The sequence below is a fragment of the Acetobacter pomorum genome, from assembly GCF_002738225.1.
Lineage (GTDB): Bacteria > Pseudomonadota > Alphaproteobacteria > Acetobacterales > Acetobacteraceae > Acetobacter > Acetobacter pomorum.
The window spans coordinates 282793-340463 of record NZ_PEBQ01000093.1 but is presented as its reverse complement, the minus strand read 5'-3'; the positions used below and the strand labels follow the sequence as shown (position 1 = coordinate 340463).

Here is a 57671-nt window from a genome sequence, read left to right as displayed (position 1 = left end):
AAGCCCCTTCAGTAATAACTTCAATATGATCAATTGCACTTAAGGGAATTAAGGATAGATCAGCCGGTTCTGTGCCAGAATTAGGGCCTGCATTGGCATTAAAATTTGCTGTCAGATGCCTCCGCTTACCATTAACGAGCACTAATGTCTGATCGGCTGAAAGATTACGCAATTGCATGGTGCGTATAAAACGGTTGGAACCAACGCCACTAAATGACGGCGAACTTACCGAAGGTATGAGTTGTTCCAATGCTGCCATAGCATTGCTCTGTCCGGTTCTTACAATCTCCTGCGCGCTGATAACCTGTACATTCACCGTACTATGTCTACGCGTGTTACCAGAAAGAACTGAACTTTCCTGCTTACCTACAACAGAGATATTTTCTGGCGACGATGGTAAAGCAGCTTGTTTATGAGATGCCTTTTTTACATCAGGTATATTTTTTTTACCAACATGATGCGCAGCTACTGGATGTACCTCCTGACGATAGCGGCTTTTCCCTTCTTCCGTTGTATTGGCAGACGTAACAGATGGGAGCGACATCATAACCACAACAATTGGAAGTGATTTTCTTCCATTAACAACATTAACACCAATATGCTTGATCCTTTTGTTTATACAACTAATTTAAATAGTTGTATTTAGGTAAAAAAAATACCCGCAGGTCGATTTAGTAAGTAAACGCTATGGGAGGAGGCTCTCCATTAAGAAGAAAATTGCCAATGGCCTTATATTTGTAAAAAATGCTGTCATGGGTTGTATGTGTACGAGCATTACGCCAGTGCCGGTCAAAATTGAACGATTTCTGTGTTGTGGCAGCTCCACCTACATCATATAATTTTTGTGCAACATGAATGGCACTTTCTGTTGCAGATATTTTAGCTTCCGCTACAGAAATAGATGATTGTACAAGAAGTTTTTCGGTTTCTACGCTTGTATCACAACCCTGCTTTATATCTTTCAACTGAGCGCGCGCCGCCTGCTCCACATATTCAGCCGCACGCCGCACCAATGCTTCAGCACCCCTTACGCGCGCTGCAATTTCTCCTACTGTGTAAAGAATATATGGATCATCACTTGCTCTGTTCACACCACTCTCACGCAATGGGCGGGTATGATTCTTGGCCCAATAAACTGCATCATCCAGCACTGCCAGCCCAATGCCCACATCAATCGCACTGTGAATCAACTGGGCAGAAGCACCAACATAGTTACGCTTGCCAGCCCAATGCCCCGTTGGAATAATCTGCTCTGCCGACAGAACAATGTCGTGAAACTCTGTCACACCACTTGCTGTAGTGCGCTGGCCCATTCCATCCCAATCATCCTGCAAGACAAGGCCTTGCGTATCCTTGGGCAGCATAACGTATAACCCTTGCCCGGCTTCATCCACCGCCTGCACTTTGATAAGATCTGCAAAGAGGCATCCTGTGCTGTAAAATTTGCTGCCTCTCAAAACAGTTTTTCCATTCACATGCGCAACATGTGTATGAATTTCTCCTCTAAACTTTCCACTCCGCTCAGCTACAGCTCCAGAACTTATAATGCCCCGAGCAATCTGCCCCAGATAACGCACCTGCGCATCTGGATGAGCGATAAGCCTAAGCTGTTCAATATTGATAAAATGCGGAAAAAGCCCCTGTGCCACATTGGGATCTGCCTTTCCCAAAGTTATAAAAATATCTGCGACATCCGCCTGAGTAATATCTCCCCCACCTAGTTGTTTTTGCACACGTGCAGCTCCAAGACCTGAGCTGGCAATTTTTTCAAAAATATCAAACGGCAAAATGCGCTCTGCATCTCGCCGAGATGCACCCTCGGCAATAATGGGAGCAAGCGTGTGCGCAATCTGAACATAATCTGTCATAATGATGAATCCATTACCGAATGAGAATGGGAAACATGGAGGTTTACAGTGCTGGCAGTCATGGCCAGCAATACGATCACGCCAAGCCCAACAAATAGACTGACAATACTTAAGGCTACTTCAAACCCACCCAACCAGGTTTTGAGAAAACCAATGAACATTGGAACAAACATGCTGCTGATCTGACCACAGCAATTTATAAGCGCAAACCCAATGGCGCGGTCCCGCGCAGGCAACATTCCTGCAGGAATGCTCCAAAAAATTGCTGTTGCAATCAGATAACCTGCAACCATCACAGTTAAAAAAAACAATGTAGCCGCGGCCTCATGTGCCATCCACGGCAGTGCCAGCATACCGCTCATGGCCAAACCACCACCTAATGCAAAATGCCAACGCCGTTCCTGCTGATAATCTGAATGCTGGCAAGCTAACAGCATTGCCACAATACCCACCACATGTGGCAGAGCGCTTAACAACCCCAACTGTTGGAGATTTTGCACGCCCGCAGCCCGCAATAGCGATGGCACCCAGAAATTAACAACGTTACCTGTGCATGTAATGGTCAAGCAGTAACTTAAAGATAACAACCATAGTGTGGGGTTGGAAAAAGCACTGGCAAGCGATACCCGGACAGGATGCACAACAGAGGCAGGTTCGCATACCATGGCCTGCTGAATGATATTTTTCTCATCACGGCTAAGCCAACGTGCAGCCGCAGGTTTGTCCGCCAGCCAGCCAAATGCCAGAAGCCCAGCCACAACCGGCGGCATTCCCCCCAATAAGAACAGCCACTGCCACCCATGCCATCCCCATACCCCGGCCAGATGTGTCATAATCCACGTTGCACTTGGCCCGCCCACAATTCCGCACACAGCAATAGCCATGATAAAGCGAGAGGTGATACGCGCCCGATATGCGCTAGGGAACCAATACGTCAGATACAGAATAACACCCGGGAAAAAACCAGCTTCTGCCATACCCAGCAAAGTACGCGCGACGTACAGAGAATGCGCCCCCTGCACAAACGCCATGCCAATGGTTATGATTCCCCAAAAAATCATGATCCGGGCAAGGGTTCTGCGCGCGCCCCAACGCTCCATAACCAGATTGCTCGGTATTTCGCACAATAGGTAACCTGCCGAAAACAAACCAACAGATAAACCAAAAGCCGTATCGCTTATATGCAGATCCGTACCAAACTGAAGATGTGCAAAACTAATAGCAACCCGATCCAGCCAGTTAAAAACAAGGCAGATAAAAAGAAAAGGCATAAGATGCCATGCAACACGGCGGAAAACAGCCTCTTTTACCTGCCCATCTAAAACAACATCATCATTGTTCATATCGACCGACTTCCTGCCTGGCCCGATCAACCAGCGCATAATGTCTATTTAAACGGGTACGTCGTTCGGCAAGCAGCAATCGCTTGCTCCAAGCCATGGCGGATGTCGGCAAAGCTGCCAAACGTGTGGCGAGAGCCATTGCTTCCACCAACGGATCTTTTGCAAGTGAAGACACAAGCCCTATGTGTTGCGCCTCCTCTGCATCAAAAGAGCGCCCTGTCAGCATGATATCAAGAGCTGCGGCTTCTCCGATCAAGGCGGGGAGTTCAACCGCGCTAAATCCAGAAAGCATGTCATGCTCAACCTCGGGGAAGCAGAAACGCGTTTGCGGTGCCGCAATCCGAAAATCGCAATACATAGCTATACTTATCCCCAATCCAATAACATGACCGTGCAACGCAGCAACAATCGGTTTTGTAAAATCCTCCGCCACACCAGGAATACAAGAGGCCAGAATATCTGTTGTGGCGACCTGCTTTGTTGCCGCAATTTCTTTCAGATCCGATCCAGCACAAAAGGCACGCTCTCCCGCACCGTGCAAAACCACAGCTCTAACTGCCTGATCATGCTGTGCTTTATGCCAAACACGCCCTAGTGCAGCCTTGTCGTGGCTATCCAGCGCATTCAGCCGATCAGGACGATTGAGAGTGATGATGAGCACACCAGACTGTATAGCACTATCTATCATGGTTTATTCCAATTTAATCATTATTGCGAATCGTTAAATTAACCATAGCAACATTTCTCTATGTGGAATATAAAAAGTTTATATTTTGATTTTTATGTTCAATATATGAACAAACATAAGGGGTTATGGCATGAAAGCCATTATACTTTCAGACTTTGGTGACCCATCTCAACTCAAAGTAGAAGAGGTACCAACTCCCGTTCTCGGTACGCACGATGTGCTTGTACAAGTTAAGGCCGCAGGTGTTTGTCATCATGATCTGTTACATAGAGCAGGCAAATTAACTGGGGCCCCCAAAGGAGTTATTCTGGGCCACGAAGTAGCAGGGCGTATTGTTGCAATAGGCCCTGCGGTAACCCGTCATCAGGTTGGAGATCGTGTAACCGGCTATCAACGTCGCTTCTGTGGGCAATGCCGAGACTGCCTGAGAGGGCGCCAAGATCTATGCCGAGCAGTCTCTCTTCCTGCGGTAGATACAGAAGGTGCTTACGCCGAGTATATTCGTCTGCCTGCAGTCTCTGCCATTCGTATCCCGGATAATGTAACTTACCAACAAGCTGCATTGGCCTCCTGCCCTATTGGTACGGCCATGCGCGCACTTGTTTCGCAAGCTGGACTAACTGCCGGAGAAACAGTTCTTATCAATGGTGCCAGTGGTGGGTTGGGCATACATCAAATCCAGATTGCCCGCGCATTGGGTGCGCATGTCATTGCCGTAACGGGAGACGCCGCAAAAGCCAGCCGACTGAAGGAACTTGGAGCATCTTCGGTCGTGGTTGCTCCAGATGGAAACTACAGCGCCGAAGTGTGGAACAGAACCAGCAAACACGGTGTGGATGTTGCCATGGAAAATCTGGGCTTTACTCTTTCCCAAACTCTGCGTGCCACAGGTATGGGGGGACGTATTGTCGTGCTGGGCAATATAATACCCAAGGCTGTAGAAGTTTCTCCTGGTTTACTTATCGGACGCAGGTTGCGCGTGCAGGGTTCTGGCAGCGCCACGCTGGATGAAGTGAGCCAGTCTCTTGCCATGATATCCTCAGGTATTGTCACCCCTCAGATTGACCGCATTATGCCATTTACTCAGGCAGCCCAAGCCCATGCACTGCTGGAATCACGGCAGGTTCATGGTCGCATCATTTTAAGTGAATGGTAAAAGCATGAGCTTGCAATACTTCTTTGCCAATGCTGCAAAAAAATGGCCCAACGTGTTCGCATTGCACGAACTTGCCACAGGTCAGAAACTTACCTTCCAACAACTCGCCATAGCTTTGCGCGGATTGGCCTCATTTCTGGAAGCACATGGCCTTGCCAAAGGCGCACGAATTGGAATTCTGGCAGACGCAAGCATTCCTTATCTGATTGCAGATTATGGCAGTATGGCTTACGGCTATGTGCGTGTACCGTTTGATCCGTCTCTTTCTGTTGAGGAACTCCGCAACCAGATTGCAGATGCTGAAATTGCTATTCTGCTCCATGACCACGCCCACGCAGATATGGCGTATCAGGCAGGGGGCAATATCTGCCTTTCCCTGCCAGCTTTGTGGCAAAATGAACAATCACACATTACGTGCTCATCGGATGGACGGCTTGCCCCTTCATTAGCATCTCTTAACTATACGGGGGGCACTACTGGGCAACCCAAGGCAGTTATGCATACGCAGGCCAGCCTTGCTGCTATCATAAACAATATAGGGTTAGCACGCCCTACATCTGCGGGAGATGTACTGTTAAATGTCCGCCCCTTATGGCCTATTGCCTCGGTATCGGTTCTGGCTCATCTGTGTCACGGCGGAACAGTAATACTCGGAGACCGGTTTAATCCAGCCAATTTTCTGTCTCTTCTTCACACAACAAATGCAGCCTATAGTTCACTTGTGCCTACACAAATCACGCGTCTGCTCCAGCATATTCAAACGCATGGAAATATACCTGATCACCCAATCCACCTTCCCTTTTTCCGTTCACTAGATGTTGGAGCTGCCTCCCTGGCTCCTGAAATATTGGAAAAAGCGATGCAACTGCTCGGCCCCAGATTAAGTATTCTTTATGGCATGACGGAAGCGCCATGGAGCTTTTATCTACCCGCCCCCAAATTGGCGATTTTACACAAAAGAGGCTCCAGTGCCGGGGCCGTAGGATTTCCCCTACAAAACGTGCAAGCACGCCTGATATCCTCCACACGCCCCGATAACGTGGGAGAAGTAGAAATTTCTGGCCCTCACCTTATGGCTGGCTACTGGAAACAGCCGGACAAAACAGCCTCGGTGCTTCGCTATGGTTGGCTTGCAACAGGAGATCTGGGCATTCTGGACAAAACATATTTTTTAAAAATTGTTGGCCGCCGTAAAGATATCATTCGGTCTGGTGGCATGTCTGTGCAACCTAAAGAGGTGGCGGAATGCCTTCTCTCTCATCCAGATGTTGCAGATACGCATGTCTTCGGCATAAGCGATCCAGAATGGGGCGAGCGCGTATGCGCAGCTGTTGTGCCATCCGCCAGTATCAAAATAGAAACGGAAGAATTGATTCTTTATTGCAAAAAGCACCTCTCTCGCCACAAAGTGCCCAAACAAATTATTTTTTTACAACAGCTTCCACGCTCTCACTACGGAAAAATACAACAAGCCAAGCTGCTCAAACTTTTAAAAAATTAAAAAGCTTTCGGCCTCTCAACCAAACAACTGTTCAGAAATACCTTTGCAGGCCCGTTGCAAATGTTGCGCTAGGGGAGATGAAACTTGCAATACATCCTCCATCTCCAATCCAGCTATAACCAGAGCACCTACCGCAGCATTCTGCGCGTGCCGAATTGGATAACCAATAGAAGACAAACCCTGACGCTGTTCACTTTCCCCAAAAGAATAATCATCATTTTCTGTTATTTCTTTTAGTTTGAGTGCTACCTGAGCGTACCGTTCATCTCCTACCGTTTGGCGTATCTGTTCTTCTGTATAAGTTGCAAGAATAGCACGCCCACTGGTGCAACCATCTATTGCAAATGTATCGTCTAAATCAGCCACAACATTAAATGGTGTTGTGGCTGTCCACATACGTTCGATCAGTACAATCCTGTCTCCTACAGGAAGAGCTACAGACACAATAGCCGGACGATCTGAAATAACATGTTGCAAATCAATAGTATAAGGGAGTGCCACGCGCCGTAAGGGCAACCGCGTAAGATAAGCACTGGCTGGTAACAAGCACCCTGCCCCTAATCGGTATACACCATTTTCAGCCTCCACCTGCCTCCAGTATATCATTGCTTTAAGCAATCTATGAACCGTACCTCGATCCATATTGGTTAAACGCGCAAGTTCCTGCGCTGTTAACCCTTTGGAGACGTATGCAAGATGTTTTTGTAACTCCATGCATTTATCAAGGACCCCAACACCGCTACCAGGCATATAAAATATCTTTCATAGGGATAGTGCTCCAATGATAATGGCTTACTGCATTTTCAATATATTTCAGAAATTTAAACTTCCATCTATAATATAAAAAATAGATAGATTGTTTATTTGTTATTTCTGAATAAACTTGAGAGCTATAATTCAGGACATGATGAGGGAAAGGATGGAACATGTTGTCAGTTCATCCCAATGATCGCGAAGCAGATCAATTGCAGCTAAATTGCTTCAGTGATGTTCGTTCTTTGTCCAAACATCAAGGAAAGAGTCATAGCCTTTTCCGCAGCATCGACAACAACTATAGGCATTTTTGTGGTCAGCCTCGCTATGGAACCCTCTGATGGTCTGATCCGCGCTTTATTTACGGAGCCCGTATGTGCCGTCGATCATCTTGTCGTCAACTGATGACATGCTTTAAAGATGGTAAGAATTTGTAGTGTATAGTAGATATCAAATAGCACATATTTTGACGCTAAAATGAAAAAAAATCTCAATTGACGCGCATATATGTAAACTTTATAAATGAAAAATAATTTCCAGGGACCTGTCAAAATGCTTAATAAACATAAGTATGAATATTCTATAATGACCTGCTGCAGATGGGAATACAATAATATATCAGAGTGGGTCTCATATTACAAAAGTATAGGTTTTGATCATATATATCTGTACTGCAATGATGATGATCCAAGAGATCTTTATTCAAATTGCCTTCCATTCATGTCAAATGAAAATAGCTTTATTACATTTGTCCATTATGCCGAAGTGGGCAATCAATTTGGAATGATATTGGATTTTTTGAAAAGGTTTAAGCACGAAACCAAATGGATCAGTTTTTTAGATTGTGATGAATTTCTACTATTAAGAAACATCAACAATATTAAAAAATTCATGGAAAATTTTCAGCAAAACGATGCTGTTTACTTCAATTGGTCTATGTTTGGAACAAATTCCTTTGAAAAAAGACCAGAAGGTAGTGTACTTCTTAACTATTTTTATAGAGAAAACATTCTACATCCTTTAACAAAAGTGGTGTCGAAAACTGAAATCTATTCAGAAGAATGGATAAAAACCAATGAAGAATGCATAGATACAGACCCCGATGATTCAATTCACCATGGAATAAGTAGCTATTTGACTGATTTTAATTGCGTTAACGTTTTGGGCGAAAATATGAACCAATTCATAAAAAGCCCAATAGAACATCACATGCAATATTTATTAGGGGCTTCGAATAAAATAAGAGAAGTCGCAGTTTTAAATCATTATTTCATAAAATCTACAGAAGATTTCATACGGCGTTGGAAGCGAAGTGCAACTAGTTCTTTTTCTCGCCAGAAAATTTGGAAAGAGGCTTTTGAAAAAGGCGATTATAAAAATATAATAAAAAATTCTATCGTTAAAGATACATATTTAAGAGACCTTTGGAGAGGCGTTACAAAAAAAGCATTTGATATTAATGTTGGAGCAAGAGAAGTTTGCATTTCTGTAGGGAAACCATGTACGCAAAGCTCTATATCTGAATGGTCTCATGGGTCTTCTGTAGAAGAAGATGCAAGCTTTGTTGTTCAAGAAAACTTCCCAGAAACATATGGCAACCATACAGATTTTGAAGAAAACCCATGGTGGATTGTTGACTTAGAAACAATAAAAGAAATAAGAAAAATAGTTATTTATAATAGGAAAGATGCTGCTTCAGACAGAATAAAATGTCTGTCTATTTCTTTCTCAAATTTTGGAGATATATGGAGAGGGAAAATATCTCTAAATGATATAAACTTGGGAGCTGATAAATATATTTCTATTGATTTATCAAATAATAACATAGATGCCCGGTTTGTAAAAATTGAAGTTGAGGGAGAAAATTACTTGCACTTTAGAAAAGTGGAGATTTACTAATTTTTTAAAGTGCATTCTATGTCATTCCTTATGACGCACGCTTTCAGAAAGTCTGTTTGAAAGTCATACACTCTTTCAATATGTAATATTGAAAGAGTGTATTATAAAAATACGATCTATCGGGTAATAGAAAAGCAGACTTGCTTCCTTAAACAAAACCCACAGAAACAAAGAATACACGTCATTATTATTTAAATCGGCAAGGCTGATCAACCGTAGGCGCTTCTGTTAGCTGAATAACCATTAGCGTGACCGAACCTGGTGTAACATTCCCACCAAGGTGCCCCTTTTGCCCCAGAGCATTAGGGACTGTTTTCTGGTCTTCCCCCAAAGATATCTCTCCAGGCCCCATCTCCACACGCGTTCCATCCATTGCCTGAACAAACCATGTCCCTTTCAGCGGAATAATCCATTGCACCTTCGGGTCAGTATGCCATGCGCCGTTCCAGTGATCGGGCTGCACTGTTGAAATAATTCTTGCCTGCCCTTCTGCAAGCACATCAGACCATTGAGGCGCTGCAGGCTTGTTCATGCTCTTAAGCGTGTAATGATGCAGCGGGCATTTTGTCATATGGCTGACACCATTATGATCTGCCCAGTTGTGCCAGTAATAAGTGATGGGCGGGTTTTCCGGCTGGCTGTGCGCATCATCCTGTGCACGTGCGCCATGTGCGCTCAAGCACAGAGCACCTAGCACCAGCCCGGCGCATATGCGTTGCATCATGCCTCTCTCCCCTGCCCAACCAACATGTATGTTAACACCCTATCGGCCCACATGTTGCTTCTACAAGCTTATTCGGGCGCACGCTGCATAGGCATGAGGCAGCTATGAAATCACAGAGTGCTGAGAGAATAGCCCATCATATTTTCCACCCCAAACCATCTGGACACAGACAGAAGCGCAAAAGCCTGCGTGGTCATGGCGATAATGGAAGATGTAATCTGTTTCATTTGCTTTCATCCTCTTGTGGATGAAAAGAGCCTGTCAGGTAAGTATGCCCTTGCATGGGCAAGAAAAAGGCAGAGAAAGGGCAAAAGTTTCAGCTCTTGAACTGCTTTTATGTTCTGCCATGCTATGCATGCAAAACCAATTTCCAAGATTAAAGGAGCCCCCTATGCCACACGGCAAGAAAGTTTTCTCTCTGCTGTTACGCCACGCTCTTGCCTACGAAATTGCAGAATGGGACTGGGTTATTGGAGAACATTCTTACGGCGCAAAGGGCTCCCCTATTGTTATAGAAGCCAACTATGCGCGCCTGGAAATTGGAAAATATTGTTCGATCGCCCGTGAAGTTCTGATTATCCTGGGTAATCATCGTGCAGATACCGTCTCCACCTACCCTTTTAAGGATTTGCAACACTTCTGGCCCGAAGCCGCTGAGGCAGCGGATGATCATTCCACCAAAGGCGATGTGATTATTGGCCATGATGTATGGATTGGTGCGCGCGCCAATATCCTCTCTGGCGTTACTATCGGGTCTGGCGCCATTATTGCCACCGCTGCCACCGTTACCAAAGATGTGCCACCATATGCTATTGTTGGGGGCAATCCGGCGCGCGTTATCAAATATCGCTTTTCTGAAAAAATTATTGAACGGCTGCTGGCACTTGCATGGTGGGATTGGCCAGAGGACATGATCCGTGAGCGGATGCCGCTCCTGATGAATGATGATGTGGAAGGCTTTTTGCAGGCCTTTGAAACCACAGCACCATCTGAACATCATTGAGTATTTTCTCAAGCATGGCATCCATTACGGATGGCAACGTGACGTTTTAAGGTTCCAAAGTTACGTTTACGTATATCCATCAAAGAAAGCTGAGGAGAACAGCCGTGAATCTTGTTGAAATTCTTACCCATCGGCATACCACCAAAGCTTACGATAAAACGCGCAAAATTCCGGCAGATATTTTTAGCCAGTTACTGGCCTCCCTGCGCTACAGCCCGTCTTCCGTTAATTCTCAGCCCTGGCATTTTTTTGTTGCTGATAATGATGAAGGCAAAGCCCGCATTGCCAAGGCCACCAGCGGCATGTTTGCGTTTAACGCGCCGCGCGTTATGGATGCCTCGCATGTTATCGTGCTGAGCTCGCGCATCAGCCTGCCGCCCGCATACCTTGAAAGCGTGACCGAACAGGAACAGAAAGACGGTCGCTTTGCGAATGAGGCCACCAAAGAATCCATTACCAAAGGGCGCAATGGTTTTGTGGGCCTGCATGAACAGATGGGCGATGTTGCAACATGGGCGCAGAAACAGACATATATTGCCCAAGGCTTCCTTCTGCTTTCAGCCGCATTTCTTGGCGTGGATGCAACGCCTATGGAGGGGTTTGACGCCGCCATTCTGGATAAGGAACTGGGGTTGAAAGAAAAAGGGCTTGCGCCGGCTGTTCTGGTCTCCCTCGGTTATCATTCCGATGCAGATTTCAATGCCAAATTGCCCAAGTCTCGCCTGCCAGAAAAAAGCCTGTTCACACGCCTCTAAAAACGGATGTGTGCAGCTGGGCATGTTATCAGCATGCTCAGCCACGCAACCACAAGGCATGATGCAGCGTTCTTTCCCTATATTGCATGATCTGATGAACATGTAGGGGAAAACAAAAATGTGCACAGAGGAACGAAAATATATTCTAATATGGGCATCTGGCGCTTTTTTAATGGCGCTTTCATTACCTATAACTTTAATGGTGATTATTAAGGATGCCATGCTCCGCGCAAACATGCCGGTGCATGATCCGCACAGTATAAGCTGGCTAAAACCCATATGGGATGCCCTGCCCGATACCCGGTCCTGGGCAGTTTACAGCACATCCGCCTTGGTGATGCTTACCTTGGTGGGGTTTGTGGTGGGGTGCGCGTTAATGTCCTTTGCATTCCGGCATCTAATTGCCCTGCAACAGAAAACCAAGGAATCCCGTTTTCAGAAAAACATGAAGCGTTTCCGAAAGTTTTCTTAAAATCTGCAATCAGCCTTCAATAACAAGGCGAATAGCAAAAACCACAAAAACTAAAGCCGTTAGTCCATCCAAAATACGAATAACAATGGGCTTGGTTAAAAACCTGCTAAAAAACAGTGCTGTGGCCGCCAATGTAGAATACCATGCCAATGTCAGTGTGGTCTGCACTGCTGTCAGCAGCAGGGCATATATAAGAGCATTGACTTCTTTAGGAATAAATTGCGGGAAAGCCGTTAAATCAAACACCCCCACAAGAGGGTTGAGAATTGTGGTGAACATACCCCGCTGAAAGCCAGACCAAAACGCCTTTGGCGCTTTACCCTCGGTATCTGTTTCTGTTTCCGGCGTGGCGCGCACAGCGTTGGCCCCCAACCGTAATGCCAGAAAAAGCAGATACCCCGCACAAGCCCATTGCAACACAAGATACAATGTGTGCGATGCGGCAATAAGGGCACTAAGCCCAAAAGCCGTGCCAATGCCCCACAATGTTAAACCACTGGCAATGCCCAGCACAGCCCCAATGGCTGTTGTACGCCCAACACTAATGCTCAGCCGAATAATAAGGGCTGTTTCTGTGCCCGGTGTTAAAACAAGAACACCCCATGCAGCGGCAAACGCCAGCACAGGCAGAAAAACATGCGGCATAACTGTCCGGCTCTCCGGTTAAAGGTCTGGGTGCGTCCTAAAGGAGAAATCGAAAAAGGTGAACAGGCTGCAATAAAAAACAGTTCACCCCTGATGCCGCTGCAATGCTCAAAATATGAGCAATACAAGAAAACCTGCCGCGTTAACGCGGTATTTGCTGCAACTGCCCTTGCTCAAACAAAATATCCCCAGAGGCGGGGCCGCATAAGGTGCGTTGTGGAAAATCAACGCCCAAATCCCCTACAGGAAACTTCAGCACAGCACGCATTGGGGTCACACAGTGCCCGCCATCATACACATCTCCAGAAACCCAATACATACTGGCCCGCCATTGCACATGGGGCCTGAGTATTGTCTGGCGTAACTTCTGGCCTGATAGAGATTGCCCTGGCTTGCCTGTTGCCAGAACATGCGCCTGTGCATCTTCAAGCAAAATCTGCGGCACAACTGGCATCGTGCAGCGTGATGCGCTGTGGTTGAAAAGAACAATCCATGCCCCACTGTGAGACATGCCATTAAATTCACCCTGCCCATCATAAAAATGCACGGATAAATCAGAGGGTTTGCAAGAACGTATAGTATGCTGCGCCTGTGCAGTATGCAGCCCATGCCCTAACAGGTAAACCATGCACATACATGCAAAAACCTGACCATATTTTGCCATATGCATGGTTTCCCCGATTTTTCAGAAAGCTTTCAACACCTGGCATGAAGCAACAAAACACTTTGCTTCATGCCAGATTTTTACAATTTTACAGAACGCGGCCGGCAATGGTTTTCAGTTTTGCCACCAGTTCAGGGTCACGCGCGGCTGGTGCCGTCATCACAGCATGTTCCAGCGCATGATCACAGCCAGCGCTACAGCTATGGCGCTTGCCACCCAAAGCAGGAATTGTGGCCTTGATAAGTGCCTTGGCATTGGCTGAGTTTGCCTGCATGGTTTTTACAACGCTATCTACGGTCACGTTGTCATGCTCCGTGTGCCAGCAATCATAATCTGTCACCATAGCCACTGTGGCGTAACAGATTTCTGCTTCACGCGCCAAGCTGGCTTCTGGCATGTTGGTCATACCAATAACGGAGCACCCCCAGCTCCGGTACAGCTCGCTTTCTGCGCGGGTTGAAAACTGCGGGCCTTCCATAACCAGATAGGTGCCGCCACGCACAGCAGTAATACCCAGCTTGTCTGCCTGCGCCTTCAGCACATCACCCACGCGGTTGCACAGCGGGTCTGCCATGGAAATATGCGCAACACAGCCTGTATCAAAAAAGCTTTTGGTGCGTGCAATGGTGCGATCAATAAATTGATCAATCACCACAAAATGCCCCGGTGGCAATTCTTCTTTCAAAGACCCCACAGCAGAAAGCGAGACAATGTCTGTTACGCCAGACATCTTCATGGCGGCAATATTGGCCCGATAATTCAGGCGTGAAGGCGGAATGGGGTGCCCACGGCCGTGGCGCGGCAAAAACACGCAGCGCACGCCATCCAGCCGCCCGAAAAGAAGCTGGTCAGACGGCAGGCCCCAAGGTGTTTCTACTGTGCGCCATTCCTTTTCTTCCAACCCGTCAATATCATACAGGCCAGACCCGCCTATCAGGCCAATAACAGGTTCCACAGTTTCATTTTCTGACATGCGACCAGAGTCTCCGGTTTAAAATCACAAACAACACGGCAAGAAAGCACAGATACAAACCTGCACCTATGCCAACACGGCGGCGGGTATCCTGATGCGGTGCAGAAACCCACGCAAGAAAAGTGGTAACATCCCGCGCTTCCTGCGTAACGGTTGCGGGAGTATTATCTGCATATTTTACCGCGCCTTCACGCAATGGCGGCGGCATGGCGGTGTAATGGCCAATAGCAAAGGAATTGGCAAACCCTTTACCGGGCACGCGTGCTGCATCGGGCTTATAGCCGGTGAGCAGCGCAAAAAGCCTGTCTGCTCCACCAGGGTAAACCTGCACAATGCGCGAAAGATCAGGCGGTACCACACCCCCATTGGCCGCACGCGCAGCCTCCGGCCCGGAATAGGAAGAAGAAAGTGCATCATCTGGCCGGGCATTGCGGTGCTTCAGTCGCCCTTCGGCATCCAGCCCATCTGCCACCTGCCATGTGGCAGCAACGGCGCCCACTTCTTCCAGCGTTAAGCCCATATCTGTGAGATCGGAAAAACGCACTTCCGACAAGCTGTGGCAGGAGGCACATATTCCCGCAAACACAGCGTATCCACGCTGCACAGATGGCAGATCAAAATGCCCCAACGGCCCTTTGAAAGACCAGTTCTGCTCTGGCGCTTTAACAGGCTGTGCTTGTACGGGCTGCACAATATCTGGCCCCAGCACAATAGCGCTTAAAAGCAGCATCCCTCCGGTACAAAACCGAAGCGCGGAACGTGTTTTCTGCCCCCTCATGCGTTTTTCTCCGCAAAGCGGGTGCGTAAGGGCAAAAAGGCCAGAAAATACAGATAATACACCAAACAGGCCGCCTGCCCCGCCAAAAGCCATCCACCCTGTGCATGATGCAAACCTGCCGCAGCAGCGGTAACCGCAGCGCCCACACATGCAAACAAGGCCCCGGCATCTGCAATACGTGCCAAACCCCCATTTCCGTTTGCTGTACGCTGCCCGTTATCCAACCACGGCACGGCAAACAGCACAGCCACCGCACCGCCCGAAACAAGCAGCCCCCAGAACTTGGAGGGCACAACCTGCAACATTCCGTAAAACGGCAAAAAATACCATTCGGGTTCAATATCAGCAGGTGTGTGCAACGGGTTAGCTGGGCGATAATTGGCGGGCTCTGTTATCAACCCCGGCCAAAAGCACATAACAGCCACAAAACCCAAAGCCATAACCAGTACGGCCAAAATATCCCGCGTGGTAAAATACGGGTAAAACGGCAGATATTTGCGCCGTGTTGCGGGTTGCACAGAAGGGCTGGAACTGCCCTTTGCATGCACAACGGCAACATGGGCCATAACCAGCCCAATAATCACAAACGCCAACAGAAAATGCAGGGTGAACATACGGTGCAACGTGGGTGTGCCCGGGCTTTCACCACCGAGAAAAACCTGCTCCAACCCCTGCCCCACAAATGGCACGGCCCCTACAGCCTTGGCGGCCACATCCGCCCCCCAGTAAGACATCTGTCCCCACGGCAACACATAACCTGCAAAGGCCGTAACCATCACCAACACCAGCAGGCCGCAGCCGCTTAACCATACACCGCGCCGGGGTGGCAGATAGGTGCGATAATACAACCCGCGCAACAGGTGCACATACAAGGCCGCCATAAAAAACGAGGCCCCTGTCATATGCATGGCGCGCAATAGCCAGCCAGAGGGCATCCGGCGCTCAATGGCTTCAACAGACCCAAACGCAAGCGAGGCATCTGGTGTGTAACCCAGTGTAAGCGTCAGCCCCGATAACAGCATGAGCACCAGAACAGCCACCAGCATGGCGCCAATGGTCCACCACCAGTTCAGGTCTGCGGGCAAAGGCAGGCGGGCATAATGCCGTGCATACGCACCCGCCTGCTGTAGAAAGGAATGTGCTTCCTTTTCTGCCTGCTCCGTATGGCGGGCCGGTGTTGCTGCCATCTTGCCCTTTTCTCCCCTTACGCCACTTTATAGGGTGCATGCTCCTGCCCTGCGCAGAGCTGCTGTTGGTTTAACGATGTTCGGGTTCATCTTGCAATGATGCGCCTAAAAGCGCACCCCTTGAAAGCCTGTAAGCAGATGGCAGCTTCAGGCAAGGACGATGAGGAAAAGACAGTTCAATGACGCCCACCGACACAGCTGATGTTTCTGCCCACCAAGCCCTTAGAGAACCAGCCCGCCAATGGTTTGAAAGCCTGCGTGACAAAATTTGCGCCGCTTTTGAGGCGATTGAAGACGATGCCGTAAAACAGAACAGCCCCGTTCTGCCCGGCCATGAGGCTGCAGGCCGTTTTGCACGCAAAAGCTGGAACCGCCAGAACGAGGATGGCACCCCCGGCGGTGGCGGTGTGATGAGCGTGATGCATGGCCGTGTGTTTGAAAAAGTGGGGGTAAACGTTTCCACCGTGCAGGGCACCTTTACGCCAGAATTTGCCGCCACCATTCCCGGTGCGTCAGAAGATCCGCATTTTTTTGCCACAGGTATCAGCCTGGTGGCGCATATGTGCAGCCCGCTTGTGCCTGCTGCACATTTTAACACCCGCATGATTATCACCACCAAAGGCTGGTTTGGCGGCGGTGGGGATATTACCCCCATGTTCCCCGAAAGTGCAGAAGCACAGGATGATGCCGCACGCTTTCACGCCGCCTTTGCGCAGGCCTGCAATGCGCATGACCCGGAATATTATCCGCGCTTCAAGGCGTGGTGTGACAAATACTTCTATCTCCCCCACCGTAACGAACCCCGCGGCTTGGGCGGTATTTTTTATGATCGGCTGAACAGTGGAGACGTGCAGGAAGATTTTGCCTTTACAAAAGATGTAGGGCTGGCGTTCCTGAACGCGTTTCCCGAAATTGTCCGCAGCCGCATGATGGAACCTTGGACGCCCGAACAACGCGAGGCCCAGCTTATCCGCCGTGGTCGATATGTGGAATTCAACCTACTGCACGACAGAGGCACACTATTTGGCCTGAAAACAGGTGGCCATACAGAAGCCATTCTGATGAGCATGCCACCCGAAGTAAAATGGCCGTAATAAAACACGCGTGATTCTGCCCGCATATGCGCTTATATGGGGGCAGAATCAGAAAGAGGATTTCCCGCGCTTGCCCCACGCTGATCAGCCCCGGCTTTTTGTGATGCCTGAACGGCAATTCTCGCGCCGCATGTTCCTAAGCGTTCTGCTTGGCAGTGCGGCTGCCATTGCAGCGCGTGCGCATATGGCACATGCGCAGGATTCTCTTTCTGCCACCAGTGCAGATGGGGGTAACGCCCTGATTATTGGCGGCAGCATGGCTTCGGAATGTGGGCGATGGGGCAATCTGCTTGCCCCCGCGCTTGCCGAAGAACTGCACTTTACCCCCCCTTTGCAACTTACGCCCACAACTGGGTGGGATGGAATAACCGGCGCCAATCTGTTTGATACCCAGCAACAATCCACCCCTGGCCCTGTTGGGTTGATTGTACCTGGCACGGCCATTTTGTCCGCCATGCTGGGTGGGCCGCGTATCCATTTTGATTACCGGCGCTGGGCCCCGGTGTTTCTGGTCGCGCAGTCCAGCGTTGCTGTGGGGCGTATCAGTCTGCATCAGTCTTTCCGTGCCCGCCTGAGTGGACAGCTCACGCGGGTTGCCATTTCCAAATTGACAGGTTCGGAACTGACAACCGTTCTGGCACTGGATATGCTGGGCCTGCGCCCGCAACCAGTAGCCGGGCATGCCACACCAGAGGCCGCCATGGCCACATTGCAGGCAGGCCAGACCGATGTTATCCAACTGCCGCTGGATGCCAGTTACCCCAGCCGTATTGCCACATTACAGGCCGCCGGTTTTACACCCCTATTTGTAAATAATGCCCGGCCAGATATGCAGATCCATCTGCCCGATCTGCCGCCAGATCTGCTGGCCGTGCTGCAGCAGGAACACAAATATTCCCAGCCCGCGTTTCTGCTCCCTGCATGGGGGGCCATTGCCGCAGCAAGCAGCTTACGCGCCGGGCTTGTACTGCCAGCCCTAACACAGCCAGACAGCATTGCCCGCTGGCGCCATGCGGCAGAAACATGCGCAAGCCGCCCCGCCATTCAACAGGCCGCTTTGGCAGAAAACCAGACCATTCTGGCAGGCACGGCTGGCACCCCGTTTTATGAAACGCTTATGCCCGAGCCGCATGTTATTATGGCGCTACGCCGCTGGTTTGCCCAAAGCCTGCCCCGCTGGCGCGATGCCACGCCCCCGGCTTTGCTTTCAACGCCGCCTGCGCAGTAAAACACGCACAGACCCCCGGTTACCCGCATGGGGGTAGGTAAGCCCCAGAATACGGCGGCGGATTTCTGGCCTTTCCAGCCAATGTGGCAGTTCGCGCCGTAAAATCCCGCCTTCGTGCCCGGTGCCCAGGCCGGTAATAATTTCTACGCAGCGCAGGCCCCTATGGGTGGCTACATCCATAAATTCCATCAGCCGATGGAAGGCTTCCTGCGCGACCATACCGTGCAGATCCAGCCGCCGCTCTACCTTAAAGCTGCCTTGGGTAAAGCGCCGCCAACTATAATCATCCACACCCGGTTGGCGTTTACCTATGGTTTCCACCGGGCGCGGAGCCTGTTGCACACGCAGGCCAGCAGATGGCGCACGCGGAGCTGTAAAGCTGTAACTGGCCCCAGTTCCGGCACCGGATGAAGACGCCATAAGCCCACTGGCCTGAGACTTTTTGCCCACCTTGGCCTGTGCGCGTGGAATAGCCTGTGGCTCTGGCGTGTTTTGTGCTGCAGGTGGCACAAGCTCGGCCACATGCAGGGGGGCTACATCCCGCACAACCAGCGCCCATAGCGCCTTTTCCCCCTCCTGCAACTGCCGCCGACGCCTATTCACATCACCCTCTACGTTTCATGCCGCAAAACCAAAAATGGCCCGACAGGCTTGGTTATCACCTGCCTGCGGGCCATCTTTCAAGAAAAGAAAAAGCAACCCCTGTTTAAAGGGCTGCTTTCTTTACAGCAGATTTACTGTTTGGCAGCCGGGTTGCTGTTGGTCAGCAACTTGCCATCGTAACGCCCTGTCAGCGTTTTCAGGAAGGCCACAATATCCGTTACATCCTGATCAGAAATGTTCTGATCCGGGGTTTGGTAACGGGCCATTTTGCGCACAGCCTCATCCAGCGTTTTTACGCTGCCATCATGGAAATATGGGCCTGTCAGCTCAATATTACGCAGGTTGGGCACCACAAAGCGGTTCATGTCACTCGCTTCATGCGTGACCGTATAGCGGCCTTCATCAGCCTCCGTCAGCTTGCCACCACGGTCTTTGAAGTAATCACCTTCAAGCCCCATGATTTCCATGCCGCGTCCGCCTACACCAATGCCGGTATGGCAGCCAGAGCAGCCAATGGCCTTAAAGCGTTCATACCCGCGTTTGGCTTGCTCACTAATGGCATCCGGCTTGCCTTTGAGGTATTCATCAAAAGCGCCATTGGGCGTAGCCAGCGTTTTTTCAAACTCGCCAATAGCTGTGGTGATGGTTTTTTCATCAACCTTGGCATCGGGGCCAAATGCAGCCTGAAACAGCGGTGCATAGTCCGGGTTGGCGTTCAGCTTGTTGGCCACTTCCTCCCAGTTGTGAGACCCCATTTCCACCGGGTTCATCACAGGGCCTGCGGCCTGCTCTGCCAACGTGGTGGCGCGGGCGTTCCAGAACTGTGCCATCTTGAAGTAGGCATCATACACTGTAGGCGTATTGATGGGGCCTTTCTGCCCCCCAATGCCGGTGGCTGTAACCAGATTATCTACCCCGCCGGTATCTAGCCCGTGGCAGCTTGCGCAGTTGAGCGTGTTATCGCCCGACAGGCTTTTATCAAAAAACAGCTTGCGCCCCAGTGTCCATTTGGCCGGATCGGCCTCAACACTTTCTGGCACAGGGCGAATGGGCTCTGCCGCAAACTGCTCTGCCGCACCTGTGTTGTTGTAGTATTTGCGGCGCGTATCCTGCACCCATTTCAGCACGGCTTCACGCTCTGCGTTAGACAGATGCGCATGCCAGTGCATCAGCAGGTACAGGGTTGGTGGCATGCGGTTTTGCGTAATTACTTCCTCAATGCGAGAAAGCTGTTCTTCCGTGGGGGGAGTGCCCTGTTCAAACGCATCCAGCACCGGTTCTACACGGAAATGACGCAACCCATTGGCGCGGTCTTTTTCCATAAGGGGCTTGGCAACGGGCAAGCGGAAGTAAAATGGCAGATCACGCTGTTCGGCATGGCAATAATCACACCGTGATTCACGCACGGCATTAAATGCCGCCAATGCCACAGGATCTTTTAGCGTGGGAGAAGATGCTGGTAATTCTGGCGCTGTAATATGATCAAAATGCTGCAGGTAAGCAACTGTTCCACCATAAGCCAGCAGGGCTGCACCCACTGCTGACACGATTAATCGTTTCAAAACCCGGCCTCCTGATTTCTACGTCTTGATTGAATAGCTTTTATGCACTGTTACCTGCATTGTGTTTGATACATATCAATATGTCCAAACGATTGTTTTTGTTTTAATAATTGAAATTTTCGATGATGCGGCACTCAGGATGCCAAATCATCCTTCAGCCGGGCACGAGCAATGGCCACGTATTCGGGGTCCAGCTCCATCCCCAGCCCATAGCAGCCCAGCCTTTGGGCGGCCAAAAGCGTGGTGCCTGTGCCCATAAAAGGATCAAGCACACGCGCCCCCTCCCGCCCATGCAGCAGAATGCACTGCTCTGGCAGTGCTACGGGAAACGTTCCAGGGTGATCAAACTTTTCTGCACGGCCACGCACGGTTTCGTAAGGAATAAACCACGTATCTCCACGGCAGCGCCTGTCCTGCCGGTGGCCCCGGCGGGCGATGTTGGATTTATCCTTATACGGCACTCCGGCCCGCAGCCGATCAAGCCGCACATCCCCATGCAGCGTGAAGTGGAAAACATGCTCATGCCCACGGTGCAGAAACCGCTGGCTGTTCATGGGTTTGAAATGCCCGAAGCTGTCTTCTCCCACGGAAATGGATTTCACCCACGAGATATGGTTTTGCAGCACAAACAGATCACGTAGCCGCACCGCCAGTTCAAACGGCAGCCAGGGCTGGGCAGATGAGCCGGAAATATTCAGGAAGAAAGACCCATCATCCTTGAGAATACGCTGTAATTGCTGCGCAACCTCCAGCATCCAGTCCAGATAATCCTCTTCTTCCCGCCTGTCTGGATAACTGCGGTAAGAAAGACCAATATTATAAGGGGGAGACGTAACAACCACATCTACCGATTCCGCCGGCACACGCTTGAGCGCGCGCAGGCAGTCTCCCATCACTATTTCCTGCTGCCCAATTTTATAGCGGCGGGCACGCGGTGGTTTGGGTGGAGTGGCGTTGGCGCGGGGCGCCCCGTTACCTTTGGCAGCCTTCACGCACTACGCGCCGCCGCAAGACGCCATGTGCTGCCGTTAACATCCAACAGGCGCTCAAAAGTCCACAAATCGGAAAATTCGGTTACGGCATCCGTGCCTGTTACCGGCTGGCCTTCCTTATTCAGCACAAGGCTGATCTGGTCAGAAACAATACGCACATCAATAGCGGCCGCGGTGCCCGCTTCCATAGATGTCAGACGCACATCCTCAATGGCCAGAGAACGAATGGCCTTAACATCTGTGCGCTGTGTTTCTTCCGCAGCAGTACGGGCTGTAATGCCAGCTTCAAAAGCAGAAAGTACGGCAGGAGTAAGGTACGTTTTCAGCACCTCCACATTGCCTTGCGCATAAGCGCCCACCACCTGTGTAAACGCAATTTGTGCGCCGTTTAAAAACTGCTGGGGCGTGAAGGACGGATCTTTCTGCCGGATATCTGCCAGCAATGTGCCCACACGCGTGCCCGGAGCAGGAATATCAAATTCCGCCGCAGTTTCGGCCTGCTCTGGCTTGCCTTCCACAACTCTGGGCGCTGCATCCGGCCGAACCTGAAGCTGCACCTGTACCGGCTGAATACCCACGCGCTTGCCCAGCACGCTACGCAACCGCAGCACCAGAAACGCTGCAACCAGAGCCAGAAGCACCAGATCGACCGGGAAATGGCCGAGAGAAAAATCCATCTGTCTTACGTCCACCAAAAACCTTGCGCCTGCTCTGCCACAGCATATGAAACAGAACCGGAGAATCGCGTATTACTTATCACATAGTCACGCGCAGGGGGGGATACAATCACCTGCCCTCTTGCTAAAGGGGCATTATGCTTCCTACCTTGCGGGTATCATGATCATCCTGCGACACTGCGAAAGCGAATTCAACCGCCATTACAACCTTCATGGGGGAGATCCGGGGTTGGAAGACCCGCATCTTTCCGCCACAGGCAAGGCCCACGCGCAGGAACTGGCCCTGAAGCTGGCGGATAGGGGAATCCGGCGCATACTTGTTTCTCCATTCACGCGGGCGTTGCAAACGGCCACGCCTCTGGCGCAGTGCTTGGGCATTACACCACAAATTATGCCACTTGTGCGCGAACGCGGCATGTATTCATGCGATAAAGGTACACCTGCCTCTGCTCTGGCAGTGGCATGGCCGCATCTGGATTTCACCCATATTGAGGAACACTGGTGGTCCCCCCTGCCAGAAAGCAGCGCAAGCCTGGAAAACCGGACACAGCAGTTCCGCCAAATTATGGCGCAAGATACGCGTGCCTCTGAAACACTTGTGGTCTCTCACTGGTGGTTTTTGCTGAGCCTGACAGGAGAGAGTTTTGAAAATGGAGACTGGCAACATTTTTCACCCTAAGCACACATAAAAAGCCGTGTGCACAGCCCTGATACCCAGCCAAACATGGCGCTTGCGGTTGGCGGATGCCTGCGGGCATGCTACCGCGAAGGGTACCCGAAGTTGAAGCTGACGAAAGCAGAACCGATGTCTGAAACAGAACAGAGCGCCCCCCCCGCACTGCCGCTTGCCGTTAACCTGCAATACACCCGTGATCTGTCATTTGAAGTGCCGGTTGGTGCGGAAATTTTTGCCACCCTGCGCAGCCAGCCCCAGATTGGCGTAAACATTGATGTGCAGGCCAACCGCCTGCAGGACGACCAGATGGTTTACGAGGTTGTTCTGTCCATTAAGGCAGAAGCCAAGGAAGCCCCGGAAAAGGAAGGTGGCCCCGCTGGCCGCACCGTGTTCCTGACCGAGCTGGTTTACGCCGCTGTGGTCACGCTAACCAACCCGCCGCAGGAACTGATTGAGCCGATCCTGCTGGTTGAAGTGCCGCGCCTGATCTTCCCCTATGCCCGTAACATCATCAGCGATGTAACACGTGATGGCGGCTTCCCGCCCATCGTGTTGCAGCCGATCGACTTTGTGGCTCTGTGGCAGGCACGCCGCGCAGAATTCCCCGAAGCAGCAGGCCACGCATAATTGCGTTGCCCTTGTTGTTAAGGGTTACAAAAAGCCTTCGCACTTACGGGTGCGGAGGTTTTTTTTATGCGGGATACGCCCCTAAAGCGTCCATAACCGCTGCGGCGGATACATGCTCTGCAACGCGTATGTTTTGCCAACCGGCCGCACGCAGCACACCGGCCACACGGCCAGATATCACCACCGCACTTGCCTGCGCAGCTAACAGATTCTGCTCTGCCTTTGGCAAAGCTGCCAACCAACTAGCCGCACTTTCTGCTGAAAAAAACAGAACCACCGCCACCTTGGCCGCCTGAATGGCTGCGCTTGTTTGCGCGTTTATGTGCTGGATTGGTTTGGCTGCATAAACAACCCGGCGCACTACCTTAAACCCGGCCTGCCTGCACCAAGCCGCAAGCTCTACGCCTTGGCCTGCCCCAGAGCATAACAGCAGACTGCCACATTGTGGCTGTTGGTGAGTTTGCAAAAGCACAACAAGCGCACGGGCATCACCATCCGCACTTTTAACATGCGTAAACCCGGCATCTCGCGCCCGTTGGGCTGTGCGATCTCCTACCGCATAAACCGGTATATCCAGCGCCTTGACCTGCTGGGCCGCATGCGCCACGGCAGAAACAGCCTGCCCGCTGGTAAGGAGTATGGCTGCGGGTAATTTATGCGGCAGGCGCAACGTATGCCGCTGCACAACCAATGCAGGTGAGGCCAATGGCAACCAGCCTGCATCTGCAACGGCTGCCATTGTTTCACTCAGCCCCGGTTCCGGGCGTGTCACTATCACGCCGCGCGGATGCATGGCCTGACCTCAGTTTTCCTCAAAAATATCGGCTGGGCTATCTTTACGCAGGCTTTCACCCAGCTCCTTACCCAGTCTTGCCGCATCTTCAGGCAGGCCCGTGATGCTGCGCTTTAACAGGAAGGATCCATCTTCACGCGCCACAAGGCCCGTAAGGTGCAGTTTGGGGTCTTTCCCGTCCTCGGCGGGAAGAAGCTGGGCATACCCACCAATAGGCGTGCGGCAGGAGCCATCCAGTTCTGCCAGCAAGGAACGCTCCGCCGTGGCGACGGCGCGGGCCTCATAATCTTCAATCGCAGAGAGCAGTTCGCGCAGTTCAATATCATCTTCACGCACAGTTACGCCCACAATGCCCTGCCCTGCGGCGGGCACCATAACTGTAGGGTCCAGCACAATGCTGGCGCGTTCTGCCATGCCAAGACGCTTGAGCCCGGCAAGGGCTAACAATGTGGCCTGACACTGATGCGCCGCGAGTTTATCGAGTCGGGTCTGCACGTTGCCGCGTAGCAGACCAAATTTCAGGTCTGGGCGCACATGCAGCATCTGCGCCTGCCGGCGTACGGATGCGCAGCCAATAAGCGCGCCTTCTGGCAGGGCAGAATACGGATCATCCGGGTCGGACTGCGCAAGACCGGGGCTGAGGATCAGGGCATCACGCGCATCTTCCCGCTTGAGCGTGCAGGCCAGCACAAGGCCGGGAGGCAGCGTGGTTTCCAGATCCTTGAGGCTGTGCACGGCAAAATCAATCCGCCCATCCAGCAGGGCTTCATGAATTTCCTTTGCAAACAGGCCCTTACCACCAATTTCGGCCAGACGCCGATTTTGCACCTGATCACCCGTGGTGTTAATCTGGTGCTCCTGAAACGCGCCCATATCCCGCAAAACGGGGCAAAAGCGTGTAAGCGTGGTAAGAAAGGCGCGCGTTTGCACCAGCGCGAGGGGCGAACCCCGCGTGCCAACACGCAAAGGCAGGGTGCGGCGCCCAGAATGGCCACTCGCCTTTTTCTGGCGGGCCGCCGCTTCCGCCGCAAGTTCCTGCAACGCAGGAGAAGGGGCGGATGAGGAAGGGTAGGCTGAATCCATAAGAGTGTCTATTACCGGGAATAGAGAAAGGACAAGAAGTGATGATGCCCGGCTGGTCTGAAAAACTTGCGCGACCGAAAAAACATTCCGCCCCCGTCCATCTGTTGCGTTGGCGGAAGAATACGCTGTTTTGCATGGTGCGTCCATGAACGAAACCGCACAAAACCGCAGGCCAGATGGCCCAATATTGGCCATTGAATCTTCTTGCGATGAAACCGCATGCGCTATTCTGGCCCCAGATGGCACCGTGCTGGCACAGCGCGTTATTTCTCAGGACGGGCATGCAGATTTTGGTGGCGTGGTACCCGAAATTGCCGCCCGCGCCCATCTAGCCCTGCTGCCGAATCTGGTTAAGGCCACATTACAGGATGCCAAGATCGCTCCTGCGACTCTGTCTTTCATTGCGGCCAGCACCGGGCCGGGGCTGATTGGCGGGCTAATTGTGGGCACCGGTTTTGCCAAGGGGCTGGCATTGGCGCTGGGCATTCCGTTTGTAGCGGTCAACCATGTCGAGGCCCATGCCCTCACGGCCCGCCTGCCCGGCATTGTGCCCGATGGTGCCCCCTTCCCCTACCTGCTGCTGCTGGTTTCTGGCGGCCATTGCCAGTGCATTGCTGTAGAAGGTGTGGGCCATTACCGCAAACTGGGCGGCACGATTGATGATGCCGCAGGGGAAGCCTTTGATAAGGTTGCCAAAATGCTGGGCCTTGACTGGCCCGGCGGCCCGGAGCTGGAAAAACTGGCGCGTGAGGGCAACCCTAAAGCCATTTCCCTGCCCCGCCCACTCTGGCGGCGTGAAGGGTGCGATTTTTCTTTTTCCGGGCTAAAAACCGCCATTTCCCAAAAGCTCGCACCTTTTGGCACGGCCCCTCTGCCCCGGCAGTTTGCCGCAGATCTGGCAGCCTCTTTTCAGCAGGCCGTAGCCGATGTGGTCACAGATCGTATTGAACATGCGCTGGATATGATGCCCGAAGCCAAACTGCTGGTGGCGGCCGGTGGCGTGGCTGCAAACACGGTTTTACGTGCTGCGCTGGAAAAAACAGCCGCACAACGTGGCCTGCGCTTTGCCGCTCCGCCTTTGCGCCTGTGCACAGATAACGCCGTTATGGTGGGCTGGGCCGCACTGGAAACATGGCAAGAATCCGCAGAACGTAATCTGCCCCCCTTAAACGATCATGCCCTACGCCCCCGCCCGCGCTGGCCGCTGGAAGATATGGCCAGCCGTTTTGAGGCAGAAACATCTGGCATATGAATTTTGGTTATGTGTAATTCCCTCTCCTATATCTGAACTGAGAGAGGGCATTACACATCTAAGCGTTTTGGCAATATTTTTTACATTGCCCTCGACTCAAACAGTGCGATGCAGTGTCTGAAATGCCAATAATCCATATTTCAGACCTATACCCTGACGAACCTGAAACTTGATTGGCAGCACCCAAAACTGACCACTCGCAGTATTTCATCCTCAGAGATTCAAAGAATGAAATACTGCACAATAACCAAGACCTATTAATCGTTTTCTATTATATTTAGAAGACGGCTACAATTCTCGTATTTCCCCTCATAGGTTTTACATAATTGTAACAATTTCTCCATTCTTTCTTTGTAAGAAGATAATATTAAATTATACGCATGTAAAATATCAGCATCTTCCAGTAATTTTTCTCGTTCTTTTATGCTCTCTTCACGAGATGCAAGCATCAATTTTCCGGTCTCGTTACTATGAGTCTGTTTATATTCCTGAAAAAAGTGAGAAGAGAAAGATACCATATCTTCTATATTTATATAGATATCATCAACTACATTAGGATAATCGCCTCTATTTCGAGAAAATTTCCACACAAACTCTTCGGCTGATTTTAGAAAATAATGATAAACTATTGCATCAGACCCTGTTGGGAAATCAGAAAAAGCTTTCTCTCCTCTAATAGGACCCAGCAAAGATGTATGCGCTGATTTATCAGATTCCACAAAGATAGGATTATAAATACTGCTTGATATTGGGTAATGAGGATGAGAACCATGAAAGAAATGCGGCCTGAAGCAGGATTTAATGTGCTGATCTATGCCACCATATACATCAAATCTGGAAAAAATGGGGTCTTGGCGAAAACGGCTTTGATTGCTCGGACTTACAAAACACCAATTTATACAAATACAATCTTCTCTGGATTGGCTATGCCAAAGAAGAAATTCATTAATATTGAAAAATTTTGATTTATTGACACAGAAAAATTCATCCATATCAACAAAAGCTGACCATTCATAGTTTAATATTTCTTTATTAAACATCAAAGCATGAGAATAACTTTGCCCCTGAGCATTAGCACCCGGAGCAGCCGTACTTTTTAACCATGTAATTATTTTTTTATCCGACAAAATTTTCAATAAATTATCTGAATTATCAGTATTGTCATTACTATAAATAAATATTTTTTCAAAACCCATAGCTTTATGATGAGCTATCCAGTCAAGTATATAAACACCTTCATTTTTTATGGTTGTTACAATACATGATTTTTTTATTGGAGAAATATTTCTTCTCAGACAATGAAGGAGGGTTTCTTCTGTATTTAATTCATATCCACTATGGCTCGTTTTATCAAAACCCAAAAACTTTCCTGATATATCGTAATAATATTCTTCACCCCGACCTAATCTCATCCAAAGCATAAGTTCTATGAGAGATTTTTTTATCTCTTCATTATCTACAAGAAGATCAATAATAATTTTTGAAAAAACGTCTATTTTTTCAATACATTCACAAAGCGGTTTTTGAAAATCGAGTTCAAATGCAGCTAACAGGGCAGAAAGCAATATCTTCTTTTTTCTATCTGATAATTTGCTTTCTATTATTTTAGTAATTTCTGCTACCGTTATTGAACCTGGATTGCAAAAAAAACGCTCTTCTATAACGTCTTCTATGTTTTCTGCATCAGATTCAAGATGAATGGAAAATATTTCCCAGTCATATTTCTCATCTCTCAATCCACAGACCTGATAATCATGATCTTCTTGACAAGGTATTCCAGATAATATTTTTCCTGTTTCCAAGTGGAGAAAACTTATATTTCCATCTTCATTTATGGATGCCGCAAATGCATGCCCACAAACACTTCTTCCTCCTTCGCAAACAGAAAAATTCTCAAATTGATTTTTATCGTAAAAAATAAAGTTTTTTCCGGAAATCATCACACCGAGATCAGATTTTTTACGGGTCGAAACAAGATGTCCATTTACAACGGACAGGAAATTACCATGAAAATCCTGAATAATCATAATGAATATACCTTATAGTTGTTTCTAGCTTTGCCTGCTCTTGTAAACATTCTTATATTTCAAACCCACCAAGAAAGAAACCTACATTCTTATCTGTCAAATATAGACAGTTATGAAATAATTATTTAACACAGAGAAACATTTTTACTTTATTTGATGGGCACAGAATTAAAATTAAGAATAACGTGTACGAAAATTAATAAATCGAGTTATCATGTAATAATATCCATCATATACTCATTAATTAATCATGATATCAACTTCGTCTATTGCCAATTTTTCTTGTGAATAATATTTGAGAAAAATATTCTAACTTAATAAAATAAAGAGGTTGCCTACATGAATTACCGCCACGCCTATCATGCCGGCAACTTTGCCGACTGCATGAAGCACGCCCTACTTGTTACCCTGCTGCAAAGTTTTTTGCGCAAACCCGCACCCTTTATGGTGCTGGATACACATGCCGGAATCGGGCGCTATGATCTGCACAGCCCAGAAGCCGAAAAAACGCAGGAATGGCGCGATGGCATTGGCAAATTGTGGGATGAACCTCCATCAAGCCCACTGGCTGATTGGCTAGCACAGGTCAGGCTGGCAGGCGGCCCTCAGTTTTATCCCGGATCTCCGCTCATTATTGCACAAATGCTGCGGGCTCAGGATACGCTGATCTGCTGCGAAAAACACCCAGAGGATAAGCGTACCCTCTATCGGCTGTTTACTAATACTCCGAATGTAACCGTGCATGAGCGCGATGCTTACGAAGCCCTGCGCGCCCTCTTACCCCCCAAAACAGCCAAACGCGGGCTTGTGCTGATTGATCCGCCATTTGAGGAACAAGGCGAATTTAATCGTCTTGCACAAGCTGTGCAAACTATTCAAACACGCTTTGCCAATGCCATTATTGCCATCTGGTACCCCATCAAGCATCGCACACCAGTGCGTATTTTTCATGAAACGTTGGTGGGTGCCGGTATTCGCAATATCTGCGTGGCGGAATTGCTTATGCGCCCACCCCATAACCCGGACCAGCTCAATGGCGCAGGGTTGCTGATTGTGCGCCCACCCTTTGGCTTTGCTGAACAGGCAGGTACGCAGCTGGAGCGCCTGCAACACGTGCTAGGTGCATATGAAAGCTGTGTAACGCAACTGGTGGCAGAGTAACGCCCTTTAAGCGTGTTATCCGTGCACTTTTACGGCAAGCAGGTGCCGCCACATATCTGTGGCAAAGCCCTGCACGCCAGCCGCCAAAATCTGTACACCAATGCACAGCAGAACCAGCGCAGCCATACGGCTGACAATACGCGTGCCTGTTACCCCCAGCATGGAAACCAGTTTATCTGCGCCAGAATAGGCCGCCCACACAATGGCCACCACGCAAACGCCTGCCAAGGTGGTGCCTATGCTGTAAGCCCAGAAAGGTTCATCTGATGGGCAACCCGAACCAAGGGCAATCGCCACGGCAATGGTGCCCGGCCCTACCGTAAAGGGCATAGCAAGCGGGAAAAACGCAGCATCTGCCCAGTTAGGTGCCATAACAGTGCGGCCACCTTGCAGAGCCTGTTTTTCCTTTTGGGCTTCAACCGTTTCCGGGCTTTGCAATAAATCCCACGCACGCACGGCTACAACCAGTCCGCCTGCAACACGCAGGGCGTTAACGGTAATGCCAAAAAACGCCAGTACGATGCTGCCTAACCAGAGCGAGACCATAATGAGGCAGAAGGAATAAAAAGACACCAGCCGCGCCAGCGCCATAATTTCCGTTTGAGAACGGCCCGCGGTGGCCTGCGCAAAAATAAGCGCCGCCCCAAACGGGTTTACAATGGAAAACAGCGCAGGAAACGCCAGCAGAAACGAGGAAATGGAAGATGTGAATGCTGTTGCCGTTAACAGCATTGCGGGAAAATGAGCTGACATAACCCCTTACCACTTTGTCTAAGGCATCTGCCCGCTACCCAAGGAAACACCATTTGATCATGAAAAATCTGATGGCACCAAATTGCCTGCACCACCCTTGTACTTTTTTACAAACCGTGATGCCTGCCCGATATCATCTGCTGGATAGCAGAAATTAAATCCGCTGCCATCATTAAGTGCCCATACACTTAATCCGATATCATCGTAAATACGCAGGAAGTCATGACCCACCTGCCAGAACACAGGTTTCAGGCCTTCCTGCAAAGCCAGATCCCGCAATTTCCAGATAGCGGAAATACTGTCTGTTTCTTCTCCCGCCGGGTCACCCAACGCCACCAAATAGGCATCACGCCGATAAAGCGGCAAAATGGCCTCCCCCGCCTCCCCCGTCACATATCCCTGAGGGTGAAAAGCCTGAATATCCGGCAAGGCGTGATCCAGATTTTTGTAATGCGTGTAGGCATCCTCATCCCACTCACGCACGGCAATGCGCCCCGGCCACATCAGACGGGCCACAACAATGAGCGCCAACCCTACGGAAAGGGCGATTGTCCACCGCACCGAGCCCCGCGCCTGTGTTGCCAGCATCATCTGCCACCAGCTGCCTGATGTATCATGCCGCGTTGCCAGTGCAATAACGCACCCAAACAGCAGCAGCAGGGAAAGCAACGTACCGGTGGACAGAGGCTCGCTCAAAAGCCGGGCATGTCGGTAATAGCAGGAGCGGAAAGGCGCAATAAACAGTGCGGAAAGCCCCAGCATAACCGGCACAAAAAATGTATTGCCACGCAAAAACGTAAGCACAGCAGCCGTAAGCAACAGATACAGCGCCCCGCGCCATGCCAGCGTGACCCGCTGGGAAAGCCCGATAGCCAGACTGATAAGCACAACCCCCATAAGAGAGAGCACATAGTTGCCCCCCACACGGGCCATTGTCAGCAGGCTTTCTGGCACCATGGCAAATTTGGGCACGGGGTCCAGCATAACCAGACAAATCAGCATCACCCCGCAAAATGAAACCGTGCCCGTTGCCACAGCCACAGAAAAAGCGGCTTCACTTTCCCGCACCACCTGGCTGGGCCTGCGCTGTGCGGGAGCTGGAGCCGCTGGCGCATCGGGGCTTTTTTGTATCTTGCGGTTTTTCTTTTCTGCCAGCGCGGCGTCACCACGCAAAAACAGCTCATGCCCGGAAAACATGATCCCCGCCAGAAACAGCGGAATAATGTAATAGAAAAGCCGGAAAATCAGCACCATGCCCAAAATCTGCGGCGCGGGCATATATGGGCCCAATGCCAGCAACATGGCGCCATCAAACACACCCAGACCGCCCGGCACACTGGCCACCAGCCCGGCTGTATAAGAAGCTATGTAAATGGCCAGAAACGAGCCAAAATCCACCCCGGTACCGGCAGGCAGCAACACAAAAGCAATGCTGGCTGTGGCGGCCACCTCTGCCGTAGCCACCAATGTCTGCATGATGGCCATACGAGGAGACGGCAGCTCCACCACCCATTTGCGAAAGCGGAACTCCCGCACCTTGAACGCCATGCCGATATATGCAGCAACGCCGCACCACATCAGCGCACCAATAACCGCCAGCACAGATGCTGGCACGCGGTGGCCAATACCCGGCAACACTGTTGGTTCCCAGATCAGCACGGCGCCTATCAGCACCGCAGCCCCCAGTAGGTAAGTGGCGGAGCAGAAGGCAATAATCTGGGCTATGGCAAAGGAATTAACGCCCCAATTACGGTAAAGCCGGTACCGCACCGCAGCACCGGACACAGCAGAAAAGCCCAGATTGTGCGAAAGCACATAAGAGCAGAACGCTGCAAAAGCCGCACGCCGGAAAGGCAGCTTACTATACCCAACTTGAATGACGGCCAGTTGATCATAAAAAGAGAGGATAAAGTAAGACAGCAGCGTGCAGCCAACCGCCATCCACATCTGTCGGGCCGGAATGGCCTCCATGGCGTGGCGGATGTCTGAAATGCGCAGGTGCCGCAGTTCGTGCTGCACCACCACAATGGCAGCCACCATAAGCAGTAAGCCAAGAATATGCGGCAGATGCTTAAGCCACTTTTTCCATCTCCCTCTGCCTGAAAGCGAAGGGGGAGGAGCTGGTGGGGGTGAGGTCTGCGTCATGTAACTTGCGGCGCTACGTTTTAAACCTGCGTCTCACGCAGGAGCGCCGTATCTATCAGCGCCACGGTTTCTGCCACGCCATACAGGGCCACAAAACCACCAAAGCGTGGCCCTTCCTTCTGGCCCAGCAGCACTTCATACAAACAGGTAAACCAGCTGCGCAGCGGTTCAAACGCATGGCGCTTGCCAACCTCAAACACAAGGTTCTGCAATGTGGCGGCATCTGCGGCCTCACCCTCATACCCGCGCAGGCATTCTGCCAGATCGCTCAGGGCGGCGCGTTCCTGCTCTGTTGGCGCGCGGAAGGTTTTGGTCGGGCGCACGAAATCTGCGTAATACACTACTGCATGCTTCACCAGACACGCCAGCATGGGGTGCGTTTCGGGTGAGACAGCAGCATCATACCGGCGGATAAAGCCCCACAACACTTCTGGCGTTTCTGCATTGGCCACGCTGGCAAGGTTCAGCAACATGCTAAACGGCACTGGGCTGCCGGCATCTTCAGGAATATGGCCTTTATGGATAAACCATGCCGGGTTGGCGCGCAGGTCATTCCCCTTGGGGTTTTCGGCCTGCAGAACCTTGGCCTTATCAACATGTGTCAGATATTCATCCGCCGTTTTGGGGATGACATCAAAATACAACCGCTTAGCCCTCTGCGGCTGGTTGAACATGAACTGCCCAAGGCTTTCCGGCGGGGCGTAACGCAGCCATTCTTCAACAGAAAGCCCGTTGCCTTTGGATTTGGAAATCTTCTGACCGTTTTCATCCAAAAACAGCTCATATGTCAGCCCTGCGGGGGGTGTGCCGCCCAGAATCTTGCAGATACGGCCAGAAAGCCGCACGCTGTCTATCAGATCCTTGCCAGACATTTCATAATCAACACCCAGCGCATACCAACGCATAGCCCAGTCAGCCTTCCACTGCATTTTAGCATGGCCGCCGGTTACGGGTGTTTCAAACACCTCACCGTTTGAAGGATCTGTCCAGCGCACAGTGCCCGCAGCGGCATCTATGGCGTCCATCTTCACCTGCATCACCTCACCCGTGCGTGGGTGAAGCGGCAAAACGGGGGAATAGGTGGCGCGCCTGTCTGGCCCCAAGGTGGGCAGAATAACCTTTAGAATCTCATCATGCACTTCCAGCACGCGGCGGAGTGCGGCATCAAACCGGCCGGAGGTATAATACTGGGTGGAAGACGCAAATTCGTATTCAAAGCCGAAGCTATCCAAAAATGCGCACAGGCGGGCGTTGTTATGCGCTGCAAACGATTCGTGCGTGCCAAACGGGTCCGGCACACGGGAAAGAGGCTGGCCAATATATTTTTCCAGCATATCGCGCTGGGGCACGTTATCGGGCACCTTGCGCAGGGCATCCATATCATCGGAAAAAGCCAGCAGGCGCGAGGGGCGGCCTGTTAGGGCTGTATAGGCCTGCCGCACCCAGGATGTGCGCGCAACCTCGCCAAACGTGCCAATATGCGGCAGGCCGGAAGGGCCATAGCCCGTTTCCAGCAACGCCGGGCGTGCATCGTCCTCACCGTTGGCAATGCTGCGCACCCCAACATGATCGGCTAGTTTGCGCGCCTCCTCAAAAGGCCAGGCACGCGGAAGATCGGAAACGGGAACAGATCGGCTTTCTGACATGGCGGGAAGCTATGAACTGGACACGCTGCGGTCAATCCAAAAACGCGCAGCACAGGATGGATAGAGACAAATTTTACCATATCATTGACGTTAGCAGTCCTGCGTTTCATGCTTTATTCCTTAATCAAGAAGGCTTCAGCAAAGGACAGGCCCACCCCATGCGCCGCACTTCCGCCCTTATTCTTATTGGCAACGAAATCCTTTCCGGCCGCACAAAAGATGAAAACATCCAGTTTCTGGCCCTCCGCTTGGGTGAACTGGGGATTCCTCTGCGTGAAATCCGTGTGATTCCCGATATTCGGGAAACCATCATCAACACCGTGACAGAAATGCGCGCAAAATATGATGAGGTTTTCACCACCGGTGGCATTGGCCCCACGCATGATGACATTACATCCCCCTGCGTGGCCGAAGCCTTTGGTGTGCCGTGGGAGATTCATCCGCCCACCTTCAAACTGCTCGAAACCTATTTCGGGCCAGATGAGTTTAACGCTGCCCGCCAGCGCATGGCCAAGCTACCACAGGGGGCTACACCCATTGTAAACCCGGTTTCACTGGCCCCCGGCTTTAGCATTGGCAATGTGCACGTTATGGCAGGCGTGCCCCGCATTATGCGCGGTATGTTTGATAGCCTTGCCCCCAGCCTGCAAAAAGGCGCACCGGTGTTTTCACGCACATGGCACACAACATCGCTTTTTGAAGGCACGCTGGCTGATGGGCTGGAAGCGATCCAGAATCGTTTTCCGGATCTGGATATTGGCTCCTACCCTTTCCATCGGGAAGACGGACGGCGGGGCGTGGCCCTTGTTGCCAAAGGGCAGAACCGGGCCGAAGTGGATGAAGCCGCCAGCGCCATTCATGATCTTATCAAAACAAAAGGCGGCACCCCTATGGAAGGTGAACCGCCTGTTTGATGCTGTATGGCATTTTCCCGTTGGCCTGATTTCAGCGGGAAAACAGAAAACGCTCTGTTAGCTCAGGGCTTCACGCCCCATTGCCAAAAACTTTTCACGCCGCAATTCCTTAAGGCGTGCAGGAGCTATTGGCAGCAGCGCCTTCAATTCTTCCTTCAGTGCTTTGCCTACAGATTCTATCGCCACTGCAGGTTCACGCTGCGCGCCGCCAACCGGTTCTGGAATAATCCGGTCAATCAGCCCCAGCTTTTGCAAGTCCTGCGCGGTCAGCCGCAATGTTTCTGCAGCCGTACTGGCTTGTTTGGGGTCTCGCCACAAAATGGAAGCACAGGCTTCGGGCGAGATAACGGAGTAGATGGCGTTTTCCAGCATCATCACCCTATCCCCCGCACCCAGTGCAACAGCCCCGCCAGAGCCACCTTCACCAATAACAGTGGCTACAAGCGGTACGGGCACTTCAAAACAGGTGGCAATGGAGCGGGCAATGGCTTCGGCCTGTCCGCGCTGTTCGGCATCAATACCGGGCCATGCGCCAGCGGTATCAATAAAGGTTAGAATCGGCATTTTAAAGTGCCCGGCCATTTTCATCAGCCGTTGCGCCTTGCGGTACCCTTCTGGGCGCGCCATGCCAAAGTTATGCTGGAGCCGGGTTTCAAGGTCTGAACCGCGTTCAGTCCCGATCACCATAACAGGCACACCATCAAAGCGGCCCATGCCCCCAATAACAGCCTTGTCATCTGCAAACAGACGGTCCCCCGCCAGCGGCGTAAAGTCTGTTATCAGCGCATTGACATAGTCCTGCGTGTGGGGCCGCTGCGCATGGCGGGCCACCTGCACCTTCTGCCACGGCGTAAGCTTGGCATAGATGGCACGCAGGTGCTTTTCCGCCTTTTCAGAAAGACGGGCTGTTTCTTCTTGTATGTTGACCCCTTCAGGGTCAGTCATTTGCCGCAGCTCGTCGATCTTGTTTTCAAGTTCGGCGACGGGCTTTTCAAAATCCAGGAACTGACGCATGCACAAGCCGATAGCACAATGACGTGTAAAACCAAGTCACTTCGTGCAACCAAACATATCTGAGTGTCGATTTTTTACTTGGTGTGCGCAGAATCCGCCGCCAAAGGATGATGCGCCTGCACAGCCTGCTTAAGGCGTTCTGTCTGCACATGTGTATAAATCTGGGTGGTGGCAATGCCTGCATGCCCCAGCAACATCTGCAAGGCGCGCAAATCTGCCCCATGCGCCAGCAAATGCGTCGCGAAGGAATGGCGCAGCACGTGGGGGGAAAGACGCGCCGGATCAATTTCCGCCCGTAGGGCCACTGTATGTAAAACCCTATCAAACGCCTGCCGTGTCATAGGTTTTGCAGGGTCCCGACCGGGGAAAAGGAATGGACTTTCCAGATGCGCATCCACTTCCAGCAAAGCCTGTGCAGCTTCCCGCGCACTGTCTGAAAGCGGTACAAGCCGTTCCCGCCCGCCTTTGCCGCGCACCATGATCATGCGTTGATCCCCCGCCACGGCCTTGCGGGGCAGCGCCAGCAGTTCTGAAATACGTAGGCCAGAGGCATAAAGCAGCTCCAGGGCAGCCTTGGCCAAAATGCCGCGCCGTTTTTTGGCTAAGGATGCCCCAGCCGGTTCCGTACAGGCGTTCAGCAACGCCAGCACTTCCGATTCGGATAAAAAACGCGGCAGAGGTGTGCGGGGTTTGGGGCTATCCAGATGGGCAGCCGGGTTATCCGCCCGCATCCCCTCACGCAGCAAGAACAGATAGAATTGCCGGATACAGGATAAACGCCGTGCCACTGTGCGCCGCGCTTGCCCGCTGCCCACCAATGCGGCCATCCAGTTTTGCAACCCTTCGGTGGTGGCTGTTTGCAGGGTTTGCCCCTCCCGCGCCAGACTTTCAGCGCAGGAGGTCAGATCCGCCTCATAGGCAGCCAGCGTGTTGGGGGCGGCCGCACGCTCGGCTGCCAGCATCTCCAGAAAAAGATCAACACCCCCACTTATCATGACTTACGGATGCGCTGGGGCTGCCGGTGCGGGCGCTGTTGGTGCAGGTGCCGCAACTGGCGGCGGAGGGGCCACAGCGGCAGGCGGTGCAACAGCCGCAGGTGGGGCCGGAGGCGCAGCAGGCGTAATGGTGGGCTGTGCAGGTGCTGCTGGCACCACAGCCGAAACCACAGGCGCTGCGGGGGCAGCAGGCACAGCCACGCTTGTGGCGGCAGCAGATGTAGCCGGAGCAGCCAGCGGCAGATCACGATGCACTGGCTGAGGAATAGGTGGATGTGCGCTTACGCCCAGCGCGGCAAAACCGCCCAGAACAACCGCAAACACTGCGGCGGCAACAATCAGAACCGTGCGGTTCATGCAGCTTGGCTCCCTTAACTGATATAGGTGTGTTCTGTCTGCTGTATGTTAAGCTGTGTTCCATGTCATCACGTATCTCTTCTCCCCACTCCGAAACAACGGACCCACCACCCATTCCGCTTGATCTGGAACGGGTCAGCCGGAGCCACGGTTCTGGCATCATTCCCTTTGGCCGCAGCATTGTGCTTGTTGGGCTTATGGGCGCCGGAAAAACCACCATTGGCCGCCCCCTTGCTGCCCGTCTGGGCCTGCCATTTGTTGATGCCGATGTGGAAATAGAACGCGCGGCAGGCTGCTCCATCGCCGATGTTTTTCGCCTGTATGGCGAAGCCGCTTTTCGTGATGGAGAGCGGCGGGTGATTCGCAGGTTGCTGGAAGGCCCCCCCATGGTGCTGGCCACCGGCGGTGGCGCATTTATGGATTCCACCACCCGCGCCCTAGTGCGTGAGCGGGCTATTTCCATCTGGCTGCGCTGCCCCCTGCCTGTGCTGGTACGCCGCGTAAGCGGGCGCACGCATCGCCCGCTGCTGAACACGACATCCCCGCGTGAAGTGCTGGAAAACCTTATGGCCATCCGCCATCCGGTTTATGCCGAAGCGGATATTATTGTTGATTGTGGAGACAACAACGTGGAGCAAACAACCACGCGCGTTATGGAATCCCTTGTCCTTTCGCGCCGTCCGCTCAGATTGCCTGTAACCTTGGCGCATACATCTTATGATGTGGTTATCGGCACCAATCTGATCAGCCGCGCCGGTGCCCTGCTGGCCCCTGTGCTGCCACAGAAAAAGGTTGTCATCATTACAGATGAGAACGTGGCACCACGTTATTTGGAGCAGCTGGAAGCTGCGCTGGCAGAAACTGGCATTACCTCTCGCAGTCTGCGTGTACCGGCAGGGGAACAGACCAAGTGTCTGGAGATGTATCAGAAACTGACAGATAACATTTTAGAACATGGCATTGAGCGCCGCACCAGCATTGTTGCGCTGGGCGGCGGCGTGGTGGGCGATCTTGCCGGATTCGTGGCAGCCACCACCCTGCGCGGCCTACCCTTTGTGCAAATTCCCACCACATTGCTCTCGCAAGTCGATTCTTCAGTGGGTGGCAAAACGGGCATCAACACACGGTGGGGCAAGAATCTGCTGGGCGCGTTCCATCAGCCACTATGCGTGCTGGCAGATGTTTCCACCCTTGCCACCCTGCCGCGCCGCGAGCTGGTGGCCGGTTATGCCGAAATTGTGAAGTCCGGCCTGATTGGGGATGAAGCCCTGTTTGCATGGTGTGAGGAACATGGCGCTGCCGTGCTGGACCAAGACCCCGAAGCACTGGCAATGGCTGTACAGCAGGCTTGTGCCTTCAAGGCCCGCGTTGTGGCAGCTGATGAACGCGAACAGCAAAAAAGCAATGGCCGCGCCCTGCTGAACCTGGGCCACACATTTGGCCATGCGCTGGAAGCCGAATTGGGCTACGATGGCCGCCTTTTACATGGCGAGGCTGTTTCCATCGGGCTAAATCTGGCCTTTGCGCTTTCTGTGCGTCTGGGCCTATGCCCCCGCGCCGATATGGAACGCGTCAACCGTCATCTGGAAGCTTTGGGTATGCCCGCACATATCCGAGACCTGTCTTACACCTTCCACACGCAGGCCCTGATGGACCATATGCAGCGTGATAAAAAGATGCAGGACGGGCGCCTGTCCTTTGTGCTGGCACATGGAATCGGCCAGGCATTTACCACGCGGGATGTGCCCGCAACGGCTGTAAGAGAGGTGCTGGAAGCAGACGGCAGCGTGGCTTAAAAGCGGCAGCCACACACGGTTGTAAGGCAGCAGGTTGTAAATGTGTCACCTTGCCGCAATTCCGCCTTAATCAGGCGGGAATGAGGGCGAGATACATGCATTTGCAACATGTTATGGAAAGGGCTAGAAACTGTGGAAATACTTTTGCGTCAGAAACATATTCGTCCCACGAAATGAACTGTTGCAAATACAACACGGTTATGGCTTGTAATCACTAAGAGTATGAAGGTTCGGGTTTCTATTTTGGAACTGATCGTTTTATACGGCTTTAGGCATCTAGCTGGACCTGCCCGCTGAAATGGTTGGCGGGTTAGTCGAACAGATGAAAAATTGAGGACCAAAAAATGCGTCTCCGCACGGCGTTACTTGCAACGACACTGATGGCAGCGGCTCCGGCGGCCGCATCTGCCACCACGATTACAGGCCCGTATGTAAACGTGGCCGGTGGTTATAACCTGGTTCAGAACCAGCATGCTCACCTCAACGGTGCTAACGCTGGCGGCCCTCCTCCGGGCGGAACCTCCTCTCAGCTGCGCCATAACACGGGCTTCACCGGCTTTGGTGCTTTTGGTTGGGGCTTCGGCAACGGCCTGCGCGCTGAAGTTGAAGGCGTTTACAACTACTCCAACATTGACCACCGTCCGGGCACATCCCTGCCGGGTCATACCCGTGGGTCTGATCAGTCCTACGGTGGTTTCGTGAACGTGCTGTATGATATCGACCTGAAGCAGTTCGGTATTGATGCGCCTGTCACGCCGTTTGTTGGTGTTGGTGCCGGTTACCTGTGGCAGCACTACAACCCGATTGACACCAACTATGCTCACGGCGCTGGTCATACCCGCATCGGTGGCACAAACGGTGGCTTCGCTTACCAGGGTATCGTCGGTGCCGCTTATGACACGGGCATCCCGGGCTTCCAGGTCACCACGGAATACCGCATGATCGGTCAGCCGGGTTCCTTCATGGACGGCGCGTTCCATTACTCCGGTTCCAAGGGCACCGGCGGTAACGTGAACTTCGATCACCGCTTCAACCACCAGTTCATTCTGGGCCTGCGTTATGCGTTCGATACAGCTCCGCCGCCGCCGCCACCGGCTCCGGTTGTTGCTGCTCCGGCTCCGCTGCCCGCACGTTCCTACCTGGTATTCTTCGATTGGGATAAGTCTGTCCTGACCGGTCGCGCTCGCCAGATCGTGGCAGAAGCTGCTCAGGCTTCCACCCACGTGCAGACAACCCGCATCGAAGTTAACGGTTACACCGATAACTCTGCTGCTCATCCTGGCCCGCGCGGTGAAAAGTACAACCTGGGTCTGTCCCTGCGTCGTGCTGACAGCGTGAAGGCAGAACTGATCCGTGACGGCGTTCCGGCTTCCGCCATTGACGTGCACGGTTATGGTGAAGCTCATCCGCTGGTTCCGACCGGCCCGAACACCCGTGAACCTCAGAACCGTCGCGTGGAAATCATCCTCCACTAATTTGGTCTGTTTCCGGTTTCGGAAAAAAGAGGGGTGCCTTCGGGCACCTCTTTTTTTTATGTCTGCTTTTTCTGCATTCCAGTCTAAAGCTTTATGTCATGACCAGTGCGCCCTCTCCTTCTGCCGCTTCCAAGCTTATCCGCCTGATAAAGTTTGGTATGGTGGGCAGTCTTGGTTTTGTATGGGATTCTGGTACTGTTTACGCACTCCGCCCGCTTATTGGGCTCACCTGCGCAACATTGGTGGCTTATTTTGTGGCCGCCACACTTAACTGGGTTTTAAACCGGGTATGGACCTTTAAGGGCGCGGGCCATCATGAACATCCTGTTCTGCAATGGCTAAGGTTTCTCAGCGCCAACAGCCTTGGCTTTTTTCTAAACCGTGGCACTGTTTACCTGCTTTTCTATATTTTTCCGTTTTGTATACAGCACCCTATTGTGGCGCTGGCAGCTGGGGCCGCGGCAGGCATGCTGGCCAATTTCAGCATGAGCCAGAAAATTGTATTTCGGGAAAAACCGCCAGCTTCTGCGCTGGAACTCGCAGAAATGTCGGTTGAAATTGCACCTTCCTCCACGCATCAGAAATCCGATGCGTAATTTGCCCATATCACGGGCTATTCTCTGCCCTCTTTCAGATCAGCCGCAGGTGCGCTACATCAGACACACGGGTTAAGAGAACCTTGCCGTTTTCATCTGGCCGTGAGGCCCCTTGCCACAAGAGTGGAAGCATCACGTGCCCAACCAGTTTCAGGATCGTCTGCCTCACGCCATGCTGACAACAAACGAAATTCGCACCGCTTTTCTGGAGTATTTTGCCAGCAACGGTCACCAGATTGTACCTTCATCGTCTCTAGTTCCCAAGAACGACCCCACCCTGCTGTTTACCAACGCGGGTATGGTGCAGTTCAAGAACGTGTTTACCGGCCAGGAAACGCGCCCCTATTCGCGCGCAACAACTGCACAGAAGGTTGTGCGCGCTGGCGGCAAGCATAACGATCTGGACAATGTGGGCTATACAGCACGGCACCACACGTTTTTTGAAATGATGGGCAATTTCTCCTTCGGGGATTACTTCAAACCCGAAGCGATTGAATTTGCGTGGAATCTGGTCACCAAGGGCTTCAACCTGCCCAAAGACAAGCTTCTGGTCACCGTATTTGCAGAAGATGAAGATGCCGCTGGCCTGTGGCGCTCCATTGCCGGGCTGGATGACAGCCGCATTATCCGTATCCCCACTTCAGATAATTTCTGGCGGATGGGCGATACGGGCCCCTGCGGCCCTTGCTCTGAAATCTTTTTCGATCATGGCCCGGATGTTCCCGGCGGCCCACCCGGCTCTCCCGATGAAGATGGGGATCGGTTTGTCGAAATCTGGAACCTCGTGTTCATGCAGTATTTCGAAGACCCACCGGGCACGCGCTCTCCGCTACCACGCCCCTCCATTGATACGGGGCTGGGGCTGGAACGCTTTGCCGCCATCATGCAGGGCAAGCGCGATAACTACGATACAGATACGTTTGTTGCCCTTATTCAGGCTTCAGCAGATCTTACGCATCAAGCTGTTGATGGCCCGTTCAAGGCCAGCCATCGCGTTGTAGCCGACCATCTGCGCTCCACTGCTTTTCTGATTGCCGATGGCGTTCTGCCTGCCAAGGATGGCCGCGGCTATGTGCTGCGCCGCATCATGCGCCGCGCCATGCGCCATCTGCACATGATGGGTACAACCGAACCCACATTCTACAAACTTCTGCCAGCCCTTATCCAGCAGATGGGGGGCGCGTATCCTGAACTGGTGCATGGTGAAGCCCTGATCCGTGAAACCATGCGTGGTGAGGAAGAACGCTTTAAAGCCATGCTGGACCGTGGCCTGCACTTGCTGGAAGAAGAAAAATCCCATCTGGCCAGTGGTGCACCCCTGCCGGGGGATGTAGCCTTCCGCCTGTATGATACATTCGGCTTCCCGCTCGATCTTACGCAGGATGCCCTGCGTGGCTCCGGCCACGATGTGGACGTAAAAGGCTTTGAAGATGCCATGGCTGTGCAGCGCCAGCGTGCCCGCGCAGCATGGACAGGCTCTGGCGATACAGCCGTGGAAACCATCTGGTTTGAAGCGCGTGACAAGTTCGGCGCTTCCGAATTTTTGGGCTACAGCACAGAACAGGCGGATGGTGAGGTTCAGGCCGTTATTGCTGGCAATGAATTCCTGAAAGAAGCCCCTGTTGGCTCTGAAGTGGCCGTGCTGCTGAACCAGACCCCATTTTATGGTGAAAGTGGTGGTCAGGCCGGTGATACCGGCTTCCTGACGGCCTCTGGCGTTAAAGTTGCCATTACGGATACGCAGAAAAAAGCTGGGGATCTGATCGTGCATTACGGCACGGTTACGGAAGGCACACTGCGTCCCGGCATGGCTGTAACCGCCACAGTGGACCATGACCGCCGCAGCGCCATTCGCGCCCATCACTCCGCCACACATCTGCTGCACGAAGCCCTGCGCCGCCACCTAGGTGCGCATGTGGCCCAGAAAGGCAGCCTGAACACAGCCGAACGCCTGCGCTTTGACGTAAGCCAGCCCCGCCCAATTACGGATGAGGAACTGGCGGCCATTGAAGCCGAAGTGAACAACCGTATCCGCGATAACTCGCAGGTTGTTACCCGTTCCATGACACCGGATGAAGCCATTGCCGAAGGGGCAACCGCCCTGTTTGGTGAAAAATATGGTGATGAAGTGCGCGTGGTGTCCATGGGCGCTGGCACGGATAACAAGAATCCGTGGTCCATGGAGCTTTGCGGCGGCACGCATGTTACCCGCACGGGGGATATCGGGCAGTTCCGCATTGTTTCAGAAAGCGGTGTTTCCGCTGGCGTGCGGCGTATTGAAGCCGTTGCAGGTAAAGCCGCGCAGGATCTGACTGTTTCCAACGAACAGCGCCTGACCCAGATGGCCGCGATGATGAAGGTTTCTGTGGCCGATGCGCCAGAACGTCTGGCCGCGGTGCTTGAAGAACGCCGCCAGATGGAAAAGCAGATTGCCCATTTGCAGCGCCAGTTGGCTACCGGCAACGTGGCTGCTGCCGGGGTGGATAAAATTGGCGCGGCACGTCTGGCCACCCGCAATGTGGGTGAAACCCCGCCGCGTGAGCTCAAGGGGCTGGCTGAAACCATTCTTAAACAGGGTAATGCCGATGTGGTGGTGCTGATTTCCACCGCAGATGGCAAAGGCAGCGTTGTGGCCGCCATTGGCCCGGATATGGTGGAAAAAGTGGATGCCGTAGCCCTTGTGCGTGCTGCCAGTGCTGCCATGGGTGGCAAAGGCGGTGGCGGACGGCGCGATATGGCACAGGCTGGCGGCCCGGATGGGCAGGCAGCAGATGCCGCTTTTGCCGCCGTGCGTGAAACCCTGAAGACCATGGCCTGAAACATCGGGCCAAGCGGGAAGGAACTCCTTGGGGCCTTCCCGTTTTCTTCCCTTCATGTTGGCTTTCGCGTAAGGATGACTCCATGTCGCTACTTGCTTCGCTAAAACTTGTTGTTGCGCGCCCGCACCGGGAAGCGCGCCCTTTCCTTCTGGCCTCTGGTGCCACGGCAGCTCTGGCCTATTGGGCGGGCCGTAAACTGCGCTGCCCCGTGTTGCGCAGCGTTGGCCACGCCAGCGCAGGCTTTTTTGGTTTCTGCCTGTATTTCTTCCGCGATCCGGAACGCGTTACTCCGGCCCGGAACGATGTGGCCGTGGCGCCAGCAGATGGGCACATTGTCTCTATCGAAAAAGTGGCCCCACCGGCAGAGCTGGATATGGGCACAACACCTGTATGGCGGATAGCCACCTTTCTTTCCGTGCTGGATGTGCACGTTAACCGCATGCCTGCCGCTGGCACGGTTACACGTGTGGCCTATCACCCCGGCCTGTTCCTGAACGCCAGCTTGGACAAGGCTTCTGAACAGAATGAACGCAATGCCTTGAGCCTGACCCTACCTGATGGCCGCATGATGGCTGTGGTGCAGATTGCCGGGCTGGTGGCGCGCCGCATTGTCTGCTCCGTAAAGGAAGGCGACAAGGTGGAAGCTGGTGAGCGCTTTGGCATTATCCGCTTTGGCTCCCGCACAGATCTGTATCTGCCGCCGGGTGTGGAACCTCTGGTTTCTGTCGGGCAGACCATGGTTGGCGGTGAAACCGTCATGGCGCGGTTGTAAAACAGAGCAATCGTGACACAACCTTCCCCTCCCTCTGCGCTTCCGCAGCAAAGTTCTCAACCACCGCGCCGTCGTCGCCGTTTGCGGCGGCGGGTCCGCAGCAAAATACGTGGGCCGTCCTTTAACCGGCTTATTCCCAACATTCTCACCATGCTGGGGCTTTGCGGTGGCCTTATGGGCATGCGCTTTGCGGTGGATGGGCGTTTTCAGGCCGCAGCCGTGGCCCTGCTGATTTCCGCCTTTATTGATGGGCTGGATGGCCGTATTGCCCGGCTGCTACGCGGTTCCACCCGCTTTGGCGCCGAGTTTGACAGCCTGTCCGACTTTTTATGCTTTGGGGTCGCCCCTTCCTTCCTGCTATATTTCTGGGCGCTGAAGGATGGCGGACGGTATGCCTTTTTGCCGTGCATTATGTTTACCGTGTGCATGGCGCTTCGGCTGGCGCGCTTTAACGCCAATCTGGATGGCGAACATCATCAGCCCAAATATGCCAGCAACTTCTTTACCGGCGTGCCAGCCCCTGCAGGGGCTGGGCTGGCGCTTTTCCCGCTCTTTTTAGGGCTGGAAGCTGAAAAACTGGGCATAGACTGGCTGTACCGGCTCACACGCCTGCCGTGGATTCCCACACTTACTCTGGCAAGCACAGGGTTGCTGCTGGTTTCCACTTTGCCGGTATGGTCGTTCAAGAACTTCAAGGTACCTGCCCAGTATGTTCTGCCCCTTATGCTGGGCACTGGGCTTTATGCTGTGGTGCTGGTGGCAGATCCGTGGGCAGCCTTGGCAGCAGCAGGTGTGATTTACGTTTTTCTGCTGCCTTTGAGCCGCCTGAGCTTTCTACGCCTTAAAAAAGCGGCGGAAGACCTGCAAAACCGATGAAGACGACATAGACGAAACGCCAGCCCCTTCACACAGCTGAGGTTTCAGCCTCCTTGGGCGGCGTGGCCTGTTTACCAAACAAAGAACACAGGCCGTTTAGTACATCCTGCGGCGCAGGTGGGCAGCCGGGTATTTTCAGGTCTATGGAAACCCGGCGCTCCAGCCCCCCCAAGACCGTATAATTTTCAGGAAACATGCCGCCATCCAACGCGCAGCTTCCTACGGCAATCAGCCCCTTGGGTGTAGGCATAGCCTGCCATGCGGCTTCCAGAACGGGAGCCATGGCACGGGTCAGCGCACCTGTTATCAGCAACACATCGGCACTGCGGGGAGAGGTGACAAACCCAAAACCTGCACCTTCCATATCATACGGCGCATAACGCAGGGCCTGTAACTCCATCCCGCAGCCGCCACACCCGCCTGTATCTACATGAAAGAGCAGCAGCGGCCAGCGTGGGCCTACGGGCTTCATACGCCGCATTTCCTGCTTGAAGGCTGCATCAAATACCGCGCGTATCAGCCCCATTTGCTTTTACCTTTCATGCTGGCCACTTGCTCTGCTTACCGGTCCAACGCTGCTGCGTTAATGTCCAATGACCGCGCAAGCAAGGCCACATCATCTGGCTGCTGCCCCGGCAATATGGCCTCAAACGCCAACAAGGCCGCAGATGAAGGGTTACGGGCAAAAACCTGCTCCACCCGGCCATCCCGCAGGCGCACCCAGTATAAAATACCGCCCCATGGGCTTTCCACCATGCCTGTGCCTTCTCCATCCTGCATGGAAAGCTGCACACTGCCCCCTGCCGTCAGCCCACTGCGGGAGGCCACTTCATCCAGCATGCGCAGGCTTTCACCCACTTCTTCCAGCAAAAGCATGGCACGGTCTTCTGCCGTGCCCCCCTGCCTGCCAGAGGTAAAGCGCCAGATGCCTTCATAACCCGGCATAATGCGTCGGCCATCACAATCCCACCCGGCGGCGCGTGCTGTGGGGCCATCCAAGCCAATACGTTCCAGCACATCTGCCGTTACTTTCCCCATGCCCGCCAACTGCATGGAAAGGCCCGGATATTCCTGCCACAAAGCCAGCAAGGCCGGGTAGTCTCGTTCCGCTACCTCGCACAGGCGGCCGCACATATCGCCCATCTGCGTGGCATGGCGGAGGGAAAGACCACCCGGCACACAAACATCCATCAACAGGCGTGAACCTGTAATGGGGGCGGCTTCCTGTATCAGCCGTTCTCGTAACCCCATGCAGCCAGAAGCCACCAGCCGCGCCCCGGCAAGGCGCGCCATATCAGCCAGCAGAAATAGGTGGTGGCAAATACGCTCCAGCTCTAGCAGCGCAACACGCAAAAGCCGGATTTCCTGGCCAACCTGCTCCCCACACGCGGCTTCCACCGCCAGACAGAACGCAACCTGATGCGCCACAGATTGCCCTGCCGCCACGCGCGCGCTCAGTTTACAAGCGTCTTCCACACGGCTGTTGCGCCAGCGCAGCTCCATGCCACGATGTGCGTAGCCAGTAACCGTTTCCGCCGCACGAATACGCCCTTCCCGCAAAGCCAGCGCAACATGCAGGGGCGGTTCCATCCCCCCCGTAGCGGGGCCCCAGCCATCCGTGACATCACCTTCATGGTACATATACTCGGCAGGCTGAAAATGGATCAGCCCTTTCTGCCCACCCCCTGCACCCGGATGCTCCGCCAAAGGAGTGGAGGATGACCACACATCATGATCCAACAGGGGCCGGACATCCGTGGCCCACATGCCCTCTGCGCCGTACAGATCATAAATGCGGCGTTCATACAGGCAGGAAATCTCTCTTGCTGGGGAAAGTGCGGGGTAGCGCCCATCTTCCAGAGCCAGTGTAGCGGCCAATGGCTGGCCATCTGGCAGAAACAGCGCATGCACATCCGTGCCATCGCACCACAAACCGACAAATGGCAGATCATCCTGCTTGAGCGCATCTACCAGATCACGCCACGCCATTTCCTGTAGCCGAAAACGCCACGGCGTTTCTGTTTCCTCCCCCGCCCAGATGTGAGAAGCCGCGTTCATATCAGAAAGCTCCCAGCATCATGGCCAGCGGCACCAGCAGGCCCGTGGCTGTCAGCACGGAACAGGCCACACGCCCGGCCACATCCTGCGGCCAGAAATGGTGTGTTATCTCCCGCGCAGGCACAGCCCGCGTAACGGCTGCCAAAATGCCCACAACCGTTAGCAATGCCAGCGGCCATGACCAGTCACTCATCATGGAAAGCAGCAGCAAGCACCCTACAAACGGCGCACCGGGCGGAAAACAGGCCAAAGTGTTCACCGCCCAACCACGGCCCGCACGCACGCCACCCGCAAGGCACCAACCACATAAAAACAGCAAAGCCGCCACATCGGCCTGAATACCCACAGCAATTAACGCCAAGGCTGAAGGAAACGTGCGGAACAGCCGTTGCCTGTCTGAAAAACGTCCGGCGCAGGCCGTCAGCCACACAGAAAGCAGGCCACATAGAACAAGAGCCGTTTCAAACGCCTCTCCCCCATGCATGCGCAAGCGCATGGCCAGCAAAAGGGCCGCACCGGCAAATGGCAGAAACAGGAAAATATCGTTTTCGTCCTGCCAGAACTGCCCAAAGGGAGAAAGCCCGGTTAACACCACAAGCCCGCACGCCATGAGCAGGCCGGATACAACGGTGTTAGCAGGCAACAACAGGCCGGACAGCACCAGAAACGTTCCGACCGAGCCATTGCGGATCAGCCCCCACCCCATTCTGGCCTGCCCGGCCGGACGCGTGAAAACAAATACCCCCCATGCCAAAGCCGCCTCCAGAATGCCCAGCCCCACGGCAGGATCTGGCGCAACACAAGCCAGCCCCGCCAAGGCGGTAGAAACATGCGGCAGGCTACGCACCAGCCTATCGTGCAGAGTGCCATTTTCAAGCACCATCAGCAGCAGGCCAAATGCCAGCATAACCCGCCCGGCACGTTGCACGGGATCATCATCCCAGCCAGCGGCCACAGCACCCGATGCGGGAAAAACAAAAACGGCCAGCGCCAGCACACACCCTATGGCGGACATCCATATTGCCAGTTCACGGCTGCGCGCCACCGGCACAGCACATACGGCCGCCGCCCCCAGAAAAGGCCACACAAACGCCAGTGCCGCCAGAAACATGCCTGCCCCTGCTGCGCCTGTCATGCTGGATCTCCGCTCTTTTCTGGAGAATCGGGAGAGGCTTTTTTACGGGCAGAAGGCGGGCGCAAAGGCACCACTTGCGGCATGATACGATGAATGCACATGCCCCCAAGCACCGCCACAACGGCACCAGCCAGCCCCGCTACGCCCACCACAGAAGGCTGATGCGCTTGCACGCCGCATAGCAACACGCCTTCAACACATGTCAGCAATCCGGACCATTGCCACACCATGCTCTGCCGACAGATAACCGAAACCAGCCCGGCCATCACCACGCACAAACTGGCGGGAAACACCGCAACACCCGCACGCGTGCAGGCCAGCAGCAGCAACACCATAAGGCCCAGTGCAAAAAACGGAATAGCGCTGCCAGTACGTTCCCGCGCAGCATCGTGCTGATAGCGTAGCAGAAACAGTACTGGCCCAATGGCAAATACTGCGGCCATAACAGCCCCGGCCTGTTGTAGGGGCGTATGCTCATCCACCAGCATGGCGGCTGCGGCAACCAGACCCAGCAAAGGCAGAAACCCAATACCCCGCGCCACAACACACAGTGCCAGCAAAGGCATGAGAATGGCGGCCAGTGTCATGAAGGTTCTCCTTCCGGCGCTGGCTCTGTTGAATAGCCTTGCGTGTTTTCATCTTCCACGCTGTGATTTTCCGGCTCAGCGGGCGGAACTGTCACGTGTGAGGATGTAACCTGCCATGCCAGAACACCCAGCAGAAAAATGGCCCCCAACCGCACACGTGCCCTGCGCCCCGCTGGCAACAGGGCCATACGCAGCACTGCCAATACAAAGGAAGCCACAAGTAGCTTGAACATCCATAGGCCCAGGCCTTCCACACATTGGGTGAGCCAGTTTTCCGCCCCGTTTTCTCCCGGCATGGCCAAGCTGCCGGCCCATGCCACATCGGCGGCCAGCGTAATCCAGCACATCTGCATACAATCTGCTGCCAGAAGCCACATGGCTCTGTCCGGGCCAGAAAGTGTGGCGCAGGCTGTTTGCTCATCCCGCCTTGCAAGGGCTGTGGCCAGAAACAGCGCAACACCGGCCAGCACATAGGGTGCACCTGCTGTAATAGGGGAAAGTGCATGCAGCCGGCCCAAAAAGGCCACCAGATCATGCGCACCGCTTAGCAACAGCACAGGCGTTAACACTGGCAGCAGCAACGCATCCGCCACAATGGCCGCACACCCCTGTTGTGCGGCAGATGCCTCCTGCACAGCCTGAGGCAGATCCAGCAAAACGCCTATCGCCACCAGCAGAGTACACACAAGCAGCATGCCCGGTGCGGGAAAGCCCGGCATTGTAAGTGTAAACGCTGGCACCAGCCCACAGGCCAACACCGCCAGCACCAACGCCAAGGCACAAAAAACACCATTTAGCCCATCTTGCTGGCCATATAATGAAGGACGACGGAACTGATGCCAGATTTCCTGCCACCTTCCGCCAGCAGGAAAGCGCGGTTCCCCCACCAACCGACCCGCAAGGCGATGCACCCACCCCGCAAACCACGGTGCCACCAACACCATAAGGGCTGCCTGAATGGCCAGAGCAGCCACACAGCCAAACCCCCAGCCCCATGTTAAATCCTGCTTCATTTTCCTACAAACAGCCCCACCAGCAGGCCGCCACCCAAAAGCAGCAGAATCAACACCAAGCCCTGTGTTTCACACCATTCAGCCCCCTGAAACAACCTGCGCCTGCCATAACGCAAGGCCACCCGGCCACGGCGAGCCAGTCTTTTATCTTTTCGGGTTTCGGCCACAAGCCCAAAAAGCGCCATACAGGCGGGCCATAAAGGGGCTGCGCCCTCGTAAGAAACTGGGCGCCCTTCTGCCTGCTGTATAATGGGTGCCCCTTGGCGCCAGACTGGCACCGGCTTGATAACACGCCCAAAAGGCAGAAAACCCAGCAGCCGCACCAGCATGGCAGCAGCCGCCAGAGCCGCGCCCAACGCCAAAAATGTAAAAACAGGTGTAAAGCTGGCCCCGCCGCCTTCCAGCCAAATTGTGGCAATGCGGTTCCACTTCAGCGGGGGCACAACAGGCCCCACCACCAAATGGTCTGCCAATGAAAGCCACACCCCTGGTAATAGCACCAGCACCGTAGCAGCTCCGGCGCATATCCAGCCTGGCCATACAAACTCTGCCGCAACAGGTGGCTGATGCGGCTGAAAAACAGTGGAAGGGAACAACAAAGCCGCACCTGCGCGCAGCAATCCGGCGCCCATAAGTGCCATAATGGCCCCCACCAGCGTAAGCAGCAACATAACAGTAACGGCCCCAACGGGCTGCGCCACGGCAATGGCATCATACGTGCCAACAAGCAGGCTCCATAAAACGGCAAACCCACCAAATGGTGGCATGGTGGAAAACAGCATCAATAAACCTGCAACCAGCACATGCCCGGAAAGAGAGGCAATGCGGCGCTTTGGTTCTGCCTGCTGCCATTGCGCCAGCCACAACAAACCCATAAGGGCCAGCATGGGCGCGCCCATGCCCAGAATAATGGCTATACGGAATGTTTCCATTCCACCAAAACTGGAAACCAAAGCCAATGCAACGGCCACCACCAATATGCCATACCATGCGGCACACAAGCCCGATGCAATACGCACCAGACTTTTATCCCGTATAGCCTGATAGGTGCCTGTTGCCGCCACCAGATACCCGCTGGCCACCAGCATAACCTGCGGCAACACAGAAAGCTCGCCCACTTCTGCCAAAAGGCGGCCCAGCAAAAACAACCCAACCATGCCGGGCAATACGGCTGTAGGCCCTTTTTGCACAGAAACCGCCCAACCCATTAGCAGCACGGTCAGGCACAAAAGCGGCACACAAAATGGGCTATCTGCCGGAATACAGGCAGGCAGCACCGCAAACGGCAGGCACACGCTGCGCCATCCCCCTGCCGTTAAAAGCACCAGCGCCGTGCCCGTAAGCAACCCGAAAACAAGCGGAGAAAGCGCCAGAAAACCCACGCCCACAAACACACAGGCCAGCGCCGCGGCTCCACTGCCCGCTACTCCCCCAGCAAATGCCAGCAAGGCAAGCATGGGCAAGGCCGGACCATCCAGCCCGAACACGGGAAACCAGCTGAGTTCCCCCTCCAGCTTGCACGCAGCCCCCACAATGGCCAGCACGCCAGATAGGGCCCATAGGCTCCCCATAATTTCTGCCCGCCAGACCGCAGCCCCGCGCAGAAGCCTGTCTGGCAGCACCGCAAACACGCCCAGCGCAGCAAATATCGCGAGCAAACTGCAAAGAACAAAGGAGGTGAAAATGGAACCCGGCCCCAACCTGCTATGAAATCCGGCGGATAACACCATGACAGCCGGTTAATGACAATCTATTCAACGCCGCGAAATGCGCGAAACGTATTTTCTGTCCTGCATGGCCTTTGCTGTGCCCCTTACCGGCAACAGGGAGCGAGAGAGCCAACGCTGCCGCGCCTTTACCGGCAGGGAAAGTGCCGAATACTCATCCCGCACAGCTTCCACCAGTATCAGGCTTCCTGCACCGGGGCATAACACTTTGCCTGCAATATCCATTTTGCGCCCGTTATGGCGTAGCCAGCGCATGGCCCCTGTGGGCAGAAAAATGGCCTCATCCCACTGTTCCGGCCTAAGCATGGCGGCAGCCAGCATGTGCCGGAGACAGCGGCGGGAAAAAGCCGCATCATGCCAAAATGGCGTGCCACGCAACCGGGCACGGCCCCCAAAACGGCTGGGCACCACAAGCAGGAGCCTGCCATCGGGCTTCATCACCTGCCCTGCGGCCCGCAAAACAGATACGGAGTTTTTACGATCATCGAGTGCATGCACCATCAAGACACGGTCAAACTGCTCTGGCTGAAACGGCAGACTGTGCATATCCACCACGCAGCTTCGGCCAGGCACAGATGCCTCACTCCATTGCGGCGCATTGGCCGCCACCAAACAGGTGGGCGTGTTTTTGCCGCTCTCCAGCTTTTCCAGATACGCAGCGGCGTTCCCCAAACCCAGAACAGCATGCGCCTGCCCCAGATCTGGCCAGAACCAGCGCAGGCGCTCACCCACCAGAGCCAGAAACCCCTGGCCACGGACTGTGGTATAAAAACTGCTTTCCGGCGGCATGACGTCGAACATTCTGCATGTCTATCATACGGCTTGTACCCCCGTCATGATCTGCCTTCTCTATTCTTAAAATTCCACCGCAGGAGTTTTCCCATGTCTCTTGATGTTCAGACCATTCCCGTTCTGTCCGACAATTATGCGTGGTTTCTGCGCGATACGGAGACAGGCACAACTGCCGTGATAGACCCCGGAGAAGCCGCGCCCGTTGCCAGTTTTATTGAAAAGCACGGTGGCAGGCTGGATCTGATTTTGCTGACCCACCACCACCATGACCACACCGGAGGCACAGAAACCCTCCGCCAGCGTTATCATGCCCGCGTGGCTGGCCCCGCAGCCGAACAACAGCGTATGCCACCGCTGGATATTGCCCTGCATGATCAGGACAGCATTGCTGTTGGAAACTGTATTGGCACCGTTATTGCTGTGCCGGGCCATACGTTGGGGCATATTTGCTATTACTTCCCCAACCCGCCCTCTCTGTTCTGTGGGGATACGCTGTTCAGCCTTGGTTGTGGGCGGCTATTTGAAGGCACTGCCGCACAAATGTTTGCCAGCCTGCACAAGCTGGATACCTTGCCTGATGCAACGCGCGTATATTGCGGGCACGAATATACATTGGGCAACAGCGTCTTTGCCCTGCATGCGGAACCACATAATACGGCCCTAAAGGAACGTGTGGCAGAAGTACGCCGCCTGCGGGCAGAAAACAAACCCACCGTGCCTTCCACATTGGGGATAGAACGCGCCACCAACCCCTTTTTACGCGCTCCGGATGTGCAAACCTTTGCCCAGTTGCGCCGTGAAAAAGATACGTTCTGAAAATGTCTGCTCAGGGATGGGAATGGATCCGGGCTTGCGCTTGTGCGCCGCTTTCCTGCGCAGCATGACGCACCGCCTGAAAAACAGGCTGCAAGGCAGAAAATGGCACCGTGCCCAATTGCAGGGTGCCATTACGCAGCATCAAAGGCATTTGCAGGTTATCTGATTGTTCCTGTGTAATACGCGCCAACATGGAGGCCATGCCAACAGCCTCCTGCGCAGAAAGCATGCCTTCGCGCCGTAGATTTTCTAAAAACGGGCGCCAGTGTGCCACGCTCAGCCAGAAGTCCCCCGTTGGGTGAGCAAGATCTCCGCCACGTAACTGGCCTGTCATATTCAGGTTCAGATCTCGCCAGTGCATTGAAAAACGTTGCACCAGCACATCTGGCCATGCTGGCCCACCATTGGTGGGAAAAACGCTTTTCCATACGCTTGCTGCCGGCCCCGGCACGGCAACCGCTGCCTGCACATGTTCCAGCACAGTTTGCCAGCCGGGTATGCCCCAATGTTGCGCCTTAATGTAAATGGCTGCGGCACTTTGCTCCTGCGTGGCCCGCATGTTCCAAAAAGCTTTGCCCTGCACATTCTGCAACACCATATCCCCCATATGGCTTGCGCCAGCCGGAAACAGCACATGCACAAAAGGGGCCAGAAAAACCGCATGCCCTGCCGTTTTTCTGGCTAATGGTAAAGTCAGATCTACAGGGCTGCCCTCAACACGCAAAAAAGAGGGAACCTCTGCGCCTTGTTTGTCGTAAATGGTTTCTACCACCATAGGGCCAACCAGCCGCACATGCACAGAAAAAGGGCGCCAGAAGGCCATATCCGCCGTTATACGGGCCGCTGCGTAAATAACCTGAAAAGCCGAAGGGTGAGCAGCCAAAAGCGGCGCACACACCATGCGTATATTTTGTGCCTGCATCTGCGCATGCCACGGCCACCCCTGCACCGAGCGGGAAACATAATGCGCCTGACAGCCCGATGGCAGAGTATCTGCCTGCTTTTGCAGATACTGGACACTGATCCACCAATAGCCACTTAAAACCAGAAGGCAGCCACAGGCTCCTGCCACAACACCAAGAAGCGCTTTTTTCATCACTCCCCCTCTTCCTGAACATGCATGGCGGTTTTCTACAGAGTCCCGCCTTTTATCCACAGGCAAGAGTGCATCGGCTCTATTCTGTCATATTCACGCAGGTTATAGAAAAAAAGCTGGTGGAGATTTTAGGGTTGATTATTTTCCCTAATCAAAACCCGTTGATACAAAACAGAAAAACAGAACACCTTTGTTATTCACAAAAAATTTACAAAGTATTTATAAGCGGCTTTGCAGCTTTTTACAGAAAAAGGCATCTGATTACTGTCTGGCACGTGCAGAGAGGCAAGATAAATTCCACAAAGTTATCCACAAGCCTTGCCACTTTATCCCCTGCTCTCAGCTATGGGCTGGAAGGTTTTTTCCAATCCGCGCCAACCTGTTTCAATATCCTGCAACAAAGCTGCCCGTTTGGCCGGACCTACAGCCGGGCCAATGGCAATGTGCAAAACACCAGAGCGCTTGAAAAACGCATTCCGCCCCCAGAACAGGCCAGAATTGGTGGCAACCGGAATAACCGGCAGTTTGGCATGGTTGGCCATGGCAGCAATGCCGGGTTTAAGCGCCACATGTTCACCCGGTGCTGTGCGTGTACCCTCAGGGAAAATAATGATCTGCCGGTTTGCCTTCAGGGCTTTGTCTGTTTCCTGCAACAGCATGCGCATGGCCTTGGCTCCTGCTGCACGCTCAATAGGCATCATGCCCGTTAAAACCAGCATGGGGCCCAGTAGTGGAATACGCCGCAGTTCCCCTTTCATCACATAACAGGGGCGTGGCAGCAGCAGCATCCACACCAGCGTATCAAAAGCGGATTGATGTTGGGATGCAATAAGGGCCGGGCCACTGGCGGGCAGATGCTCCAGCCCCGTGATCTGAACTTTTACGCCGCAAATGCTGCGAAACAGCGCCAAAACCAGCCGGGACCACAATTTTGCATAAGGCAGCGCCAGCCCATGCGCAAACCAGCGGATGGGAAAAGCCCCAACCCCCATAAGCAGCGTAAGCAGAAAAGCCAGAACATTAAACAGAACAGAACGAAGCACAGACATTTAAAAAACCCGGCACAGCCTCAAAAATCATCATGACATGTTGCATCTGGACACCAGAAAAAAAGCCCGTATGCAAGCGGCAAGCATACAGGTGCTGCGTCTGCCATGCCGGTTTCGGCTGGCATCCACCTGCCCCACGCTGTATAGAAAGCCCGATCTGCACAGGAAGACAGGATAACATGAGCGATTACAAGGTTAAGGATCTCTCTCTCGCTGAGTGGGGCCGCAAGGAAATTTCCATTGCCGAAGGTGAAATGCCCGGCCTGATGGCCCTGCGCGAGGAATATGGCCAGAGCAAGCCGCTGAAAGGCGCACGCATTGCCGGCTGCCTGCACATGACCATCCAGACCGCCGTGCTGATTGAAACGCTGGTGGCCCTTGGTGCTACGGTACGTTGGTCATCTTGCAACATCTTCTCCACGCAGGACCACGCTGCGGCTGCCATTGCTGCTGCGGGTATTCCCGTATTTGCATGGAAAGGCCTGACGGAAGAAGAATTCTGGTGGTGCATTGAACAGACCGTGAAGGGCCCCGATGGCTGGACCCCGAACATGATTCTGGATGACGGCGGTGATCTGACCGTGCTGATGCACGACAAATACCCCGAACTGCTGGCCAACGTGAAAGGCCTTTCTGAAGAAACCACAACAGGTGTGCACCGCCTGTGGGAAATGCAGAAAAAAGGTACATTGAAGGTTCCCGCCATTAACGTGAACGACAGTGTTACCAAATCCAAGTTTGATAACCTGTATGGTTGCCGTGAAAGCCTGGTGGACGCAATCCGCCGTGGCACAGACGTGATGATGGCTGGTAAAGTTGCCGTTGTGGCCGGTTATGGTGATGTGGGTAAAGGCTCCGCTGCCTCCCTGCGCAATGCAGGCTGCCGCGTTCTGGTTACGGAAGTGGACCCCATCTGCGCTCTTCAGGCCGCCATGGAAGGCTACGAAGTGGTGACGATGGAAGAAGGTGCCCCCCGTGGTGACATCTTTGTAACCGCCACCGGCAACGTGGACGTGATTACGATTGACCACATGCGCGCCATGAAAAACCGCGCCA

Annotated in this window: 53 protein-coding genes and 1 pseudogene (2 of these 54 only partly in view); 21 read left to right on the top strand and 33 right to left on the bottom strand. The window is 53.3% G+C overall.

The window, feature by feature from the left end; all coding sequences use genetic code 11:
• From CSR02_RS07535 to CSR02_RS07520, 4 genes are all read right to left on the bottom strand, one after another.
• Positions 1-547, bottom strand: the beginning of a protein-coding gene (locus CSR02_RS07535) for a TonB-dependent receptor plug domain-containing protein (protein ID WP_244176858.1). Its footprint begins 1964 nt before the window's first position; the window shows 547 of its 2511 coding nt (coding positions 1-547); the start codon lies at positions 545-547; its stop codon lies off the left edge, out of view.
• A 124-nt stretch (positions 548-671) separates the two neighbouring features.
• Positions 672-1868 (bottom strand): acyl-CoA dehydrogenase family protein, encoded by a 1197-nt coding sequence (locus CSR02_RS07530; protein WP_099541110.1) that lies wholly within the window; start codon positions 1866-1868, stop codon positions 672-674.
• The gene (locus CSR02_RS07525) at positions 1865-3211 is read right to left on the bottom strand and encodes an MFS transporter (protein WP_099541109.1); all 1347 of its coding nucleotides are present in this window, start codon (positions 3209-3211) and stop codon (positions 1865-1867) included. The genes CSR02_RS07530 and CSR02_RS07525 overlap by 4 nt, the downstream gene beginning before the upstream one ends.
• The gene (locus tag CSR02_RS07520; protein WP_099541108.1) at positions 3201-3899 is read right to left on the bottom strand and encodes an enoyl-CoA hydratase/isomerase family protein; all 699 of its coding nucleotides are present in this window, start codon (positions 3897-3899) and stop codon (positions 3201-3203) included. Before CSR02_RS07520 ends, CSR02_RS07525 begins: the two co-directional genes overlap by 11 nt.
• A gap of 130 nt (positions 3900-4029) precedes the next feature.
• Between CSR02_RS07520 and CSR02_RS07515 the strand changes: the two genes are divergently transcribed.
• Together CSR02_RS07515 and CSR02_RS07510 are read left to right on the top strand one after the other, a co-directional pair.
• The gene (locus CSR02_RS07515; RefSeq protein ID WP_099541107.1) at positions 4030-5055 is read left to right on the top strand and encodes an alcohol dehydrogenase catalytic domain-containing protein; all 1026 of its coding nucleotides are present in this window, start codon (positions 4030-4032) and stop codon (positions 5053-5055) included.
• 4 nt (positions 5056-5059) lie between these two features.
• The gene (locus CSR02_RS07510; protein ID WP_099541106.1) at positions 5060-6556 is read left to right on the top strand and encodes a class I adenylate-forming enzyme family protein; all 1497 of its coding nucleotides are present in this window, start codon (positions 5060-5062) and stop codon (positions 6554-6556) included.
• A 15-nt stretch (positions 6557-6571) separates the two neighbouring features.
• On the opposite strand, the gene CSR02_RS07505 is transcribed toward CSR02_RS07510, so the two are convergent.
• Positions 6572-7270, bottom strand: coding sequence for an IclR family transcriptional regulator (locus tag CSR02_RS07505; RefSeq protein ID WP_208616813.1), 699 nt, complete (start codon positions 7268-7270; stop codon positions 6572-6574).
• A 561-nt stretch (positions 7271-7831) separates the two neighbouring features.
• Here CSR02_RS07505 and CSR02_RS07500 point away from each other — a divergent pair.
• Complete coding sequence (locus CSR02_RS07500; protein ID WP_099541105.1) at positions 7832-9208, top strand: glycosyltransferase family 2 protein; 1377 nt, start codon at positions 7832-7834, stop codon at positions 9206-9208.
• Positions 9209-9395: 187 nt separating this feature from the next.
• Here the strand turns inward: CSR02_RS07500 and CSR02_RS07495 are convergent, their stop codons facing one another.
• Positions 9396-9932 carry a cupin domain-containing protein gene (locus tag CSR02_RS07495; RefSeq protein ID WP_099541104.1) on the bottom strand — a complete coding sequence of 179 codons (537 nt, stop codon included), beginning with the start codon at positions 9930-9932 and terminating at the stop codon, positions 9396-9398.
• Between the two features lie 391 nt (positions 9933-10323).
• Between CSR02_RS07495 and CSR02_RS07490 the strand changes: the two genes are divergently transcribed.
• From CSR02_RS07490 to CSR02_RS07480, 3 genes are all read left to right on the top strand, one after another.
• Positions 10324-10935 carry a CatB-related O-acetyltransferase gene (locus CSR02_RS07490; RefSeq protein WP_099541103.1) on the top strand — a complete coding sequence of 204 codons (612 nt, stop codon included), beginning with the start codon at positions 10324-10326 and terminating at the stop codon, positions 10933-10935.
• A gap of 104 nt (positions 10936-11039) precedes the next feature.
• Positions 11040-11690 (top strand): oxygen-insensitive NAD(P)H nitroreductase, encoded by a 651-nt coding sequence (nfsB, locus tag CSR02_RS07485; RefSeq protein ID WP_099541102.1) that lies wholly within the window; start codon positions 11040-11042, stop codon positions 11688-11690.
• Positions 11691-11808: 118 nt separating this feature from the next.
• Positions 11809-12162, top strand: a complete 354-nt coding sequence (locus tag CSR02_RS07480; RefSeq protein ID WP_042788570.1) for a hypothetical protein — start codon at positions 11809-11811, stop codon at positions 12160-12162.
• Positions 12163-12171: 9 nt separating this feature from the next.
• Here CSR02_RS07480 and CSR02_RS07475 read toward each other — a convergent pair whose 3' ends face one another.
• The 5 genes from CSR02_RS07475 to CSR02_RS07455 form a co-directional block, all read right to left on the bottom strand.
• On the bottom strand, positions 12172-12807 hold the full coding sequence (locus tag CSR02_RS07475) for a LysE family translocator (protein WP_099541101.1): 636 nt from the start codon (positions 12805-12807) through the stop codon (positions 12172-12174).
• A gap of 142 nt (positions 12808-12949) precedes the next feature.
• On the bottom strand, positions 12950-13471 hold the full coding sequence (locus CSR02_RS07470; RefSeq protein ID WP_143225554.1) for a DUF4232 domain-containing protein: 522 nt from the start codon (positions 13469-13471) through the stop codon (positions 12950-12952).
• Between the two features lie 88 nt (positions 13472-13559).
• A complete protein-coding gene (locus CSR02_RS07465; RefSeq protein WP_099541100.1) occupies positions 13560-14444 on the bottom strand; it encodes an S-methyl-5'-thioadenosine phosphorylase in 885 nt (294 codons plus the stop codon).
• Positions 14431-15222, bottom strand: a complete 792-nt coding sequence (locus CSR02_RS07460; protein WP_099541099.1) for a cytochrome c1 — start codon at positions 15220-15222, stop codon at positions 14431-14433. Before CSR02_RS07460 ends, CSR02_RS07465 begins: the two co-directional genes overlap by 14 nt.
• Positions 15219-16409, bottom strand: coding sequence for a cytochrome b (locus CSR02_RS07455; protein ID WP_099541098.1), 1191 nt, complete (start codon positions 16407-16409; stop codon positions 15219-15221). The genes CSR02_RS07460 and CSR02_RS07455 overlap by 4 nt, the downstream gene beginning before the upstream one ends.
• 179 nt (positions 16410-16588) lie before the next feature.
• Between CSR02_RS07455 and hemF the strand changes: the two genes are divergently transcribed.
• Positions 16589-17503 (top strand): oxygen-dependent coproporphyrinogen oxidase, encoded by a 915-nt coding sequence (gene hemF, locus CSR02_RS07450; RefSeq protein WP_099541097.1) that lies wholly within the window; start codon positions 16589-16591, stop codon positions 17501-17503.
• A 10-nt stretch (positions 17504-17513) separates the two neighbouring features.
• Positions 17514-18731, top strand: coding sequence for a hypothetical protein (locus CSR02_RS07445; RefSeq protein ID WP_099541096.1), 1218 nt, complete (start codon positions 17514-17516; stop codon positions 18729-18731).
• On the opposite strand, the gene CSR02_RS07440 is transcribed toward CSR02_RS07445, so the two are convergent.
• The 4 genes from CSR02_RS07440 to CSR02_RS07425 all read right to left on the bottom strand — a co-directional run bounded on the left by CSR02_RS07440 (position 18711) and on the right by CSR02_RS07425 (position 22565).
• Positions 18711-19334, bottom strand: a complete 624-nt coding sequence (locus CSR02_RS07440) for a Smr/MutS family protein (protein ID WP_099541095.1) — start codon at positions 19332-19334, stop codon at positions 18711-18713. The genes CSR02_RS07445 and CSR02_RS07440 overlap by 21 nt on opposite strands.
• A 131-nt stretch (positions 19335-19465) precedes the next feature.
• Positions 19466-20896 (bottom strand): cytochrome-c peroxidase, encoded by a 1431-nt coding sequence (locus CSR02_RS07435; RefSeq protein ID WP_042788558.1) that lies wholly within the window; start codon positions 20894-20896, stop codon positions 19466-19468.
• A gap of 134 nt (positions 20897-21030) precedes the next feature.
• Positions 21031-21888: a DNA-methyltransferase gene (locus CSR02_RS07430; RefSeq protein WP_099541094.1), complete on the bottom strand. Its 858-nt coding sequence runs from the start codon at positions 21886-21888 to the stop codon at positions 21031-21033.
• The gene (locus CSR02_RS07425) at positions 21885-22565 is read right to left on the bottom strand and encodes a Tim44/TimA family putative adaptor protein (protein ID WP_042788556.1); all 681 of its coding nucleotides are present in this window, start codon (positions 22563-22565) and stop codon (positions 21885-21887) included. Before CSR02_RS07425 ends, CSR02_RS07430 begins: the two co-directional genes overlap by 4 nt.
• A gap of 46 nt (positions 22566-22611) precedes the next feature.
• Here CSR02_RS07425 and CSR02_RS07420 point away from each other — a divergent pair, with 46 nt between their 5' ends.
• Positions 22612-23244, top strand: a complete 633-nt coding sequence (locus CSR02_RS07420) for a histidine phosphatase family protein (RefSeq protein ID WP_099541093.1) — start codon at positions 22612-22614, stop codon at positions 23242-23244.
• 126 nt (positions 23245-23370) lie between these two features.
• Positions 23371-23868: a protein-export chaperone SecB gene (secB, locus tag CSR02_RS07415; RefSeq protein ID WP_003628317.1), complete on the top strand. Its 498-nt coding sequence runs from the start codon at positions 23371-23373 to the stop codon at positions 23866-23868.
• 64 nt (positions 23869-23932) lie between these two features.
• On the opposite strand, the gene CSR02_RS07410 is transcribed toward secB, so the two are convergent.
• Together CSR02_RS07410 and hemC are read right to left on the bottom strand one after the other, a co-directional pair.
• Positions 23933-24661, bottom strand: a complete 729-nt coding sequence (locus CSR02_RS07410; RefSeq protein WP_099541092.1) for a uroporphyrinogen-III synthase — start codon at positions 24659-24661, stop codon at positions 23933-23935.
• Between the two features lie 9 nt (positions 24662-24670).
• Positions 24671-25744, bottom strand: a complete 1074-nt coding sequence (hemC, locus tag CSR02_RS07405) for a hydroxymethylbilane synthase (RefSeq protein WP_099541140.1) — start codon at positions 25742-25744, stop codon at positions 24671-24673.
• Positions 25745-25889: 145 nt separating this feature from the next.
• Between hemC and tsaD the strand changes: the two genes are divergently transcribed.
• Positions 25890-26996 (top strand): tRNA (adenosine(37)-N6)-threonylcarbamoyltransferase complex transferase subunit TsaD, encoded by a 1107-nt coding sequence (gene tsaD, locus CSR02_RS07400; protein ID WP_099541091.1) that lies wholly within the window; start codon positions 25890-25892, stop codon positions 26994-26996.
• 257 nt (positions 26997-27253) lie between these two features.
• On the opposite strand, the gene CSR02_RS07395 is transcribed toward tsaD, so the two are convergent.
• On the bottom strand, positions 27254-29023 hold the full coding sequence (locus CSR02_RS07395) for a glycosyltransferase family 2 protein (protein WP_099541090.1): 1770 nt from the start codon (positions 29021-29023) through the stop codon (positions 27254-27256).
• 339 nt (positions 29024-29362) lie between these two features.
• Between CSR02_RS07395 and CSR02_RS07390 the strand changes: the two genes are divergently transcribed.
• Complete coding sequence (locus tag CSR02_RS07390; RefSeq protein WP_099541089.1) at positions 29363-30184, top strand: 23S rRNA (adenine(2030)-N(6))-methyltransferase RlmJ; 822 nt, start codon at positions 29363-29365, stop codon at positions 30182-30184.
• Positions 30185-30199: 15 nt separating this feature from the next.
• Here the strand turns inward: CSR02_RS07390 and CSR02_RS07385 are convergent, their stop codons facing one another.
• The 3 genes from CSR02_RS07385 to CSR02_RS07375 are packed head-to-tail and all read right to left on the bottom strand — an operon-like array spanning position 30200 to position 34728.
• Positions 30200-30937 carry a MarC family protein gene (locus tag CSR02_RS07385; protein WP_042788547.1) on the bottom strand — a complete coding sequence of 246 codons (738 nt, stop codon included), beginning with the start codon at positions 30935-30937 and terminating at the stop codon, positions 30200-30202.
• 57 nt (positions 30938-30994) lie between these two features.
• Positions 30995-33082: a lysylphosphatidylglycerol synthase domain-containing protein gene (locus CSR02_RS07380; RefSeq protein WP_099541088.1), complete on the bottom strand. Its 2088-nt coding sequence runs from the start codon at positions 33080-33082 to the stop codon at positions 30995-30997.
• A gap of 20 nt (positions 33083-33102) precedes the next feature.
• Complete coding sequence (locus tag CSR02_RS07375) at positions 33103-34728, bottom strand: lysine--tRNA ligase (RefSeq protein WP_099541087.1); 1626 nt, start codon at positions 34726-34728, stop codon at positions 33103-33105.
• 158 nt (positions 34729-34886) lie between these two features.
• On the opposite strand from CSR02_RS07375, the gene CSR02_RS07370 reads away from it, so the two are divergent.
• The gene (locus CSR02_RS07370) at positions 34887-35642 is read left to right on the top strand and encodes a competence/damage-inducible protein A (protein ID WP_042788593.1); all 756 of its coding nucleotides are present in this window, start codon (positions 34887-34889) and stop codon (positions 35640-35642) included.
• A gap of 57 nt (positions 35643-35699) precedes the next feature.
• Here the strand turns inward: CSR02_RS07370 and CSR02_RS07365 are convergent, their stop codons facing one another.
• The 3 genes from CSR02_RS07365 to CSR02_RS07355 all read right to left on the bottom strand — a co-directional run bounded on the left by CSR02_RS07365 (position 35700) and on the right by CSR02_RS07355 (position 38008).
• On the bottom strand, positions 35700-36656 hold the full coding sequence (locus CSR02_RS07365) for an acetyl-CoA carboxylase carboxyltransferase subunit alpha (protein WP_042788541.1): 957 nt from the start codon (positions 36654-36656) through the stop codon (positions 35700-35702).
• A gap of 74 nt (positions 36657-36730) precedes the next feature.
• Entirely contained in the window at positions 36731-37651 is a 921-nt protein-coding gene (locus tag CSR02_RS07360) for a site-specific tyrosine recombinase XerD (RefSeq protein WP_099541086.1), read from the bottom strand.
• A 3-nt stretch (positions 37652-37654) separates the two neighbouring features.
• The gene (locus tag CSR02_RS07355) at positions 37655-38008 is read right to left on the bottom strand and encodes a hypothetical protein (RefSeq protein ID WP_042788539.1); all 354 of its coding nucleotides are present in this window, start codon (positions 38006-38008) and stop codon (positions 37655-37657) included.
• Positions 38009-38070: 62 nt separating this feature from the next.
• Here CSR02_RS07355 and aroB point away from each other — a divergent pair, with 62 nt between their 5' ends.
• The 6 genes and pseudogenes from aroB to CSR02_RS07325 all read left to right on the top strand — a co-directional run bounded on the left by aroB (position 38071) and on the right by CSR02_RS07325 (position 46382).
• Entirely contained in the window at positions 38071-39804 is a 1734-nt protein-coding gene (gene aroB / locus CSR02_RS07350; RefSeq protein WP_099541139.1) for a 3-dehydroquinate synthase, read from the top strand.
• Positions 39805-40148: 344 nt separating this feature from the next.
• A complete protein-coding gene (locus CSR02_RS07345) occupies positions 40149-41279 on the top strand; it encodes an OmpA family protein (RefSeq protein ID WP_042788538.1) in 1131 nt (376 codons plus the stop codon).
• 98 nt (positions 41280-41377) lie between these two features.
• Entirely contained in the window at positions 41378-41875 is a 498-nt protein-coding gene (locus tag CSR02_RS07340) for a GtrA family protein (protein ID WP_099541085.1), read from the top strand.
• A 172-nt stretch (positions 41876-42047) separates the two neighbouring features.
• Positions 42048-44693: an alanine--tRNA ligase gene (gene alaS / locus CSR02_RS07335; RefSeq protein ID WP_099541138.1), complete on the top strand. Its 2646-nt coding sequence runs from the start codon at positions 42048-42050 to the stop codon at positions 44691-44693.
• A gap of 83 nt (positions 44694-44776) precedes the next feature.
• Positions 44777-45466, top strand: a complete 690-nt coding sequence (locus CSR02_RS07330) for a phosphatidylserine decarboxylase (RefSeq protein WP_042788536.1) — start codon at positions 44777-44779, stop codon at positions 45464-45466.
• A 12-nt stretch (positions 45467-45478) separates the two neighbouring features.
• Positions 45479-46382, top strand: a pseudogene (locus CSR02_RS07325) (CDP-alcohol phosphatidyltransferase family protein).
• On the opposite strand, the gene CSR02_RS07320 reads toward CSR02_RS07325, so the two are convergent.
• Genes CSR02_RS07320 through CSR02_RS07290 form a run of 7 tightly spaced genes read right to left on the bottom strand, consistent with a single transcriptional unit; the run spans position 46371 to position 53663 of the window.
• On the bottom strand, positions 46371-46868 hold the full coding sequence (locus CSR02_RS07320; protein WP_042788533.1) for an NADH-quinone oxidoreductase subunit B family protein: 498 nt from the start codon (positions 46866-46868) through the stop codon (positions 46371-46373). The pseudogene CSR02_RS07325 and the gene CSR02_RS07320 overlap by 12 nt on opposite strands.
• Positions 46869-46903: 35 nt before the next feature.
• Positions 46904-48400 (bottom strand): hydrogenase large subunit, encoded by a 1497-nt coding sequence (locus CSR02_RS07315; RefSeq protein ID WP_099541083.1) that lies wholly within the window; start codon positions 48398-48400, stop codon positions 46904-46906.
• Position 48401: 1 nt separating this feature from the next.
• Positions 48402-49535, bottom strand: a complete 1134-nt coding sequence (locus tag CSR02_RS07310) for a hypothetical protein (protein ID WP_099541082.1) — start codon at positions 49533-49535, stop codon at positions 48402-48404.
• Positions 49532-50122, bottom strand: coding sequence for a hypothetical protein (locus tag CSR02_RS07305; RefSeq protein WP_099541081.1), 591 nt, complete (start codon positions 50120-50122; stop codon positions 49532-49534). Before CSR02_RS07305 ends, CSR02_RS07310 begins: the two co-directional genes overlap by 4 nt.
• Positions 50119-51135 (bottom strand): hypothetical protein, encoded by a 1017-nt coding sequence (locus CSR02_RS07300; protein WP_099541080.1) that lies wholly within the window; start codon positions 51133-51135, stop codon positions 50119-50121. Before CSR02_RS07300 ends, CSR02_RS07305 begins: the two co-directional genes overlap by 4 nt.
• A complete protein-coding gene (locus CSR02_RS07295) occupies positions 51132-52865 on the bottom strand; it encodes a hypothetical protein (protein ID WP_099541079.1) in 1734 nt (577 codons plus the stop codon). The genes CSR02_RS07300 and CSR02_RS07295 overlap by 4 nt, the downstream gene beginning before the upstream one ends.
• Positions 52866-52889: 24 nt before the next feature.
• Entirely contained in the window at positions 52890-53663 is a 774-nt protein-coding gene (locus tag CSR02_RS07290; RefSeq protein WP_099541078.1) for a methyltransferase domain-containing protein, read from the bottom strand.
• Positions 53664-53744: 81 nt separating this feature from the next.
• On the opposite strand from CSR02_RS07290, the gene gloB reads away from it, so the two are divergent.
• Positions 53745-54470 (top strand): hydroxyacylglutathione hydrolase, encoded by a 726-nt coding sequence (gene gloB / locus CSR02_RS07285; RefSeq protein ID WP_099541077.1) that lies wholly within the window; start codon positions 53745-53747, stop codon positions 54468-54470.
• Between the two features lie 10 nt (positions 54471-54480).
• Here the strand turns inward: gloB and CSR02_RS07280 are convergent, their stop codons facing one another.
• Both CSR02_RS07280 and CSR02_RS07275 read right to left on the bottom strand, forming a co-directional pair.
• Positions 54481-55566 carry a DUF2125 domain-containing protein gene (locus tag CSR02_RS07280; RefSeq protein ID WP_099541076.1) on the bottom strand — a complete coding sequence of 362 codons (1086 nt, stop codon included), beginning with the start codon at positions 55564-55566 and terminating at the stop codon, positions 54481-54483.
• Between the two features lie 326 nt (positions 55567-55892).
• The gene (locus CSR02_RS07275; RefSeq protein WP_099541075.1) at positions 55893-56615 is read right to left on the bottom strand and encodes a lysophospholipid acyltransferase family protein; all 723 of its coding nucleotides are present in this window, start codon (positions 56613-56615) and stop codon (positions 55893-55895) included.
• Positions 56616-56794: 179 nt separating this feature from the next.
• On the opposite strand from CSR02_RS07275, the gene ahcY reads away from it, so the two are divergent.
• A protein-coding gene (gene ahcY / locus CSR02_RS07270; protein WP_042788522.1) for an adenosylhomocysteinase crosses the window boundary here: on the top strand, positions 56795-57671 show its 5' portion. The gene runs 413 nt beyond the window's last position; 877 of the gene's 1290 nt are visible here — the first part of the coding sequence; its start codon is at positions 56795-56797; its stop codon lies beyond the right edge, outside the window.

Excerpts from the sequence above, each read along its gene's own strand:
- CSR02_RS07530 (WP_099541110.1), bottom strand. The coding sequence starts at position 1,868 with ATGACAGATTATGTTCAGATTGCGCACACGCTTGCTCCCATTATTGCC.
- CSR02_RS07525 (WP_099541109.1), bottom strand. The coding sequence starts at position 3,211 with ATGAACAATGATGATGTTGTTTTAGATGGGCAGGTAAAAGAGGCTGTT.
- CSR02_RS07520 (WP_099541108.1), bottom strand. The coding sequence starts at position 3,899 with ATGATAGATAGTGCTATACAGTCTGGTGTGCTCATCATCACTCTCAAT.
- CSR02_RS07515 (WP_099541107.1), top strand. The coding sequence starts at position 4,030 with ATGAAAGCCATTATACTTTCAGACTTTGGTGACCCATCTCAACTCAAA.
- CSR02_RS07510 (WP_099541106.1), top strand. The coding sequence starts at position 5,060 with ATGAGCTTGCAATACTTCTTTGCCAATGCTGCAAAAAAATGGCCCAAC.
- CSR02_RS07505 (WP_208616813.1), bottom strand. The coding sequence starts at position 7,270 with ATGGAGTTACAAAAACATCTTGCATACGTCTCCAAAGGGTTAACAGCG.
- CSR02_RS07500 (WP_099541105.1), top strand. The coding sequence starts at position 7,832 with ATGAAAAATAATTTCCAGGGACCTGTCAAAATGCTTAATAAACATAAG.
- CSR02_RS07495 (WP_099541104.1), bottom strand. The coding sequence starts at position 9,932 with ATGATGCAACGCATATGCGCCGGGCTGGTGCTAGGTGCTCTGTGCTTG.
- CSR02_RS07490 (WP_099541103.1), top strand. The coding sequence starts at position 10,324 with ATGCCACACGGCAAGAAAGTTTTCTCTCTGCTGTTACGCCACGCTCTT.
- CSR02_RS07480 (WP_042788570.1), top strand. The coding sequence starts at position 11,809 with ATGTGCACAGAGGAACGAAAATATATTCTAATATGGGCATCTGGCGCT.
- CSR02_RS07475 (WP_099541101.1), bottom strand. The coding sequence starts at position 12,807 with ATGCCGCATGTTTTTCTGCCTGTGCTGGCGTTTGCCGCTGCATGGGGT.
- CSR02_RS07470 (WP_143225554.1), bottom strand. The coding sequence starts at position 13,471 with ATGGCAAAATATGGTCAGGTTTTTGCATGTATGTGCATGGTTTACCTG.
- CSR02_RS07465 (WP_099541100.1), bottom strand. The coding sequence starts at position 14,444 with ATGTCAGAAAATGAAACTGTGGAACCTGTTATTGGCCTGATAGGCGGG.
- CSR02_RS07460 (WP_099541099.1), bottom strand. The coding sequence starts at position 15,222 with ATGAGGGGGCAGAAAACACGTTCCGCGCTTCGGTTTTGTACCGGAGGG.
- CSR02_RS07455 (WP_099541098.1), bottom strand. The coding sequence starts at position 16,409 with ATGGCAGCAACACCGGCCCGCCATACGGAGCAGGCAGAAAAGGAAGCA.
- hemF (WP_099541097.1), top strand. The coding sequence starts at position 16,589 with ATGACGCCCACCGACACAGCTGATGTTTCTGCCCACCAAGCCCTTAGA.
- CSR02_RS07425 (WP_042788556.1), bottom strand. The coding sequence starts at position 22,565 with ATGGATTTTTCTCTCGGCCATTTCCCGGTCGATCTGGTGCTTCTGGCT.
- CSR02_RS07420 (WP_099541093.1), top strand. The coding sequence starts at position 22,612 with ATGAAACAGAACCGGAGAATCGCGTATTACTTATCACATAGTCACGCG.
- secB (WP_003628317.1), top strand. The coding sequence starts at position 23,371 with ATGTCTGAAACAGAACAGAGCGCCCCCCCCGCACTGCCGCTTGCCGTT.
- CSR02_RS07410 (WP_099541092.1), bottom strand. The coding sequence starts at position 24,661 with ATGCATCCGCGCGGCGTGATAGTGACACGCCCGGAACCGGGGCTGAGT.
- hemC (WP_099541140.1), bottom strand. The coding sequence starts at position 25,744 with ATGGATTCAGCCTACCCTTCCTCATCCGCCCCTTCTCCTGCGTTGCAG.
- tsaD (WP_099541091.1), top strand. The coding sequence starts at position 25,890 with ATGAACGAAACCGCACAAAACCGCAGGCCAGATGGCCCAATATTGGCC.
- CSR02_RS07395 (WP_099541090.1), bottom strand. The coding sequence starts at position 29,023 with ATGATTATTCAGGATTTTCATGGTAATTTCCTGTCCGTTGTAAATGGA.
- CSR02_RS07390 (WP_099541089.1), top strand. The coding sequence starts at position 29,363 with ATGAATTACCGCCACGCCTATCATGCCGGCAACTTTGCCGACTGCATG.
- CSR02_RS07385 (WP_042788547.1), bottom strand. The coding sequence starts at position 30,937 with ATGTCAGCTCATTTTCCCGCAATGCTGTTAACGGCAACAGCATTCACA.
- CSR02_RS07380 (WP_099541088.1), bottom strand. The coding sequence starts at position 33,082 with ATGACGCAGACCTCACCCCCACCAGCTCCTCCCCCTTCGCTTTCAGGC.
- CSR02_RS07375 (WP_099541087.1), bottom strand. The coding sequence starts at position 34,728 with ATGTCAGAAAGCCGATCTGTTCCCGTTTCCGATCTTCCGCGTGCCTGG.
- CSR02_RS07370 (WP_042788593.1), top strand. The coding sequence starts at position 34,887 with ATGCGCCGCACTTCCGCCCTTATTCTTATTGGCAACGAAATCCTTTCC.
- CSR02_RS07365 (WP_042788541.1), bottom strand. The coding sequence starts at position 36,656 with ATGCGTCAGTTCCTGGATTTTGAAAAGCCCGTCGCCGAACTTGAAAAC.
- CSR02_RS07360 (WP_099541086.1), bottom strand. The coding sequence starts at position 37,651 with ATGATAAGTGGGGGTGTTGATCTTTTTCTGGAGATGCTGGCAGCCGAG.
- CSR02_RS07355 (WP_042788539.1), bottom strand. The coding sequence starts at position 38,008 with ATGAACCGCACGGTTCTGATTGTTGCCGCCGCAGTGTTTGCGGTTGTT.
- aroB (WP_099541139.1), top strand. The coding sequence starts at position 38,071 with ATGTCATCACGTATCTCTTCTCCCCACTCCGAAACAACGGACCCACCA.
- CSR02_RS07345 (WP_042788538.1), top strand. The coding sequence starts at position 40,149 with ATGCGTCTCCGCACGGCGTTACTTGCAACGACACTGATGGCAGCGGCT.
- CSR02_RS07340 (WP_099541085.1), top strand. The coding sequence starts at position 41,378 with ATGACCAGTGCGCCCTCTCCTTCTGCCGCTTCCAAGCTTATCCGCCTG.
- alaS (WP_099541138.1), top strand. The coding sequence starts at position 42,048 with ATGCTGACAACAAACGAAATTCGCACCGCTTTTCTGGAGTATTTTGCC.
- CSR02_RS07330 (WP_042788536.1), top strand. The coding sequence starts at position 44,777 with ATGTCGCTACTTGCTTCGCTAAAACTTGTTGTTGCGCGCCCGCACCGG.
- CSR02_RS07320 (WP_042788533.1), bottom strand. The coding sequence starts at position 46,868 with ATGGGGCTGATACGCGCGGTATTTGATGCAGCCTTCAAGCAGGAAATG.
- CSR02_RS07315 (WP_099541083.1), bottom strand. The coding sequence starts at position 48,400 with ATGAACGCGGCTTCTCACATCTGGGCGGGGGAGGAAACAGAAACGCCG.
- CSR02_RS07310 (WP_099541082.1), bottom strand. The coding sequence starts at position 49,535 with ATGACAGGCGCAGCAGGGGCAGGCATGTTTCTGGCGGCACTGGCGTTT.
- CSR02_RS07305 (WP_099541081.1), bottom strand. The coding sequence starts at position 50,122 with ATGACACTGGCCGCCATTCTCATGCCTTTGCTGGCACTGTGTGTTGTG.
- CSR02_RS07300 (WP_099541080.1), bottom strand. The coding sequence starts at position 51,135 with ATGAAGCAGGATTTAACATGGGGCTGGGGGTTTGGCTGTGTGGCTGCT.
- CSR02_RS07295 (WP_099541079.1), bottom strand. The coding sequence starts at position 52,865 with ATGGTGTTATCCGCCGGATTTCATAGCAGGTTGGGGCCGGGTTCCATT.
- CSR02_RS07290 (WP_099541078.1), bottom strand. The coding sequence starts at position 53,663 with ATGTTCGACGTCATGCCGCCGGAAAGCAGTTTTTATACCACAGTCCGT.
- gloB (WP_099541077.1), top strand. The coding sequence starts at position 53,745 with ATGTCTCTTGATGTTCAGACCATTCCCGTTCTGTCCGACAATTATGCG.
- CSR02_RS07280 (WP_099541076.1), bottom strand. The coding sequence starts at position 55,566 with ATGAAAAAAGCGCTTCTTGGTGTTGTGGCAGGAGCCTGTGGCTGCCTT.
- CSR02_RS07275 (WP_099541075.1), bottom strand. The coding sequence starts at position 56,615 with ATGTCTGTGCTTCGTTCTGTTCTGTTTAATGTTCTGGCTTTTCTGCTT.